Below are 57,553 nucleotides of genomic sequence, written 5' to 3'. Positions count from 1 at the left end.
TGTGAAAAACAAACAGAAATAAAACCTAGAGCTAGTAAAAACAGAATTTTTTTTAAATACATTAAATAAGTCTATTAAAAATACTATAATTTAGTACTTTCAAAAATACCGAAAAATGATAAGTAAAGCACAATTCAATAAAGAAATAGACTTAATTATCGCAAACGCAATCAGAGAAGATGTTGGTGATGGAGACCACAGTTCATTAGCATGCATTCCAGCAACTGCAAGAGGTAAAGCCAAACTTTTAGTCAAAGATGTAGGCATTATCGCTGGTGTTGAATTTGCCAAACAAGTGTTCGCTTATGTCGATAAAGACATGACCGTTGAAACCCTAATTCAAGATGGAAGTTCTGTTAAACATGGAGACATCGTGTTTTATGTGGAAGGTGCATCACAATCTATTTTGAAAGCTGAACGTTTGGTATTAAATGCGATGCAACGTATGAGTGCGATTGCGACAAAAACAAAACAATTTGTTGATTTATTACAAGGAACAGGAACCAAAATTCTTGATACCAGAAAAACGACTCCAGGTATTAGAGCACTTGAAAAATGGGCAGTAAAAATTGGAGGAGGAGAGAATCATAGATTTGCATTGTATGATATGATCATGTTAAAGGACAATCATATTGATTTTTCTGGAGGCATTACAAATGCGATTCATAAAACAAAGCAATATTTAAAAGATACCAATCGTGATCTAAAGATTATTGTTGAAGCACGAAACCTTGAAGAAATTAAAGAAATTCTTGAAGTAGGAGGTGTATACCGAATTTTGATAGACAATTTCAATTATGAAGATACACGAACAGCTGTAAAATTAATTGGAAATCAATGTCTGACTGAATCTTCAGGAGGTATCAATGAAAAAACACTTAGAATATATGCTGAGTGTGGTGTGGATTATATTTCTTCAGGAGCATTAACACATTCGGTTTATAACAAAGATTTGAGTTTGAAAGCTGTTGAATAACTATAAAAATTTTAAAAAGAGTTAATTTTTAGAGTATTATTTAGTCTTTTTTTTATGCTTAGAACACTAAACACTATTTATCAACCTCTAATCCTAAACGTTTCCCTTCTTTAAGCATGAGTTGGTAAGCGGCTTCATATTCGTTTGGAATATCACCTTCTAAAATGGCTTCTTTTATCGTTTCTTTTATGTGTCCGATTTCACGAGAAGGCTTAATATTAAAAGTTTTCATAATGTCTTCACCAGAGATTGGTGGTTGGAAATTGCGTATGTGATCACGTGCTTCGACTTCATCAATTTTTTGTCTGACAATTTTAAAATTGTTATGATATTTCTGAAATTTCTTTGGATTTTTTGTGGTAATATCTGCTTCACACAGCGTCATTAGATCTTCAACATAATCACCAGCATCAAAAATCAAGCGTCTAACTGCTGAATCTGTAACAATATCCTGAGATAAAACTATAGGTCTGGAACTCATAAATACCATTTTTTGAACAAATTTCATTTTTTCATTCAATGGCATTTTTAATCTTTTAAATAGTTGGTATACCATTTTTGCACCTTCAAATTCGTGTGCATGAAACGTCCAGCCAACTTTTTTACTAAATTTTTTTGTAGGTGCTTTTCCAATATCATGAAGAAGAGCAGCCCAGCGTAACCATACGTTATTGGTGTGTTTTGCAATGTTGTCAACGACTTCTAAGGTATGGTAAAAATTGTCTTTATGTTTTTGTCCTTCAATTTCATCAATTCCTTTTAGAGCTGTTAGTTCAGGTAAAATATAATTTAACAACCCTGTTTTTTCAAGCAGTAAAAAGCCAACAGAAGGTACATCACTTTCCAAAATTTTATTTAGTTCGACAACGATGCGTTCTTTAGTGATGATTTTAATACGATGTTTATTTCGGGTAATGGCTTTAAGCGATTTTTCTTCAATGGTAAAATTGAGTTGCGTTGCAAACCGAATCGCTCTCATCATTCTTAAAGGATCGTCACTGTAAGTAATGTCTGGATCTAAAGGAGTGCGAATGATTTTATTTTGCAAATCTTCAACACCATTAAAAGGATCTAATAAGTCTCCAAAATTTGATTCACTTAAATCTAAAGCCAGTGCATTGATAGTAAAATCTCTTCGGTTTTGGTCATCTTCAAGAGTGCCGTTTTCAACTTCAGGATTTCTACTGTTTTCAGTATAACTTTCTTTACGAGCACCAACAAATTCAATATCCATATCTTCATAAGGAAGCATGGCAGTTCCGTAGGTTTTAAACACCTGAACTTTTGGCTTGTTTGGTAAGTTTTTTGCCACTTGTTTCGCTAAAGCTATTCCGCTTCCAACAGCAACAATATCAATGTCTTTGTGTAAACCACGATTTAAAATATGATCACGAACAAAACCTCCTATTACATATGAATCAAGATTTAGTTCCTGAGCAGAATTAGATATGATTTTAAAAATAGGATTTTGTAAGGCGTCTTTTTGGTTCATGTTTACATGTATCTATTGAAGAAACTAGAGTATGGACTAATTCAGTTCATTGGACAAATCTACAATTTAGTGAATTTTAAAAAAAGCATTTGATTAATTAAACCATTATAAATTATAAAAATCGCTCATGATTTTAATAAATGCTTTTTGACCAGCTTGCTCAATAATAAAATTGCGAATGATTTCTGGAGAGAATGTATGTTCTCCTGAACTTGTTTTTTTTAGATGTTCAGCAATCGATTTATAATCTTTTATATTGACTGAAATACCTGTATTCAAGTTTAAAGAATCTTCAATACCACCACTTTTTGTGCTTATAACAGGTTTACCACATAGCATAGCTTCTCTGGCAGCCACGCCATAGGTTTCAGCAATACTGGTAGAAACATAAACATCACACTCTTGTAATTTACGTTTAATTTCTTCGCGGTTTAAATGCGGATAAAACGTGCATTTATCTAACACATTATTCGCTTTGGCTTGCGCTTCAAATGTATCACTGTTCGCTTTTGTAATGTCTTTAAACGAATTGTTCCCAATAACAATTACTTCAAAGTCTACATCACTTATATCTTGAAAAGCTTTAATGCTTTTGAAAAAGGTAGGGCTGTCTTTTATGAAATGTGGATACGTAATGGTAAGAATGGTGAATTTAGAATTTGATTGATTTTTTAAAATATCAAATTTAGTTTCATCCATGAGATTCCATGTAATAATAGGATTACAGTCGATATTATGCATTAAAATACATCGTTGCTGATGGTAACTAACGGCTCCCGTTTTAGCAGCATTTTCAATGGCTTTGACCATTTCTTTTTGAATAGTTTTAGGATACACATTCAGTAAAAATATCTGATGCTCAATTATAACATAAGGGATGCCACTAATTGCTGATAAATGATAGGCATAAATTCCAGCATTAGCAGTAGATTGTGCATGAATTAATTCAGGTTGCCATTGCTGGGAAAGAGAATTAAATGCTTTTTCGTACTGCTTTTTTTTATGTGCTAACGTCTTTTTTTCTGACCATTTTTTATAATAGTAGATGTCAAATGAAAAAGCTTCCGGATCTTGCTTAAGAAATTTAGTTGATAAGGTCGTGCTTGTCTTAAATAGTTTTCGAAGATATTTAATGAAACTCAATCGATGTTCAATACCATATAAAACTTTAATGTCGTATCCATTCCTGTTTAATAATTGCGCTTGCTCTTTGTAAAATGAACCAACCAAATCATTTTTATTATTTGGATACCAAGAAGGAATAACTAAAATTTTCTTGTTCATTTATAGGGTCTTATTAAAGTATAAAAATAGGATTTTATATATGAAAAAACGCTAAGCAACATTAATTTTATATAAATGTTAATTACAAACATTAGTTTAGTAAATTTGTGTCAGTATGATACATGTCACGCAAACATTTTTACCTCCAAAAAAAGAGTTTCAAAGTATACTTGATTATGCTTGGGATAAAAATTGGATTACTAACAGAGGTGATTTAGTAAAAAAATTAGAGAGTAACATTACAGAAAAATTTAAGATCTCTAATATTATAGCTACGACCAATGGCACTTTACCATTACAAATTGCTATAAAAGCATTACAACTAAAAGGCGAAATAATTACAACTCCATTTAGTTATGTAGCAACAGCATCAAGTATTGTTTGGGAATCGTGTATACCTGTTTTTGCAGATATTGAAAATGATAGTTTTAATATAAATCCAAAAGAAATTGAGTCTAAAATAACAGATCAAACGTGTGCTATTATTGCCACACACGTATTTGGTAATCCATGTAATTTAGAAGCTATTCAACATATTGCAAACACATATAATTTAAAAGTAATTTATGATGCAGCACATGCATTTGGTGTAAGCTATAAAGGAAAGTCTATCTTTGAGTATGGAGATGTGAGTACTTGTAGTTTTCATGCTACCAAAATTTTCCACACAGGAGAAGGAGGCGCTTTATTTACTAAAGATAAACAACTTTATAAAACTTTATACAACCTGCATAATTTTGGTCATAATGGTCCGGAAGATTTTCATGGACTAGGCATCAATGCTAAAATGAGCGAACTTCAGGCAGCTATGGGTTTAGCAGTATTTCCTTATTTCGATTCTATCATAGCAAGACGAGAATTGCTTTATAAACACTATCTAAATGCTTTAGATACTGGCAATTTTCAATTTCAGAACATTATAGATAATTCGGTATATAACTATGCTTACTTTCCTGTAGTATTTGAATCTGAAGAGCAATTAATCAAAATAAAAGAAGCTTTAAATAGTCATCAAATTTTTCCAAGACGCTATTTTTATCCCTCTTTGAATACTGTTGATTATCTAAATGGTGAACCAATGAAGGTTTCAGAATCTATAGCAAAACGCATTTTATGCTTACCTTTATATTACGATTTGAAAGAGGATGACGTCAACAGAATAATAAGTATTATTAAAAAAAATATATAAATGATTATTATTGGAGCAAAGGGTTTTGCAAAAGAAATATTAGAACTGGTAGCTAGTGAACTAAAAATTGAAGAAATAGTATTTTTTGATAATGTTACGAACCCTTGTCCTGATATGGTATTTGATAAATATCCTATTTTGAAATCGGAAAATGAAGTAAAAAATCACATTAAAAACAGTACTGATAAATCTGTTGTTTTAGGGGTTGGTAAACCTTCTGTAAGAAACATATTATTTGATTTATTTTCAAGTTTTGATGCAGATTTTAAAACGATTATTGCAAAAGAAACTTCAATAGGTAGCTTCGATATTAATATAGGAGAAGGCACCTCAATCATGCAAGGCGTTAGAATCACTAATAGTATTACTATTGGTAAAGGCTGTTTAATTAACTTGAATTGTACAATTGGTCATGATACAACCCTAGGTGACTTTGTTGAATTATCACCTAATGTAAATATTTCTGGACGATGTAAAATTGGAGATTTAACTAGTATAGGAACCAACGCTATTATAATTCCTGATATAACGATAGGTCGTAATTGCGTTATTGGAGCAGGTACATTGGTGTTAAAAGACGTTCCTGATAATAGTACTGTTGTTGGTGTTCCTGGAAAAATCATAAAAACAAATGAGTAAACCTTTAGTGTCAGTTGTAGTTATTACCTATAATCATGAGAACTATATCAAACAAACTCTTGATAGCATTCTATCTCAAAACACTGATTTTGATTTTGAAGTTGTTGTTGGCGAAGATAAAAGTCCAGATAACACGCTTGAAGTTTGCAAACGTTATGGTGATCGTATAACATTGATTCACAGTGATGAAAACGTTGGAATGATTCCTAATTTTATCAGAACACTAGAAGCAGCTAAAGGAAAATATATTGCAGTTTGTGAAGGTGATGATTACTGGACTGATCCACTGAAACTTCAAAAGCAAGTCGACTTTTTAGAATCTCATCCAGATTATGTGATTTGCTGGACAGACTACAGTATATTAAAAGATAATGGCGAATTAACGTCTACCGATTTTAATTTTAATGAAGATGTGGTTGAAATTAATTACAACAATCTGTTCAGACCTTATTGCACCTATACATTAACTTCAATGTTTAAACAGGAAGCGTTTGATTTTGAACTTTATAAGTCTTTAAAATACTATAAGGACAATTCACTTTACGTATTATTACTTAGAGAAGGAAAAGGTGCTTTTTTAAATTTTGTATCTTCAGTTTATCGCATTCACGAAGGAGGCGTATTTTCTTTAACCTCTAATTACCATAAAAACTATACATCTTATTTAAACATCAAGGAAATAATGGATGCTGTTCCAGAGTCGCAGACTAAGAACATGAAACGAGTATTACATTCCTTAGGAAATGCAACGGCTTTTGGACTCCTGAAACTCAAACAAAAAGGAGAAATCTTAACAGATGATCAGCTGAAATTTATGACTGATTATTTTAAAAACGGAAACTTTAAAACAAAGTTTAAATATTTTAAAAGACGTTTTTTAAAATAGACGTTTAAAAAAAATAGCGACTTTATCTATAAAAGGGATTTTATCAAAATATCCAGATTCAGTTTTTAAATACGTATAGAATTCTTTAGTATAAGAGCTGGCATTTCTAATGGTTCTCACAATGACTTTGTCTATATGGGTTTCAAAAATGGAAGCGACATAGTAGTTGGTCACTCTATTTCTTTCTTTTAAATATTTTGAGGCTTCTATTGCTGATATAACCTGTTCTGGTGACAAGTTTCGCGTTAAAGAAATAGCATTTAAACAAGGTTCTAAATTCACTTTAGATTGATCAACTCCAAAATGAAGCAATTGTTTTTTCTTGATTAGCGCATTAGCTTTTAAAAGGTTTTCTTTTTTTGTCTGACTAATATTATTGGGATGCCATCTGTAATTGAGTAACGATTCTGGAATGTTATAAAAATCGGTAACTTGAATTACCTGACTCCATAACCCGTAATCTTCAGCTGGTACATATTGATGTTCAAATCTAAAGTCTTTAATGACCGAAGCTCTAAACATAACTGTAGGATTGCCAATACCACAGCTATTTAAGAATTGAACCTTTAGTTTTTCAGAGGTCACAGAATGCTTAATTAATTTCTGCTTGTCTCCAAAAAACGTAAACCATGTACCACAGACACCAATATTAGGATTGTTTTTAAAAACATCCAGCTGTTTTTCAAACCGAGTAGGTAAGGCAACATCATCGGCATCCATAAGTGCAATAAATTCAGTTTGAGCTTTCTCTATCCCTTCATTTCGTAAGTTAGCAGGACCTTCATTTTTTGATTTGTTAATAACCTGAACACGATTATCTTTGTTTTGATAAGCTTGTAATATTGCAGGTGTACTATCTGTAGAATTATCGTTTAAAACTAATAATTTAAAATCTGTAAATGTTTGATTAAGAATACTGTCTATAGCTTCTTCCAGATATTTTTCGCCATTATAAACTGGCATAATTACAGTTAATAGACTCATGGTTTAACGTTTTTCAATAGCAAAAGTAAGTATTTATAATGCTTAACATTATATTTGTATTCTAAATTTCTAAAATGAAAAAAATTCAAGTCGGTTTCCTATTATCCTACGATTACGAGAAGCTTAAAAAATCCATTCCACCAGTTTATAATGCAGCAGATAATATCTTCATTGCAATGGATAAAGACTTTAGAACCTGGTCTGGAGAAACATTCGACGTTTCAGACAGTTTTTTTGAATGGGTTAAAAACTTTGATGTTGATCGAAAAATTCAGTTTTATAAAGATGATTTCTATGTGCCTGAATTAAAGGCTATTGAAAACGATAATAGAGAACGACACATGTTATCACTAAAAATGGGAATTGGAAACTGGTTGGTACAGGTAGATAGTGATGAGTATTTTTTCAATTTTGAAAACTTTGTCAAAGATTTACGAAAATATGACAGTTACTTAGATGATCCTGAACATAATAACATTCAGATAGCTGCTTTTTTAATTAACTTGTATAAGTATACAGATGGAGGGATTTTATACGTTAAAGAACCAACACGTGGTGTCATGGCTACCAATTACCCAAATTACAGAGTTGCCAGAAATACAAGAAAACGAATTGTCTACACACAAAATTTACTACTTCATGAGAGTATTGCCCGAACAGAAGAGGAATTGTTGTTAAAGTTTAATAATTGGGGACATAATATCGATATAAAAGATAAAGATGCTTTTATGAAAAAGTGGCGAACTACAAACAAATCCAATTATAAAGAACGCGAAGACTTTTTCTATATAGAACCTGAAAAATGGAAACAACTTGAGTTTTGTGAAGGACAAAATGTAGAAGAAATTGGCAAGAATATCAACCTAAAAGACATCATGCCTAGTAAAACGTTTATAGCAGGTAAAAATTTTGGCCAGTGGTTTAAATTCTTATTCAAGTAAAGTTTTATATACGTCGAGGTAGTCTAAAGCGGTTTTATTCCAGGAATACGAATTGGCGTGATCTTTATATTTTTGCTGAAAGTCTGTACTGTTATTCTGATATTCATCTAAACCTTTCATGACAATTTCTGCCATGTATTTTGGCTCGAAATGTTCCCAGTAAAAAGCATGTTTGCCTCCAACTTCTGGTAATGAACTTTTATTAGATAAAAACACTGGTTTCCCAAATTTCATAGCCTCAATAGGCGGAATTCCAAAACCTTCACGCAATGAAGGAAACGTAAATGCTAAACATTTCTTATAATAATACTGTTTATCTAATTCACTTATTTTTCCTGTGATAAAAACGCGGTTTTGAAGTTGTAGCGTACCAATTAAATCTTCAATGTTTTTACCATAAGATGTGGTTCTTTTTCCAGATAATATCAAGCTTATATCTGGCAGGTGTTCTAGCATTTCTACTAAGGTGTGAAAATTTTTTTTCTCTAAAAACTCTCCAATTGAAAATAAATAAGGTTGATCTGGTAAGACTTTTGGTTTATAATTTTCAGGAATATCAAGGGTTTTATTCGGACTACCATTATAAATCACATATTCCTTTACATCTGGAACTTCAAAATAGTGATGTGTCATTGCTTTTGCATAGTTGGAAATATATGTAATAGCATCGCTACGGTTCAGTTTTTCTTTAAATAATTTCTGACGTTTTATAAGAGATTCTCCAGTATTCTCTTCCATAAAGTTAACATCGTGAATGGTTAGTAAATACCGAATATCATGATATGGTTCTATTTTCGTATTCTGATTTAGAGAATGCCATAAATCATACTTTTTTCGAATTCTGAATAAAGGCTTCCGTTGCAGTGAATGGTATTTTTTATACTTAAAATCATTAGAAAATTGAGCTGCTAGCTGAGATGGGTTTTTACTTAGTAAAGTAAGTTTAAGTTTTTCCTCTTTAAGCAAATCTGCATGTTGACTGAACGCATTGATAAGATGATGGTTAAATTGTCCAAACCCAAAAAATAAATTATCAATGTTATGTGATTCTAATAAGATTTCCTTCATCCAAAAACGATTTGATACAAAATAATCAAAAAAGGGTTTTAAATACTAATTTAGCAGGCATTAATAACAAAATATAATTGTAATATTGTAGTATGAACTACAAGGTAAGTAAGACTTTTGAAGCGCATACAAAGAGGTTAACAGATGATATTCTGAATTTTGATACTAAAGGAACACCTTTTGGTAATCAGGATAGAAACTCTTTAAAACTATTTGAACTTAATGGCACGACCATTAATGTGAAATCGTTCAGGATTCCGAATTTTATCAATCAAATTGCTTACCGTTTTTTTAGAAAAAGTAAAGCACAACGCTCTTATGAATATGCCAATTGCCTGCTAAATTTAGATATTGGTACACCACAACCTATTGCTTACTACGAATTTAAAACATGGTTACTTTTTAAAAAAAGTTATTACATAAGTGAACACCAAGATTGCGATTTAACCTATCGTGAGTTGACAAAAAATTTTGATTATCCAGAGCATGAAACTATTTTAAGAGCATTTACCAGATTCACTTATGAGTTGCATGAGAAAAATGTGCATTTTTTAGACCATTCTCCAGGCAATACATTGATAAAAAAAGTAGGCGATACCTATGCGTTTTATTTAGTGGATTTAAACCGAATGGAATTTAAAGAATTAGATTTTGAAACTCGAATTAAGAACTTCTCTAAACTGACCACACATAAGTTTATGGTGGAAATAATGAGTGATGAATACTCAAAATGTTCGGGAAAGGATTATAACAGTGTATTTGAATTAATGTGGACTTACACTGAGGCTTTTCAAAACAGATACCACAAAAAAAGACGACTCAAGAATAAACTTAAGTTCTGGAAAACCTCAAAAAAAGGTTAACGCTTTTTATATAATTTCCTGAGTTTGGTGTATTTCAAGTAGGTAATATTTGCCGTTTGAGCGCTAATTATAAATCCGTTTCTGCCATCTAAAAATCCGAGCCTCAAGAAGTAAGCTTTAAAAAAAGCCCAAGTAGGATTCCATATAATTTTGTACCATGGAGCTTTTTTACCCTTGTCATAATACGCTTGAGCCGAAATACTCGAAAAATATTCAGTTTTATCATTAAACTCTTTATAACTTTGATAGGTCCAATGTAAGATGTCTCCTTTGAGTTTGCCAGCTTTTCGATTGTCTTTTAAAACAATCTCATCATGAGGGTTAATGCCTTTCCATTCAGCAACACGTCTGTCGAAAACACGTAGTTTTTTATTTGGGTACCAATCGGAATGCTTGATCCATTGTCCGCAAAAATTATTAAAGCGATTGCAATAATAGCCATCAAATTGCAAATTAGATTTTAGATTTAAGATTGATTTTTGAAGCGTCTCTGATAAAGCTTCATCTCCATCTAATGACACAATATAGTCGTATGATGCTTTTTGTAATGCAAAATTTTTCTGTTCAATATAACCCAGAAATTTCTGTTCTATAAATGTGACATTATATTTTGAACAAATGCGTTTGGTGTTGTCTGTTGAAAAAGAGTCGATTACAACGATTTCATCAACGACGTTCACTAAAGATTGTAAACATCTTTCAATGTTTCGTTCTTCATTAAACGTAATAATAACACCTGATAGTTTAATCATTTCTCATTCCTCTTAATTTGGTAAAAATAACTATTTTTGGGGCAATGAAAGCTATAGATGTTTCTGTAATTATAAGTACTTACAATCAACCTAAATGGTTACAAAATGTACTTTGGAGTTATGAACTGCAGAATTTTAAAAATTTTGAAATCATAATAGCAGATGATGGCTCTAACAAGGAAACCGAAGCATTAATAGATAATTTTTTAACCCAATCAGACTTAAAAATTACGCATGTCTGGCAGAAAGACAATGGATTCCAGAAAACTAAAATCCTAAATAAAGCCATTTTAAAGGCGAAAGCAGAATACCTTATTTTTACTGATGGCGATTGTATGGCACGACAGGATTTTGTAGCAACACACCTTAAAATGCGTCGTGAAAATTGTGCCTTGTCTGGAGGTTATTTCAAATTGAATAAGACCATTTCTGAAGCTATTTCTAAAGACGATATAACTAAGCAGAAATGTTTTGATGCCAAATGGCTACTCAATAAAGGGTTGAAAAAGACCTTTAAATTGAATAAACTAACCTCTTTTGGTAAAAAAGCATGGTTTTTAAACACATTTACGCCTACAAAAGCGACCTTTGATGGTATGAATGTTTCATTGTGGAAAAAGGATATTTTAGCAGTGAATGGTTTTGATGAACGCATGACATATGGAGGAGAAGACAGAGAAGTAGGTGAGCGCATGATGCATAACGGAATCACTTTTATTCAAGCTAGATATAGCGTTATTTGCGTGCATCTGTTTCATGAAAGACCATATAGAAATGATGAATCTATCGCTTTTAATAAAAGCATCCGAAAAGAAACCAAGCGTATAAAATCTAAGTATACAGATTTTGGGATTGCAAAACCCTGATTATGATTTTATGGTATACGGTTTTGAATAACTCTTCAATGTAAAAAAACCTAAGCGTTTTCTAATTTTATACTTCCTGACTAAGTTAAGTGGCTTACGCTTTAAGTGACTTTTATCCTTATGTAAGAACGCAATACAACCATCAATAACACGTTTACTGGATTTGCCATCGAAGTATGGATGTAATTGAGTGATAAAACTTTCAATATTTTTTATAAGTGGTTTCGGGTAAGAGAGCGCCTTTTTAAAAGCATCTTCAATAGTTTCAGGTGTTTTAATGTGAATTAAATAATTGTGGGCAAAAGTATGATTGTAAGTTACCACAGGTTTTAACTGAAGTAAAAATTCTTGAATTGCAGATGTGGTATCGGCAAACATGATATCAGCCTTTTTAAATAACGGAATTAAATCTGTGGTGTCATGAAATTTAAAATTCTTATTATTTAAAGATTTCCATTTGTCTTTAAGTTCTAAAGGCAGTTTAGGATGCAATACCATAATAAAGTTATATGCATCAGTTTTTGATAAGCGTTTTATTTCATCATATACGTCATCCTGATATGCTAAACTTAAGCGTTGCGTAAAGGTTGAAGCTATCATAATGGTTGGCTTTGGATTATCTGCTTCCTTAGATAAAGGAAATAAAGGATCGACTTTACTCCAACCTGTTTCTAGCACTTCAAAATGTGGATGTTTTTGTTGCTGTGCCATAAAACCTGAAGTCGTTGTTGGTCCTTGAGTACAATACAAATCAAAGAAACCACGAATTCTAAAATGGCTAAACGCATTTTTTTTAGAAGGCCTTTTTTGAGCATTGAAACCATGAAAAACTTGCACTTTTAGTCCTGAGATAAAATCGGCAACACTATCTGTGGCTGTCAAGACAATATCTGGTTGATAATCTATAACCTCTTTGATATCTTTTAAAAAATTGTGTTTGTTTTGAATTGCTTTTTTTCCATTCTCTAAATCACTAAACCATTTAACCGTATAGCCACGACTCAAAATTTCTTGTTCTAAAGGCTCACCTATAGGAACCGCATAACTATATGAAATGTATATTAAAAACTTATAATGCATCAGCCTAGATTAGTAATAAAGGTTTTTAGTTTTGGAATTATGAATTCTGGTTTGAATTTATTGTAAAATAGTGTTGGTTGAGCTTTTGCTTCCAAAATATCATAATCTGTATAATCTAATAAGTGTACAGCAACATGTGAGTTGTTTTCATCTTCACCAAACCAGTTTTTCTTATTCAAATATGGTGAAAATATGGTGAATGTCGGAATGCCTAGAGCTTTGGCCATATTATTGGCACCACCTTCATTACCAATAAGTGCATTGCAATGGCTTGTTATGGCTAAAAATTCTCTTAAACTTTTACCAAATACATTAAAGAAAATATGTTGTTGTGTTTCTATTGAACAATTATCATAAATAGCCTGAGCTTCTTCTTTTTGTTTTGGAATGTAATTGAACAGTATCTGAGAATTTGGATGATGAGCCACGATACCTTCTAAAAGCTTTGCCATATATTCAAAAGGATATGTTTTAATAGCACTACTTCCTAAAACACTTATCATAAAGAGTGTTTTATGTAAATCAATGCCAGACTCTATTAAATAATTTTTAGCATTTTCTATTTCAGAATCGGTCAAATAAATTTTTGGTTTGTAAGGCTTGAAAGGAACATCTAAACATTCAATCAGACGCATTCTATTTTCAATTGCTAAACTTGAATTATGCACTGGCGATTTTAATCGTTTAATCTCTTGATTATAAACCAGTGAGGTGTATTTTTTTTTATACGTAGTTTTTAGTTTTGCTTTTGAATAATAGCTTATCAGGATACTGCTTATCTTCCCGTAAACATCAATTACAACATCGTAGTTTTCTTTTCTTATTTGTTTTAAAAATCCTAGAAATTTAATCTTACTTTGCTCTATTTCAGGTGTTACAAATAAAAATTTGTCGATAAAAGGATTATGCTCAACAACAGCATATGTATGAGAGTTTATGGCATAGTGAAGCTCAGCATCTGGATGTTTTGCTTTTAAAGCTTCAAACAAAATACTTGTAGTGAGCACATCACCAATCATTTTTTGTTGTATAATCAGGATTTTCAAACTCTAAGAGTTAATTAATTATTGTCTTACTCAATCACAATATTGCTTCGCGCAATTGAAATTAATTTGTATTAGAAATTTCAGTTGTACTGAGCCATTACACAGCTACATCATATTCACGTAACGCATCATTAAGAGAGGTCTTTTTATTCGTACTTTCTTTGCGTTTTCCTATAATTAATGCACAAGGTACATTGTAATCTCCAGCAGGAAATGCTTTTGTGTAACTTCCAGGAATCACAACTGAGCGCTCTGGTACAATTCCTTTCATTTCAACAGGTTTATCTCCAGTGACATCAATAATTTTAGTACTCATTGTCAACACAACATTGGCACCCAAAACGGCTTCTTTTTCTATGCGAACACCTTCAACAACAATACATCGAGAACCAATAAATGCACCATCTTCAATGATTACTGGAGCCGCTTGTAATGGCTCTAAAACACCACCAATGCCAACACCTCCTGAGAGATGCACGTTTTTTCCTATTTGTGCACAACTACCAACAGTTGCCCAAGTATCAACCATCGTACCTTCATCAACATAAGCACCAATATTTACATAGCTAGGCATTAAAATAGTACCAGAAGAAATATAAGCACCATGTCTTGCGACAGCATTAGGAACCACACGAATACCTCTTTTTTGATAATCCCGCTTTAAAGGAATTTTATCGTGATACTCAAAAATACCAGCTTCTAAGGTTTCCATTTTTTGAATAGGGAAATATAAAACAACAGCTTTCTTTATCCATTCATTCACTTGCCAGCCATTTTTTGTAGGTTCAGCAACTCTTAGTGTTCCTTCATCTAAAAGGTCTATAACACTTCTAATACTTTCTATAGTGACGTTATTGCTAAGGAGAGAACGATCATTCCACGCATTCTCAATATTTTGTTGTAGTTGTTTCATTTTTAATGGTATCAATTTTCACAAAGATAAGTCTATAAAATTGGTCTCATAATTTCTAATTCAGAAAAAATAAAAAAATAGTGACTAAATTAAAAAGAGAGTGTCTTATAAATGTGATTATTATTTTTCGGGTGTTTTCCCTAATATAACACTTGAATTCTTTAATAATTAATAGCTAATTTTTTAAAACACCTTTCTTTTTAAATGAAAGGTGTTTTTTATAAATAAATTTTAAAAATTAATGTGACTTAATATTAAATGATGTGTCTTAAAAGCATGACATAGACAGTTTAGGATAGAGGGTAAACTAGTTTATGGATATTAATTAATGGTTGATTATTTTTAAACGCTTCTTTGACCTAACAAGAAGCGTTTTTTTGTTTTATAAGAATTAACTTTGCAACATGGCGAGAATACTAGCAATAGATTATGGTACAAAACGAACAGGTATAGCTGTAACAGATGAGTTACAGATTATTGCTTCAGGTTTAACAACTGTAGATACTAAAGAATTGATTGCGTTTTTAAAGACCTATACTTCTCAAGAATCGGTTGAGTTGTTTGTTGTTGGAGAACCCAAACAAATGAATTTTGAAGCTTCTGAAAGTGAGATTCATATTTCTAAATTTCTAGAAAAATTAGAAAAAACATGGCCAGACATTCCTGTCAAACGAATTGATGAGCGTTTTACATCTAAAATGGCATTTCAAACAATGATTGATAGCGGACTTAATAAAAAGCAACGTAAAAACAAAGCTTTAGTGGATGAGATTAGTGCAACCATCATTCTTCAAAGTTACTTGTATAATCGGTCTTAATTAAATATTAAAAGTTATAAAATAACAATAAGAATTGTATTTTTGCAATCGAAAAATTAAAGTACATGATATTACCAATAGTTGCTTATGGCGACCCAGTTTTAAGAAAAAAAGCAGAATCAATTACTAAAGATTATCCAAAATTAGATGCGCTTTTAGAAAACATGAAAGAGACGATGTATGGTGCTTATGGAGTTGGTTTAGCTGCTCCGCAAATTGGATTACCGATTCGGTTATTTTTGGTCGATACTTCACCTTTTGCTGAAGATGATGAATTTACAGAAGAAGAACAAAACGCATTAAAAAACTTTAAAAGAACTTTTATTAATGCTGAAATTCTTGAGGAAGAAGGCGATGAATGGGCTTTTAATGAAGGCTGTTTAAGCATTCCAGATGTTCGGGAAGATGTATTTAGACAACCAAAAATTAAAATTAAGTATCAAGATGAAAATTTTGATACACATACTGAAGAATTTGACGGTTTAATTGCCAGAGTGATTCAACATGAATATGATCACATTGAAGGGATTTTATTTACAGATAAGTTGTCATCATTAAAAAAACGTTTGATAAAAGGAAAACTATCAAACATTTCTAAAGGAAAAATAAAAGTAGATTACCGAATGCGTTTTCCAGCGTTAAAAAAGAAACGATAATACATAACATTATATCTTATAATTATGAGTTTAGACAAAATTCTTTCCATTTCAGGAAAACCAGGTTTATATAAAATTATTGCACAAACTAGAACTGGATTTGTTGCAGAATCATTAATCGATCACAAAAAAGTTAATGTTAATATTCACAGTAACGTAAGCATACTTAGTGAAATTGCTGTATATACTTTAACTGAAGAGTTGCCATTAAGAGATGTTCTTAAAAAGGTAATGGAAAAAGAAAATGGACAACCAACCTCTATAAGTCATAAAGACTCTAAAGATACTCTGGAAGAATATTTCTTTGAAGTATTGCCAGATTATGATGAAGATCGTGTGTATGCCAGTGATATTAAAAAAATAATTCAGTGGTATAACCTACTCCAAAAGCATGATATGTTAGATGCTTTAGACGAAGCACCTGAAGCTGTTACTGCAGACGAGGAAGAATAATTATGTGTCATGTCTGATAAAACATCGCAACTAGAAGCTTTTGAGCGTTTGCTCATCATTATGGATGAGTTGCGTGAGCAATGCCCTTGGGATAAAAAGCAAACCATGCAAACGCTTCGTCACTTAACTATTGAAGAGGTGTACGAATTAGGCGATGCAATTTTAGACAACGATTTAGATGAAGTTAAAAAGGAATTAGGCGATGTATTGCTTCACATCGTATTTTACTCCAAAATCGGTAGTGAATCTAACAATTTTGATATTGCAGACGTTTGTCATAGTATCTGTGATAAACTTATTGAGCGTCATCCACACATTTATAGTGATGTTGTGGTTGAAAATGAAGATGATGTAAAAAGAAATTGGGAGCAGCTCAAACTCAAAGAAGGTAAGAAAAGTGTTTTAGAAGGTGTTCCTAAAAGCTTGCCTGCAATGGTAAAAGCTAACAGAATTCAAGATAAAGTTGCAGGTGTTGGATTTGATTGGGAAGCACCAAATCAGGTATATGAAAAAGTAGAGGAGGAGCTAGGTGAATTGCAAACAGAAATCAATGCAGGCAATCCTGATAACATTGAAAGCGAATTTGGAGACGTCCTGTTTTCAATGATAAATTATGCGCGATTTTTAAAGGTTGATCCAGAAAGTGCCTTAGAGCGAACTAATAAAAAATTCATGAAGCGGTTTCAGTATTTAGAGCAAAAATCGAAAGATTTGAATAGGCCATTATCTGAAATGACCTTATCTGAAATGGATATCTACTGGGAAGAAGCAAAAAAGTTATAATTTTTTTTAGTGTTCGTCATCCAAACACCTAAAAGCATTCGTATATAAAATAGATAGAAACTTAGAAGTAAGTTTTATTATCAAAGTAGGTAATCTTAATTGTATAGTTAAGCGGATATTATTAAGATTTAAAATTTAGTTTAGTTAGGGGTAAAATCCTGTCTGTGTACTCAGGCAGGATTTTATTATTTAAGAGATTCAGTCTTCTGTAGATTCTTCCATTGTGTGATACACATTCTGAACATCATCATCTTCTTCAAGTTTCTCTAATAATTTTTCTACATCTTCAGCCTGTTCAGGTGTTAATGTTTTTGTCACTTGCGGAATACGTTCAAAACCAGATGAAATAATGTCTATGTTATTTGTTTCAAGATACGACTGGATGTTTCCAAAACTTTCAAATGGTGCATAAATCATGACACTTGTTTCCTCATTTCCGTCTTCATCTTCGTCAGTATCTTCAAAAATTTCTTCCACGCCAAAATCTATGAGCTCTAATTCTAATTCTTCTAAATCTAAATCTTCACCTTTTATTTTAAAATTGCAGGTGTGATCAAACATAAATACAACAGAGCCAGAAGTTCCCAAGCTGCCATCACATTTGTTAAAATAAGAGCGTACATTAGCAACTGTACGTGTATTATTGTCTGTTGCTGTTTCTATAAGTACAGCAATACCATGTTGTGCATAGCCTTCAAAAACAACTTCTTTATAATCACCTTGACTTTTATCTGAAGCTCGTTTAATAGCACGCTCAACATTGTCTTTAGGCATATTTACTGCCTTTGCATTTTGTATGACAGCTCTTAATCTCGAATTAGAATCTGGATCTGGACCGCCTTCTTTTACAGCCATCACAATGTCTTTACCAATACGTGTAAAGGCTTTGCTCATCGCTGACCAACGTTTCATTTTTCTTGCTTTACGAAATTCAAAAGCTCTTCCCATTATCGTTCTTTTTTAAAAGTTTTTTGTTGCATCCAAAATTATTGAAATTTAATTGAAAAGCAAACAAACATTAGTCATTAGGAATGTGATTTGCTAAAAAATTGGCATTGGTATTATTGAGTCCGTTAATAGTCGCTTGGCGTTTTGTATTGAGTTCTGTATTTACTTTGTTGTAATTTTTTACAGCTGTATTAATGTCTTTTACTTTTTTATTGTAAGCGTCAATTTGTTCTTTGGTACGCTCACGCTCTGGTGTTTGTTCTAAGCTGTTTTTTATCTTTTCGAAGTCTTCATTAAGAATCAAAAAATCTGTTAATTGTGGCATTTTATTTTCAGTTTCATCAATAAAGAATTCAAATGCTGTTTTGGTTGCATTGATTACAGAATCGTCATTTTTATATTTCGGTTGTGTTTTTAAAATTTCAAGACCTTCTTTTGCTGCTACATTAAGTGCATTTGCATTTTGTTGAATAGCGCTTACATCATTAGATTCAACTGCCTCCCAAAGATAAACTTCATTGATGTAGACTTTGAAGTAAACCAAGTACATATCATTGTAATGTTCGAACACTTCGTTTGATATTTTCATTTTTTTACCAAGATCATTTTCACTCTCAATAATTTTGATATCATGCTTGTCGGCAAAGGCATAAAAATTGGTTTCATATTCTTTTTGAGATTCTTCCATTTTTTTATCTGCCATTTCCTGAGCAATAATGTAGGCTTCCATAGCATCATATGATTGTTCTGCAACGGCTTTCATATCAACAATTTCAGCGTATTCATGATTTAAAAGACTCTTATTAAGTCGCATATGTTTTAATACCTGGTTTTTATAGTCATCACCATCAAACCCATTAGCTTTTTCTATTTTTGAAATGGCTTTATCGATTGTTTTAAGTAAGTTTTTACGTTTTCCGTCAATACTCCTGTCGCTTTTACTATGAGCTACGGCTTTAGTGTATTTCCACATGTTTTTAGTTATGGCTTGCTGTTCTTCGGCTACAAAATCTAAATATTCAGAAGCGTTGGCAAAATTTTGAGCTGTTGTTAAATTTGATGTCAGAATGCAACATAAGCCGAGAATTAATGTGATGTGTTTCATCTGTTTATATATTTATAGGTGTGTAGATGTGATTGGCCATAAAGCATCTTGGTTTTTGTAGAGAATGGTTATGACTCATTTTATATTAGTTTGTTATATTTAAATTTAAAAAATCAACGATTATATGATGAGCTTCAGAGATATATAGGTCCTTCTGAATTTTATCTAAAATAGAAGTATTAATATCTTTCTGCTCTTCATTATAGCTCAGCAATTCATTTGTTGAACTGGTATTACTGGCAATTAAAGAGGATGGTTTATTTTCAATGGCATCACTAAATGATTCAAATTGCGAATGATAGTTCTTAATATTCTTATAAACATTTTGCAATGTGAGAGGGTATTTAGTTTCCAGTTCAAAGTAATTTTCTATAATTAATTTGTTCAGTGATTTTACAGCAATAAAAGCTGAATTAGTATTAACCCTATTTTGAGATTTAGTGATGAGTTTTTTTATGGGAAGCGCTTTTAGCTTCTTGTATGTTATCGTTGGTGTTATGGAATCGTTAGTTAAGGCATAGGTTGAAAAACGTTCTTCTGTCTTAAAATTATCATATAAATCTGGTAATTGAATATCTGGAATTACACCAACAGATTGATGGCTTTGTCCTGTAATACGATAAAATTTTTCTACTGTAAGTTTTGAAAATCCTAATTCTGAATCTTTATCTAACGGAAGTATAACTTGTGCTGATGCTTTACCATGTGTTGGAGAACCTATGATGATTGCTCTGTTATAATCTTGCATGGCAGCGGCAAAAAACTCTGAAGCAGAAGCACTAAATCTATTAATAAGAATCACAATAGGCTTCATAAACAATGAGCCTCTATTCATGTCTTTGATGGTAAACGTTTCCCCATTTGCGTATTTTATAATAGATAAAGGACCTCTGTTAATAAACATGCCAGAAAGGTCAGCTGCTTCTTTCATTGAACCTCCACCATTAAATCTTAAATCGATGATGAGTGCATCAATATTTTCTTTTTGGAGTTTGTAGAGTTCTTTTGCAACATCATTTGCTACACCCAATCCATTAGGAGATTCAAAATCTGAATAAAAATTATTGATACTTATGTAGCCTACATTAGCTCTATCTTTTAAAAGATAACCAGTGACCGTATTATCTTCAATTTTTGTTTTTGTTTTTGTGAGTTTTATATTCTTTACAGTTCCGTTTTGTTTCTTGATTTGAAATGTAATTGTTTTGTGCTTTTCATGATTGGTAAACGCTATGATATCTTCGTTAGATACACAATAGGTTTCTAAAATCACATCGTTGGCCTTTAGTGATTTTATGATATCGTTAGTTTCAAAATTACCATTTATAAAAGCTGGGCTTCCAGGAGTAATATGTGCAATAACAATATCACCATTTTCATTTTTATTGGTAATGATTCCGAAGGAAAGCTGATCGTTTGATAATGAGTTGACATACGTGGTTTTATCTGTAGCATTAAAAAACGTAGAATTAGGATCATGAAATGCTACATAAGCGTTTAAAAATGCTTCTTTTACAAATTGATTAAGTCTGCCATTTGTATTTTTTAATGCTTCAAGTTTGCATATTTCCTTTTGAATGATTTTTGGTTTTATAGCCTTTTCTTGGGTTTTAAAAGTTGCTGAAAGATGTTTGATAATAGAATCATTTTCAATAAGTTCATATAAAATGTTATAACGAACACGTTTACTCCAATAGCTTTTTATTTTTAAATCTGTATCGAGATAAGTATAAGAGGCTTCAGGAGCAAAATGCAAAGTGTCTTTTCCTGAATAATCAAATTCAGACTTAGAAAAGCTGGCGATAATCTGTTTTGCATCTTCTATGCGTTGGGACATAATCTCGATATACCTGTCTATAAAACTACAATCGTTATTGATTATGTAATTATCTAATTGTAACCGATCCTTTTCAAATAAATCTATATCCTGTTGCGTGAAAAATCTCTTTTTTTCATCTAATTGTGATAAAAAAAGTTTGTAAACACCCACAGAAAGACTATCGTCTATTGGTTTGGGTTTAAAATGTTCTTTTTTAACTAAGGTTTTAATGGCTTGCAATTGCTCACAAAATTTTTGTTGCTCCTGAGGTTGAGCCAAACAAAAGCAGCTTAAAAAAAAGAATAAAATAATACGTTTCAGCATAGAGGGATTTAGTAGGTTTATAATTTAGCTTCTTATATTATTCCTGAACTTCAACAATAGCCTCAATTGCTTCTGCCAGTTTGAAATCTTTATTTGTAACACCATTGGCATCGTGAGTTGACAATGAAATTTTTAAAACGTTATAAATATTTGTCCAATTTGGATGATGGTTTTGCGCTTCACATTCAAAAGCAATTCTGCTCATAGCACTAAAGCAATCTTTAAAGTTATCAAATTCAAATTCGGCATGAATGGCATTTTTACGATATTCCCAGTCAGGAAAGTGCAATAGTTTTTTTTCAATAATGTCGTCTGTAAGTAAACTCATAATAAATATGTTTCTATTAAAAGTATAAAAATTTATTGTAAAATAAGAACTTAAATGTTTTGAGAATACAAAACGAGATGAACAGACAAAATAAACTTTAAAAGGTTGGTTTTGGCTACTTGTTAAGCTCAAGAAGGACTTCCTGACTTGTAACTTGAAGGTGTTTAGGAAGTTTATTGAATTTAGGGAGTACAGCTAAATAGCGATCTTCATTGGTGGTGTAAACATGTTTGTATACCACACCATTTTTAGATGTCATTTGCGTTACGATATCTTTGATGTATTCGTCGTGATGCACCAGATCTATACTTCCTAAATGAAATACACCAGACTTATTTCTGTTAATTATATAATGAATTTGTTGAGTCACCTTAGAATCGGTTGTCACATTCATAATAATATTAGGAAAAATTTCAATAGCGGTTTTGTCTGCTAAATGTTGTCTTAGCTCTTTAATTCTGGGAGATTGAGCTCCCAAAACCATTGGAAGTCGAACAATAGCTGTTTTTTTCTTAGGCAGACGTAACAGCATGTTTTCTATTTTTATTTTAAAATGGCCATAAATGCTTCCGCTAAATGTTTTGTCTAATTCGTAACTAGGATACTTGCTGTAGGCATCAAAAACATTAGCTGATGATAAAAAAATGATTTTGCAGTCGTGTTCTAATACATATTCAGCAATATGTTGATGAGCTATCGTTTGTGCATTAAAATCACCTCGTAAAGCGGAAATAATAATAGAAGGTTTAGTGGCTTCTAAAACCTCATAAACATCATCTTGTTCAACGTTATATTGTAAAAAATGATTATTATTTTTAAAGATTTTATGCGGAACTCTATAGGTGCCAAATGTTTTAAAATAAGAACATAGCTCCTTATAGATGGCATTGCCAATAAAACCGCTGGCACCTAAAATTAATATGCGATGTTTACGCTCGCTCTCCTTCATAAATCAAAACATCAGTAAGTATGATTAGCCTTTGTAGAATGGTAATTTTACAACAGTTGCAGGAATAGCATTTTTACGGACTTGAATATAGATTTTACTGCCAAAGTCTGAAAACACTGGAGCCACATAGCCTAAACCGATTCCTTTTTTTAAGGATGGAGACATGGTTCCTGAAGTCACTTTTCCTATTGCTTTTCCATTAGAATCTACGATGTCGTATCCTTGTCGCGGAATTCCTTTTTCGTCAAGTTCAAATGCAACTAATTTTCTATCCAGAACGCGTTTTTTCTGTTCAGATAAGTTTTCAGAATTGGTAAATGACTTTGTAAATTTAACAATCCAGCCTAAGCCAGCTTCAAATGGAGAAGTCGTATCGTCAATATCATTTCCGTAGAGACTGTAACCCATTTCTAAACGAAGTGTGTCTCTTGCGGCTAAGCCAATAGGCTTAATTCCGTAAGATTCACCAGCTTCCATAACCTTATCCCAAATTTGTTTCACTTCGGAATTTTTACAGTAAATTTCAAATCCGCCACTTCCAGTATAGCCTGTAGCCGAAATAATGACATGTTCTATACCAGCAAAATCTCCAACAACAAAGTTGTAAAATTTTATTTCAGAAAGGTCAAGAGACGATAATGATTGCATTGCTTCAACGGCTTTCGGACCTTGAATTGCTAAAAGCGAATAGTCTTCACTTAAATCACGCATGTCTGCACCCACATCATTTTTAGAAGAAATCCAGTTCCAATCTTTTTCGATATTGCTGGCATTAACAACTAAAAGATAAGTGTCTTCTTTAATTCGGTAAACTATTAGATCGTCAACAATTCCTCCATCATCGTTAGGAATACAGCTGTATTGCGCTTTTCCTACGGTAAGTTTAGAAGCGTCATTACTTGTTACTTTCTGAATTAAATCTAAAGAATTAGGTCCTTCAATTAAAAATTCTCCCATATGTGATACATCAAAAACACCAACCGAATTTCTAACAGTTTCATGTTCGATATTAACTCCTTCATATTGTACTGGCATATTATAACCTGCAAAAGGAACCATTTTTGCTCCTAAGGCTTCATGCGTTTTTGTTAAGGCTGTATGTTTCATTAAAATAAATTTTGCGTTTCCATTTAAAAAAGGAAGACATTATATGTAATTTAAAAGGCTAATTATAGCTTTAGATTTTCAGCACAAATGTATCGAAAAATATCTGTTTTACAGCTAGTCTGTTCTTTCAGAAACTTTAAAAATTTGTTAATAGGAGCAGAACGATTTTGAAGACAGAACTTTAATCCTTTAAGATGTCTTCAAAATCTGTAAAGAAACGTTCAAATTTGTCCATCGTCGTGTTGAAAAACACCATGACGTCCTGCCACGTGTTTTTATTATGGATAGACACTTTTTGATTAAGTGGTACATATATCCTGGAGATTTCTTTACCATTATCTAAATAGTACTCTTCTTCAAAAATGGCTTCCGGTAAATAGTCCTCTTTCAGAATGCTTTTCAAACTCAAAAGCTTATCCCAACTATTAATGCGTTGTTCTAAATCATCTTCCAAGTCTAATGCGACTAATGCCGATTTTGTATCAAAATGAAATTTAAACGAAAACCCTTTGATTTTTGTGTCGTATAATATCCATTTTCTGGGAAAAGACTTTCCGAAGCTGGTCCAAAACGTTTCTCGTAGTTGTCGTGATTCTTCTTTTGAAAACATACTTAAATAATATAAGCAATACCTACGCCTAAAATAATAGCGATAAGTTTTGAAAGGTTGAATTTATGACCTTCACCAGTTTCAAATAAAATTGTGGTTGAAATATGAAAAAAGATACCAATAACAATAGCATTAATGATATAAATATATGCTGTTGCCAATTCTGAAGTGTTAGAAATTAGAGTTCCTAAAGGTGTCATGACCGTAAAGATTACTAAGAAAAAAGCAATATGTAATTTACTGTAGTTAGATTGAATTAAGAATGCCGTAATTAAAGCTGCAATTGGAATTTTATGAATTAATACACCATAAACCATGGTGTTATGTTCGTGAATGGGAAACCCCTCTAAAAAACTATGAATACATAAGCTAATGAATAGTAACCATGGAAATGCTGTTTCATTTTTATGAATGTGCACGTGACCATGTTCGGCACCTTTAGAGAAAAACTCTAAAATTATTTGAAGTAAAATACCACACATAATAAACAGTCCTGTGCGTTTTTCCTCTAAATGTTCGTAAACTTCCGGAAGTAAATCAAAAAGTGTGAGTGCTAATAAAAAAGCACCACTAAACGAGAGTAGAAGTTTTGTACTAATGCTTTTTTGATGCTTGCTTATAAATGCTAAAGCCACACCAAATACAACGGCAAATATGGGTAATAAATATGTATTCATTTTTTTATGAACTTCATAAATAATTATAGACTATTTAAAAATCATTATTAAGCGTTCTGAAGTATTTTTATGAAACGGATGTAATTTATAATCTCCAAAAACATCCAATAAATAGACACCTGCTTTTTCAAAAAGCACTTCAAAATCAGCTAATGTTAGTGCTTTAACACGTTCCTGAAAACTGTAATCTTGATTATTGACACGAAATGTGATGGTTTTAAGAATATAACCATCTTCAACATGCCTTTTTAGATGAAAGTCAATACCTTCAACTGTTTTAATGTCTTCTGAAACTAAATTCTCGATAACATAATCACTATTCATAAAGTCAATCACACCAAAACCATACTCGTTTAAATTGGCTTTAATCGCTTTTATGGTTTTAAGATTATCGTCTTCATTTTTAAAGTATCCAAAACTGGTAAATAAATTAAAGACAGCATCAAATGTTTTTCCGTAAGGTTTACACATGTCATGAACATCAAACTGCAAAGTCTCATTTTCAAATTGTTTAGCGTAAGCAATACTATTTTCGGACAAATCTACACCAGTAACGTGATAACCTAGAGAATTTAAGTACATGGAATGGCGACCTTTTCCGCAGGCAAGATCAAGAATTTTGCCATGCTCAGGAAGGTTTAAATATTCCGTGAGATTATCCATAAACAATTGTGCTTCACTATGATCTCTATCCTTATAAAGGATATGATAAAAAGGCGTGTCAAACCAAGATGCGTACCATTGTTGTGTGTCTTTTGCCATGTTTGTTTTCGAGAGTAAAGGGAATCCTTTTAATTCTTCTTTTAAGCCACAAAAATACTTTATTTTTACAATCTATTAGTTGTATCGTATGGAGAATAATTATAAAATGGTAGCCAAAACATTATTTGGTTTTGAAGATTTATTAGAACGAGAGCTCATTCAGTTAGGAGCTATGGATGTGAAGAAAGGCGTTAGAAACGTTAGTTTTACAGGTGATAAGGGCTTTATGTACAAAGCAAATTTGGCATTGCGAACTGCCATTAAAATTTTAAAACCTATCCATACATTTGAGGTTCGAAATGAGCAAGAACTTTATGATAATATCTACAAGATGTCGTGGGAAAACTATTTGAAACCAACAGGAAGTTTAGCAGTTGATGCAACTGTTAATTCTCAAGTGTTTACACATTCACTTTATATTGCTCAAAAAACGAAGGATGCTATTGTAGACAAATTTAGAGACACAGATGGTCAGCGTCCAAATGTGGACTTGAAGTTTCCTGATGTAAAAATTAATGTTCACATTGACAGATCTACTTGTAATATCTCTTTAGACGCTTCTGGTGATTCATTGCATAAGAGAGGGTATAAAACCGCAACCAATATTGCTCCAATAAATGAAGTGCTTGCTGCTGGTTTGGTGATGCTTTCAGGTTGGGATGGACAATCAGATTTCATGGATCCAATGTGTGGTAGTGGAACAATTCTGGCTGAAGCCGCTATGATTGCTTGTAATATTCCACCAAATTTAATGCGTAAAGAGTTTGCTTTTGAGCGCTGGGCAGATTGGGATGTAGATTTATTTGAAAAAATTGAAGAATCACTTCTTAATAAAACCAGAGATTTTCATCATAAAATCATAGGCTATGATAAATCACCAAGTGCTGTAGCCAAGGCAAAGGAGAATATTAAAAATGCACACTTAGAAGAGTTCGTTCACATACAACATGAAGATTTCTTTAAAACTCAAAAAGGAGGTGACGATAAATTGCACATGGTATTTAATCCGCCTTATGGTGAGCGATTAGATATCGACATGGAGAATTTTTATAAAACCATTGGAGATACTTTAAAACAAGGTTATCCTGGGACAGATGCTTGGTTTATTACCTCTAATCTTGATGCCTTAAAGCATGTAGGTTTACGTCCTTCTCGAAAAATTCATCTTGTTAATGCAAAGCTAGAAGCACGTTTTGTGAAGTATGTCATGTATGAAGGGAGTAAGAAAGCCAGTAAACAATAATTAAAATTAATAGTTTTTCCTGAGTGTGTTGGTGTGATGCTCAATGTGATGCGCAGTCCACATGATAATTTCCCTAATGGGCATTTTTCCCATAAGAGGATGTGGAAGTATTAATGTGTCTAAGTTTTGATCTGAAATTTTTCTTGTTTTATACGCAAGCTTTTTGCCTTCAACTTGTAAGCGATCTAATATGTATTGTTTTTCAGTTAATGGAGGAATTTCCATATTTCTTGAAGGACCAAACGTTATACCTTGAGCCTCTTTTAAGCGTTCTTGATAACGGTTAATTACAGTCTGGTAGTTTCTAACAGTTCTGTTTGCTTTTCCAAATTTATAGCGCAATAAAAATTTGGGCATACTCAAAGCGTCGTTAAGAGGTTTAATGCTTTGAAGCAAATGTAAGGTGTGTTGACCAGTTGTCCATTTTCCTTCTGAACCTTCAAGCCATTTATCATCATCTTGTTCGGTAATCCAATGGATTAAAGTTTTGTTTTTATCTTCTATAAGATTGGCAATTGCATCTTTATCCATACATCATAAGTTGGAGATAGTATGGAAAAGATATAAAATATTTATGAATTTTTAAGTTGTTATTTAAGTAAGTTTACAACATGTGTTTCAACTTATTCTTCGTTTTTAACCACTACTTTTTTGTCTTTGTTGCTAATAGGAATTAGGTAAGATATGGTATATCCGAAACCAACTCCAAAACGACCGCTATCATAGGTTCTGTTGAAACCTGGTATGTATAAATTTTCAAAATCACCAGGTTCATCTTCGCTTATCAAACTTTTAATTTGCACATTGAGTCCTAAAAATAAATTGCTGAATAATTCTGCTTTAATTCCTAATATGATTTCAGCCCAAATTGCAGTTAAACCATTTATTTCTGTAGCTTCTTCAGAAGAAAACTGAGTCGGCCAATATTGATTAGTGTTATATACTGTATAACTGTCTAAATTTTGTTTGAACGTACTTGCTCCAATGCGAAAACCAAAATAAATCATGTTTTGCATGTCGAGCCAGTTCTGATAAGAATTATAATCGATACCAGTTTTAAAATAACTTCCAGATGCAGTTACGCTCAGAAAATCTGTTGCAATCGTTCGTTCTTCGTTACCCAGTTCTCCAGCCAGATATAGCTTTTTGGTTAATCTATAATCTCCTGTGATTTCAAATCCTGTATAGTCGTCATCAATAACAGTTCTGGCTAACTTACCTAAGTCGGCACCAAGACGTAAGCCATATTTTTGTTTATAAATTAAGGTATCTGTTTTTGTTTCTCCATCAATCGTTTCTTGTGCATTTAAACTACAACAAACAAGAAAGAAACAACTACTGATGAAAAAATTTAAAATGTGTCGTTGTTTCATCTTCAATTGATTGATTATCGTTTAGGGGTTGGGCAAGAGCTATCCATGGATTCATATCATCTGTGTCAAATTGTATACTGACGGCTTTATAAATGGTTTTGTAACCACACGCACGTGATACATAGATGTTTTCAGGTATATAATTTATGGTTATAATATCTTCATTGCCTGTTACATTTCCATCATCATCAATGGCGTAATCTTTAATAAACCTGAATTGTGTTGAATTTTCATCAGTTTTTAAAGGCAGTTCTACTTTATTTACATCAGATGTCCCAGAAAAACTAGAAAGCGGATTGTCATTGTCAACACCTTGGACTCTTAAATTGGGAACGTTTTTGATGGTTTCCTGATCTAAAAGGTCATAAAATTCTACAATTAATCTTGGTGTTGTTGGCACATCTTCAGGGCAAATATCATCACGTTCACAACTTATTGTACTAATTGCAAAAAGAATAATTAAGAAATACAGTATTGCTTTTGGTTTCAATGTATGTTTTGTTTATTTATTCAGTTTCAATTTTAATGTCTTCGTTCCAAAAGTACAACATTTTCAACATGATGTGTTTGAGGAAACATATCTACAGCTTGTGTTCTGGATATCTTGTATATGTCTTTCATTAATGCTAAATCTCTTGCTTGTGTTGCACTATTGCAACTCACATAGACTATTTTTTCAGGAGCAATATTTAAAATTTGTTGTACCACATCTTTGTGCATCCCATCTCGAGGTGGATCTGTTATAATCACATCTGGCTGACCGTTTTTGGCAATGAACTCTGCATTAAATACATTTTTCATGTCACCTACATAAAAGTCAACGTTATCTATACCATTTAATTGTGCATTTTCCTTAGCGGCTTTAATAGCATCAGGAACGGCTTCCACGCCTACAACAAATTTTGCCTGTTTTGCAACAAACTGAGCAATGGTTCCAGTACCTGTATATAAATCATAGACTAATTCATCACCTTTCAATCCTGCAAAATTTCGTGTAATTTTATACAGTTCAAAAGCCTGATCAGAATTGGTTTGATAGAAAGATTTGGCATTTATTTTAAAGCGTAAACCTTCCATTTCTTCAAATATGTGGTCATTGCCTTTATAACAAATGACTTCTTGATCGTAAATGGTATCGTTCGCTTTGCTGTTGATAATGTATTGTAGTGAAGTTATCTGCGGAAAAGTTTCTGCAATAAAATCTAAAAGCAACACGCGTTTGTCTTTATCTTCTTTAAAAAACTGAACAACAACCATGATATCACTTGTTGAAGATGTACGAATCATCATTGTTCGGAGAAGACCTGTTTGTTGTCTGGTATTAAAAAATGCTAAATCATTTTTGATTGAAAAATCACGTACTGCATTTCTAATAGCATTTGAAGGATCTTCTTGAAGCCAGCATTTTTTAATATCAAGAATTTTGTCCCACATGCCAGGAATATGAAATCCTAGTGCATTTCTGTCGCCTAAATCTTTATCAGATTCAACCTCTTCTTGTGTGAGCCATCTGGAATCACTAAATGAAAATTCCATTTTATTCCTGTAAAAATAGTGTTCGGCAGAGCCCAAAATAGGAGCGACTTCAGGCAATTCTAAATGACCAATACGAATAAGGTTATTAGTCACTTCCTTTTGCTTAAATTCTAATTGGTATTTATAATCCATATGCTGCCATTTGCAGCCACCACAAACTCCAAAATGCTCACATTTGGGTTCAGTGCGTTTATCGGATAAAGTATGAAACTTTATGGCCTTACCTTCATAATAAGCCTTACGCTTTTTAAAGGTTTGCACGTCAACAACATCACCTGGTACTGCATTTGGAAGAAACACGACACGACCATCTGGTGCTTTAGCAACGGTTTTTCCTTTTGCTCCAGCATCAATTACTGTGATATGTTCAAAAACTTGTCTTTTATTCTTACGTCTTGCCATAGCGCAAAAATAACAATCGTCTTAAATATAAATGTAAGTAAATAGGATTATCTTTAAAAGATTTTCATTACGGTAAAAAAACGTTTAAAATTACAAGTGTTATCATTGTCGGGAAAAATTTCGGAATAAGGTTTTAAATTATTAATTTGCATGCCTTAGGGATGATTTCTTTCCCACGCTGAATTTTCGTACTCTTAGCGAAAGGATAAAGGTAGATAAGGAATGGTTATTTTTTAATTTAAAAACTCAATTAAAATGGCTGTTTTAGACCACATTTCATCGCAAGAAGCGATGGCACTAGAAAACAAGTATGGAGCTCAAAATTATCACCCATTACCAGTAGTACTCACTAAAGGAGAAGGTGTTTTTGTATGGGATGTTGAAGGCAAGAAGTATTACGACTTTTTATCGGCTTATTCCTCACTTAATCAAGGACATTGTCATCCAAAGATTGTAAATGCAATGACTGAACAAGCGCAACGGTTAACGTTGACATCTCGAGCATTTTATAACGACATGTTAGGAAAGTACGAAAAGTATGCTTCAGAATACTTTAAATTTGATAAAATGCTACCAATGAATTCGGGAGCAGAAGCTGTAGAAACAGCTTTAAAACTTTGTCGTAAATGGGCTTATGAAGTTAAAGGAATAGATTTAAATAAGGCTGATATTATTGTTTGTAAAAATAATTTTCACGGAAGAACCACAACTATTATTTCATTTTCAAATGACCCTGTAGCCCGCAAAAATTTCGGTCCCTATACAGGTGGTTTTGTTAAAGTTGAATACGATGATTTAACTGCTCTAGAATCGGTTTTAAGTAGCAATCCAAATGTTGCTGGTTTTATGGTAGAACCTATACAAGGTGAAGCTGGAGTGTATGTACCAAGCGAAAATTATTTAAAGGCAGCGAAAGCGTTGTGTGAAAAATATAATGTTCTATTTATCGCAGATGAAGTTCAAACAGGAATCGCTAGAACAGGACGTCTACTTGCCAGTTGCGGAAATTGTTCTTGTCCGAATAAAGATTGTTCCGGCACTCCAGATGTGAAACCAGACATATTAATTTTAGGTAAAGCATTAAGTGGAGGCGTGTATCCGGTTTCAGCTGTTATGGCGAATAATGAGATTATGAATGTCATTCAGCCAGGAAATCATGGAAGTACGTTTGGAGGAAACCCAGTTGCAGCTGCTGTTGCTATTGCTGCGCTTGAAGTTGTAAGAGAAGAGAATTTAGCTGAAAATGCATTTCAATTAGGAGAGCTTTTCCGAAGTGAAATGAATACTTATATAGAATCAAGTTCTATAGTAAACTTAGTGAGAGGTAAAGGTCTGTTGAATGCTATAGTAATCAATGATGATGAAGATAGCGATACAGCCTGGAATATTTGTTTAGCGTTGCGTGATAATGGGTTGCTTGCAAAACCAACACATGGCAATATTATTCGATTTGCACCTCCTTTAGTTATGACTAAAGAGCAATTGTTAGATTGTGTATCAATTATTACAAAAACACTTAAAGAATTTGAAGATTAAATCATTTAAATTTATCAGAATTAAAGCGGTCTTTTGACCGCTTTTTTATGGTGCTAATTCTGTAAAAGGAAACATTTTAATATTTCTTAATGTCCAGAAAAGAAGCACCAACACCAAAATTATTTTTGTAGCTATTGGTATATGTAGTACGTCGAAATAGGATTTATGATGTACTTTCTTTAAAACAAATAATAAGGTTTTATAGCTCAATACTCCAAATACTAAAACAAGTAAATAATTGTGTCGTATTCCAGTGAGGATATGACCGTTTATGATTTGATGAATTGCTCTCTGACTTCCACATCCTGCACAATAGATTCCAGTAACGGAATAGAAAGGACATTTAGGAAAAAAATCATACTGCGATGGATTCCAAAAAAAATATAGTGACAATACACCTAAGAGTACAATCACTATACCTATTGCAATTATAATATTCGATTTAGTAAGCATTACCACTAGCAAGGGCTCCAAACATTGCTATTCCAAAAAATAATATATAAAGAACCCATCCTAAAACAGCAATACCAATAGAAACTAATCCCCAAGTTTTTGCATTTTTAGAGGCTTTTGTGGCTTCACTGTAATTTCCATCTTCATATAAACTGTTTACTTTAGTTGCATAAATGATACTTACAATTCCTGTAGGTAAACAACATAAAATAGTACTGATTATAGCTAATGCTAAATAGCTATTTGGTCTTTGTGGTTTGTTTTCCATTGTTTTTATTAGTTAGGTTTAAGGTTCAAAAATAATAAAAAAAGCGACCTTTTGGTCGCTTTTTTTAAGATATGTATGACCGATTATGATCCCATCATTTCTTGAATGCGTTGTTGCATCAATTCTTGATCTTGCATGGTTTCCCAGCCAAATGTAGATACCGCCCAAATGGTCATAATAAGATATAGTACACTTAATACAATACCAATAATAGCCAGTATTTTACCAGTTTTCACATTTTGAAAACCGCTGTATAATTCTGGGTTTTCGGCGTAAAGGGCTGTGGCTTTTTTTGCTAAAACTATAGTTATGATACCGAGTATTAGACCTAAGACACCATAGCAACAACAAGTTACTATTGATAATATTCCGAAGACTAAAATTAGAGTTGAATTAGGTAGTTTTTGTTTTTCCATGTTGATAGTTGTTGATTAGATAAATTTTAAGATAAAGTTACCAACGATTAAAATTACGTTGATAATAGCCAAAGTAATAATAATTTTGCTAGCATACTTATAATTTTTAAATGAATTTAATAAAACGAATCCTATAAGTAAGGCTAATGTATACACAGCTGGATACATATGAAATGCTGCTGTAAATTCACCATGAAGAATTAGAGATACAGATCGTTGCATACCACAACCCATACATTCAATCCCTAAAAATTTTTTGTTTAAACAAGGAAGCATGTATTCTTCAGACAACAGCATGGGTTTTATTTTATAAAAAGCAAAAGTAGTAAAAGAGTTTATGTTGTCTTAATTATTTTTTACGATTATTTTTTTAGAGTGTGAATCATTACTATCAAAACCAATAACTGTCACATAAACGCCATCGCTGAGGTTTGATGTAGAAAAACGATAAGTGTCTTTATTGTCTACATCAACTGTATTAAATACTTCTTTACCTGAAGCATCAAAAAGAGACACGCTATTTATATCAAGACCATTAGGATTTTTAATAACAAGTTGAGAATTATTATTGTCATGTAAAATAGAAAAATCTAAAATTGATGAGACGTCGTGACTTAGAGTGTCTTCATTTTTAAAGGTAATCTCAAAACGGTTGTCGTGCACACCTTCATTTAAAGCGATATCAAAATTCCCGTTTTTGATATTAGTATATGTGCCTTCTTGGCTATCATACACATAGATGTTGATAGTGTTGTCTTCAAGATGTGTAAGTTGATTTACAGTAAGACTAAAGGAAGAAGCTTGGTTAGACGCTTTGAAAACCAGCGGAATTCTTGCGTTTTCATCGTAAGCTAATGATTTTATAACCAATTTGTTGTTGTCTGCAAGGAAATAAACATCATCAGGTAAATCAGAAATATTTTTTCCATCACAAAACTTATTATAACTCAAATCAGTATTATTTCTGAAAGCAATTACATTTTCTTTGAAATACAAATCGTTTACTTTGGTGTGAATTCTAATTTCAGGAATGATAGTAGGATTATTTATAATATCCATATAATCTAAACCATTATGCGACATGGCTATAATATGTTCCTGTGAACTTTGCCTTCCAAAAACAGCGCCATTTCCCGTTGGTGTAGAATCTTCAGCGAGGTACAAACGCATCGAATTATTAAGTGTTATGACACCACCACCTGGAGCACCACCATTATCAACACTATTTACAACAAAGCCTTGACCAATAGCAGCAAAGCGTCTTGCGTTGTTTAGAGTGTAATTTGGACTTAAACCTGAAGTTGCACCAACATCACCTCCATTGCCATCAAAGTTTCCAAAAGTTGCTCTTGCATAAGTTCCATTATCATTCAGATCGCCTAAATTTCCCGGAGCATAAACAGCATAGCCACCTTCATACGCTTGTAAATAATGAGAGTTTACTGTTTTTTGTTCCCAAAAATAAATGTTTCCATCCAGTCGTGCTGCATTGTTAGGGACGTTAGCAAAGATTAACTTAAGATCAAGTGCAGAAGGATAAGGGTTGCCAGTTAATGTGTTAACTTGATGGTCTAATCCAGATGAAGGATCTGCATCAGTTCCATTAAATAAGCAATTAAAAGTGATGTCTCCATTATTTGGACGACCTCTAAAATCTAATACATTGTTAGTATTAGGACTTCCTTTTAAGGTAAACCCATAACCAGGACTAGCATTTCCAGTATCAAAAATCTTAAACCAACCATTATAACCACCACCAGATTCTAAAGTGAACATCCAATAATTGGAAAGTTCAGTTGCCGTTCCATTAGGAGATGAGGTGTATGCGTAGACATTAGAATTTACATTTGTTAAGTCGGTGTGATCTATTGGGTCGTGTATGTTAGATCCATTAAAAGGAACATTTGCTCTTACTGTGCCATCAGTACTAACACCAACAGGAGAAGACCAATAATTGTACTCATAAATACCTTTAGTTTGATTTTGGTATACAGAAAGTTCTCCTGCATCAGAATTTTTTATATCTGTGTTTTGTAATAATTGCGCATCTTCACGTAAATAAATATTTGAAGTTGGTGTTTCTAGTCTAATGTCATCATTTACAAATAAAACGACATCTCGTGCATAAACAAAACTATTGTTATCTACGTAAAGATTGGTCTGGGCTAAAGCAAAATTTGAGACTAAAACGGTTACTATAATAGAATATAAATACTTCATATCTAATAGCTTAATTGATTAGTAATGGTTTGTTTTCTAACAAAGTATAAAAATACCAAAAAATATTTTAAAAATAAATATTAGCTATTTAGTGATAAAAATGTAATTTCGATACATTGTATTTTTACATTACATAAACTCTCAAAATGTCGCGAATAATTAGTTATGTTTTAATTTTAGTAGGTGCTTTTGTGGCAATTTATGCTCAAGCTGGAGAACATCAAAATCAGTATGTTTTAATAGGAGGAATAGTTGTTTTAATGATGGGAATCTATAGAATATCAAGAAACATACCTAGTAAAAGAAATCAGAATAACGACGAACAAAACGGTACATCTTTATGACTTTTCAAATTGGAGACAGGGTTTCAGTATTAGATGATGACATTTCAGGCATAATCACTGAAATTAAGAATAACGACGTAAGTATTGAAACATCAGATGGATTTGTATTAGAATTTCAGTCTAATGAACTTATTAAAGCCAAATCTTTTTCCAGTGATATTTTTTCCAGAGAAGGCTTGCAAGACGTACTCAAAGAAAAAGAACAACATTCAAAAAAACAATCTGTAAAGAAGAAGCCTAAAGAACGCAATTTGCCAGCAATGGAAGTTGATTTACATATCCATAAGCTCACAGATTCAAACAGACGTATGACAAATTATGATATGCTCACGCTTCAATTAGATACCGCCAAACGACAATTGGAATTCGCTATGCGTAAGCGTATTCAAAAAATAGTATTCATTCATGGCGTAGGAGAAGGAGTGCTTAAAATGGAACTTGAAACACTTTTTAGACGTTACGATAACATTAAATATTACGATGCCGATTTACAAAAATATGGGTATGGTGCTACTGAAGTGTATATTTTTCAGAATTTAAATCCCTAATCAAAAACAGGACTTCCTTCTCTGGTGATTACAGTAGTGTCACTATCATCTAACGTCCCAAATTCTAAGGTTTGCTGTGTAATTGAAGGCAATGAAATATTATAAACAGTTACAGTAACTGTATAGGTCATTCTAATTAAGTGAGTCCTGTATCCTGTTGCTGGTACCAAAGTTGTGATTTGATCATTTAAATAATCAGCAATGCCTTCTGGATTAAGAGTATCATCTATAGTAATGTCATTAGTTGGATCATTATCTGGTGTATTGACACCTTCTTCATCAATGGTATCCACACCATCTCCATCATCATCAGAATCGAGATAATCTGGTATAGTATCTGGATTTATCAGACTATTGGCATCTGTATTCTTCGGGTTTGTTAACGGATTATCATCACCATCCAGGTTTTCTGTGTCCAGTTCATCAATGGTTAGCACATTGTCACCATCATCATCAGCATCTAAATAATTTGGAATGCCATCTCCATCGGTGTCTGTTGGATTTGTGTCAGGATCATTATCTCCATCTAAGTTTTCATCTTCAAATTCTGAAAGAATACCATCATTATCGTCTTCAGCTAAAACGGTTCTAATATAAACTTCACCACCTGTACTAACTTCATCCCTTTCAATGCCTAAATTTGAAGGTGGTATGTCATTACAAAATAAAACATCATCAGCATTTGCTGGTAAATTAGCATAACTTCTGTAGTTAAAAACGTTGGAACTCCCTAACAAAATAGTATTTTCATATACAAAATTCTCATCAACTTCTAAAAGTTCTTCAATGGTTAAATCTTGAAATTGAATGGATAAGGATTCGGAAGTACTTGTGTTAATTTTATAAAAAACCAAAGAACCACATTGACTAAACGTATCATCAAAATCTAAGGTGATTTCAAAGACATCACCATCATCACAAGTGGTAAATAGAAGTCCGAAACAAAGTACATATAGAAATTTTCGCATGCTGAAATTCATTAGAAAACAAAAATAGAGATTTGTAAATTTATAATGATACGATTAACAAATAATTTTGATAGCATAGTTTTGGTTTTATTTACCATAAGATTATTGCATCTTTGCATTACTATTTTACTTGTTTATGAAGACTGTTTATTTTGATAATGCTGCAACTACCCAAATGCGTGATGAGGTTATTTTTAAAATGACCGAATGTATGAAAAATAATTATGGAAACCCTTCTTCAACACATAGTTATGGTAGGCAATCTAAATCTATAATTGAAACTTGTAGAAAGGCTATTGCGTCGCATTTTAAGGTGTCTGCGTCTGAAATTGTATTCACTTCCGGAGGCACTGAGGCTGATAATTTGATTTTGAGAAGTGCTGTTAGAGATTTAGGAGTCAAGGACATTATTACCTCGAAAATAGAACATCACGCCATATTACATACCGTTGAAACACTTAAAAAAGAATATGGCATTCAAATTTCATACGTAAATGTAAAGTCTGATGGTCATATAGACTACAATCATTTAGAAGAGTTGTTACAATCTGATCACAAGCAATTAGTAAGTTTAATGCATATTAACAATGAAATTGGGAATATGTTAAACATGCCGTTAGTTGCTAAATTATGCAAACAACATAATGCCTTATTTCATAGCGATACAGTGCAATCTATTGGTCATTACCACTTAGATTTAGAAAAAATTTCTGTAGATTTTCTGGCAGCTAGCGCACATAAATTTCATGGCCCTAAAGGTGTTGGTTTTGCATTCATCAGAAAGAATTCAGGTATAAAAGGTTCTGTTTTTGGAGGCGAACAAGAGCGTGGGTTTCGTGCAGGAACTGAAGCGATTCATAATATCGTTGGCCTAGATGAAGCGTTAAAACTAGCCTATAATAATCTTGAAACCGAACGTGAGTATATTTCAAATATAAAAACCTATTTCATTGAAACGCTTACAGATGTTTTTCCAGAAGTTATGTTTAACGGAAGTTGCTCAGATAAAGAACGCAGTACGTACACGCTCATAAATGTTTGCTTGCCGATTGCTGCAGAAAAAGCCTCATTACTTCAGTTTCAATTAGATTTAAAAGGGATTGCCTGTTCTAAAGGAAGTGCTTGTCAAAGTGGAAGCTCTCAAAACTCTCATGTGTTAAGTGAAATTTTAGATGACACACATTTAAAACGACCTTCAGTTCGCTTTTCTTTTAGCTCATTCAATACTAAAGAGGATGTAGATTATGTAGTTGCTGTTTTGAAAGAGTTTGTTTAAAATCGAGTACTCAAACGCAGGTTAAACACGCGAGGCGTTAGATAATTTGGAATAGCAAATTGACGCTTGCTGTATACATCACGAACCCAAGTATTAGTAATGGAATTCTGTGCATTGAAAATATTGAAAATTTCAAAGCCTATAGACAATTCTTTAAAACGCTGTTTCCATTTTTTTGTATAGGTTTTGTTAGGGTCTACCAGAACATATGAAATACCTACATCTGCACGTTTGTAGTCTGGTAAACGGTTTTGAAACTGGTAAGGATCGGCGTAACTAGGTGAGCCACCAGGAACTCCTGTGTTGTACACAAGATTTAAATACATTTTTAAATCTGGAAGCGCTTTCATATAATCCTGAAATAAAGCTCCAAATTTTAAGCGTTGATCGGTAGGTCTTGCAATATAACCTCTGTCATCGATGTTTTCTTCAGTTTTTAAGAACCCAAAGCTGAACCAACTTTCAGTACCAGGAATAAATTCACCATTAAGTCGCATATCTAGTCCGTAGGCATATGCTGTAGCGTTATTTCGAGCTCTGTAGCGAATCCTAACGTTTTCCAAGGTGTACGGATTAACATCTGTTAAATTCTTATAATAAGCTTCTGTGACGAGCTTAAAAGGACGTTTCCACATTTCAAAACTGTATTCGTGTCCTAAAACAATATGAACAGATTTTTGAGCTTTTACATCAGGTTGTACTATACCTGAAGAATCTCTTAATTCACGATAAAAAGGAGGTTGGTAATACAATCCACCAGCAATTCTAAAGAGCATGTCTTTTTCCCAATCTGGTTTGATGGCAAATTGAGCTCTTGGGCTAAACACGGTTTGTGTAGAACTGGATACGTCATCTTGATTTGGAATTTTACTGTTTACTGTCCAATTATGAACTCTAACACCAGCATTGTAAAATACTTCATGGTTACCAAGCATAGAGCGTTTGCTCCATTGTGCATAAGCCTGTAGTCTGTCTATTTGAACTTCGTTAGTTGCTCTTACATTTTGAAATGCAACTAAAGGACCTTCAAAAGGTTCGTAAGGTTGGCTGTTTGGAATGTCAAAAATAGGAGGTCGCACCGAAAAACCAGCACTATCAATGACTTCCCATTCTACTAAACGATCTCTAATATCTTCATGTGTATACTTAACAGACCATTCAAGAGTGCTCTCATCATCTAATTTGTAATCTCCTTTGTGTTCCACATTAAAGATCAATGCATCTAAATCATTTCTTGCATGTGTTAATTGGGAGCCAATTCCTTCACTAAACTCCACTTCACCTAAATTTTCATCTCCAATATTACTGTTAACTTCACCCAATCTGTATTGCGCTAAAATGTCGAAGTATTCTTCTTCTGTAGTATGATAAGCAGAAGCTATAAGTTTTAAAGTAAGGTCTTCTGTTGGAAAATAATTCGCTTTAAAAGCACCAAAAGATGTCAGGTACTGATCTTTTTCTTGTCCTTCGTAAAAGACTAATAAAGCAACAGGTTCATCAAGTGTTCCAAAATTAGTTTGTCTGTTTTGAGGTTCAAAATCATATTGATTAAGAGAAATGTTTCCTAAAAAATTTAAATGAAATTTATCAGAAAACTTATATGTAAGATATGTTTGAGCATCTGCAAAAACGGGAACCACATTGGTTTCGGTTTCCAGAGAGTTTATAAACAAACTGTTGTCTCTGTAGCGCAATCCCATAATTCCTGAAAACTTAGAGTCTTTGCTAACTGCTTCAGCTGCAAGACTACCACCTAATAAACTTGCTTCAGCACGAATACCGAATTTTAAAGGTGTTCTGTAGGTAATATCTAAAACAGAAGATAGCTTGTCACCATATTTGGCCTGAAATCCGCCTGCAGAAAAATCGACATTTTGTACCAAATCGGTATTGACAAAACTCAATCCTTCTTGTTGTCCTGAACGGATTAAAAATGGTCGATACACTTCTATTTCATTCACATACACAAGGTTTTCATCAAAGTTTCCACCACGAACAGAATACTGTGTACTAAGTTCATTTGAGATGTTAACTCCTGGTAAGGTTTTTAAAATATTTTCAACACCAGGTTGTGCGCCTTTTATAGTTCTTAAAATTGCAGGAGGAATAGAGACAACACCTTCAACAGACTGTTTTGTATTGCTGTTAATGACAACCGTAGTGATTTGCTCAACTTCAACCTTCATCACAGGGTTAAACTCAATTTCTTCTCCATTTTTTAAGTTAAACGTTGCTTCAACTCGCTTATGGGATAAATGTGTAAAAACGATTGTGATATCTGTATTTGCTGGAATTTTAAGTTCGTAAAATCCGTTTTCATTGGTGGTTGTACCCGTATTTTCAGCTTTGATACTTACGTTGTAAATGGGTTGTTGTTGGTCATCAAGAATAACGCCTCTAACGGTTGCATTTTGTGAAACACCAAAGAACGGTAAACTTAGTAAGAGTAATAGGAGTAAACTATTTATTTTCAAAAGGCTTCTTTTTTATTTTCTAAAAAACGTTGCTTCAAATGTAGAACTATTTCCAATATTATCGACAACAATTACTTTCAAATTATTTTCAGTATCAGAAATTACTTGGTCATCAAAATAATAAGTAAGCGTATCTTTTTTATAATCATACTCCATTAAAATCCATTTACCGTTTATGGTTGCTCTGTAATTGCTAATGCCTGAAAGGTCATCTTCAATTTTGATTTTTAAGTATTCAGACTTGCTTAACCATTTTCCATTTTGAAAATTTATTGGCTTAATAGTTGGGCTAATCGAGTCTGTTGCTAAAGTAAATGTGCCCAATGATTTTGTTCTAGCAGTTAAGTAATCACCTTGTCTGGTTGTATTAACATAATAGGGTTTTTTGTAATATCCATAAAGTTTTGCGATAAAGAGTTTGCTTTTATCTTCTTCTGAATAGTTTTCAATGTTATAACTAATAACGCAATTTTTCATAAGAGGAACCACATCTTTATGTAATATTAAGGTATCACTGCTAACGGCAAAATCTATATGAAAATTGTCATAAAAGGTATGCTTTGGAAAAAATACAGATATATTTTTATCTTCAAGTCTGAGTGATTCATTGGCTTGAACGTAATAAGCTGGTTGAAGATCATAACCTTCTAGACGTTCTTTAGCTTTCTTTCCTTTAATAGGAATGCTTACCCAGGATTCGTTTCCTTGAAAATCTTGAATTCTAATTTTATAAACCGAAGACGTACTGTCTTCAACTCGTATGTATCCTTCTTCAGAAACGTCTTTGAGCATGCTTAAGGTGTTTCCAGATTGTACAAAAAGTTTTTGAACACGTGATTTTTCTGTTTTAAAGATTTCAAAGTCAATATAACGGTTAAGGTGTTTGGTTTCATCAAAACTGAAACGTTTGAAGTCCATTTCAAAATTCTTATTTCCGTTGAAAAAAGTTTGAATATTACTAACTCCATTTTTATTGTATGCTAAATCCTGTTGATCGTAACTTACAACACCAAAACCAATATCACCAAAAGCGTCTATAGGTTCTACGCTGTAATCACCGTTTTTATTCGGAATGAGACGTAATTCTTTCTTGGTTTTAATATCATTAACATGCGATTGTCTGTTTTTAGGATAGGCGTAAACCGCAGTGACGATTGGACGTTTGGTGTCTTTCACATCCATTCCAAAAAGCAATGGGTTGATTGGTCGCTCAGCATTATCTCTGATTTCAAAATGTAAATGTGGTCCACCAGAACTTCCTGAATTTCCAGAGAAGGCAACTATTTCATCAGTTTTAATTGGTAACTCATCAGGAGAAGGGAAGACTTCAATTTCATAAGATTCTTTTTCATATTGCTTCTTTTTAATAAAAGCTTCGATTGTAGGTGAAAATTTTTCTAAATGTGCATAAACGGTTACATAGCCATTAGGATGAGTGATGTATAAGGCTTTTCCGTAGCCAAAATGAGAAATTTTAATCCTGCTCACATAGCCTTCAGCAGCTGCATACACATTTAAACCTGTTCGTTGTTGCGTTTTGATGTCTAAACCAGAATGAAAGTGGTTTGAACGAAGTTCTGCAAACGTTCCAGATAATACTAATGTAACATCTAGCGGATTTCTAAAATAATCTTGAGGATAAAGGGATTGGCTAAAACCAAATTGAGAGATAAAAAGGACAAAAAAAATATATTTCATAGGTAAAATATCAATGCTTGAATGTTATAACGTAAAAATATTGAATTATTTTGAATATAGAAAATAATCTATAAAGGTTTTTTGAAGATTCAAATTTCAAAAATACTAAACTTAAGATTCAAACAAATACAATCAATAAAAATTTAATTATGTGCTAAGCTGCTGTATGACTGACGTTTCGATATAAATTTAAAATTTATTCTAAAAGTATTGTTATTTTTCATTTGGTATGTTAACTTTGTTACATCAGTATTGAATTTTGTAAATGAGTAAAATTGAAGATATTGTAGATTCCTTAGAGAATAAAATTAGCAAAGTTTTGCACAAACTGGAAGTTTTGAAGCAGACCAATGCTAAACTCTCAGAGGAGTTAGCAGTTCAACAGCAAAAGAATATAAGTCAGCAAGAAGAAATTAGCGCTTGGGCAGACAAATATGAAGCACTCAAAATGGCAAATTCATTATTGGGCAGTGACGAGAATAACAGAGAAACGAAGCTTAAAATAAATACATTAATTAGAGATATTGATCATTGTATTGCACAATTATCTGAATAGTGTAACTAAAATTTAATGGCAGAACAGCTAAAAATAAAGCTATCTATAGCAAACCGAGTGTATCCTTTAACTATTGCGCCAAGTCAGGAGGAAGGGTTGCGAAAGGCAGCTAAAAAGATTGAAGCCATGATAAGCCAGTTTGAACAAAATTATTCTGTTCGTGACAAGCAAGATGTGTTAGCCATGTGTGCTTTACAATTTGCTTCTCAGGTAGAACAGAAAACAATAGATAAAGCCGAAGTAAGCGAGGAAGTTGAAACAAAGCTGGATGCTTTAAATCAACTTTTGAGTGAGCATTTAAGTGCTTAACGTTCTTTTAAATACAACATTAGGTTACTGCCTACATTAGTTATTTTATTTTTGATAAACTCAACATTAATTCTTTAAAAAGGGTGAGTTTAAGCTGTAAAATCGGGCTGCTAGTACTAAACTTGTTTTAGTGTCTTTGGCAGATTTTTGATCAGTTTGTTAGCCCTAAACTTGTTTTTAAGGAGTTTATACAAAATCCAAAACTGATGTAGGCTTTTTTTTTAAACTCGATTTAACTTATATTAAATTGGGTTGTTCTCAATATAATTGAGAAATTTTGATCATATCAAAAACATTTTAAACTAATTAAAACATGGACACGAACACAATTTTAATGATTGTTGGAGGAGTAGTATTAGGAGTAATACTAGGATATATTATTGCAAAATCTCTTGAAAAGAATAATGCATCAAAACTTATTAAATCGGCTAAAAACGAAGCAGATTCAATTATAAAACAAGCTAAAGCTGAAGGCGATTCTATCAAAAAAGATAAGATGCTTCAGGCTAAAGAAAAGTTTATTGAATTAAAGTCAGAGCACGAAAAAGTCATTTTGTCTCGTGATAAAAAAATGGCAGAAGCTGAAAAGCGAACCAGAGATAAGGAATCTCAGACGTCTAGCGAATTAGCTAAAGCGAAAAAAGCGACTCAAAGTCTTGAAGACAAAATTAAAGACTACGATTTCAGACTAGAATTTCTGGAAAAGAAAAAAGAAGAGGTTGAAAAAGCTCATAAAAGTCAGATTAAACAATTAGAAGTAATTTCAGGCTTATCTGCCGAAGACGCTAAATCTCAATTAGTCGAATCTTTAAAGAATGAAGCAAAAACAGATGCGATGAGCTATTTGCAAGACACCCTTGAAGAAGCAAAACTTACAGCGCAACAAGAAGCAAAGAAAATTATAATTAATTCGATTCAACGTATTGGTACTGAAGAGGCTATTGATAACTGTGTGTCTGTTTTTAATATTGAATCAGACGACGTAAAAGGCCGAATCATTGGTAGAGAAGGTCGAAATATTAGAGCCATTGAAGCAGCAACAGGTGTAGAGATTATTGTTGACGACACACCAGAGGCCATTATTTTATCATGCTTTGATTCTGTACGACGAGAGATTGCACGTTTGTCTTTACATAAATTAGTGACTGATGGAAGAATTCATCCAGCCAGAATTGAAGAAATTGTTAAAAAGACAGAGAAACAAATTGAACAAGAAATTATAGAAGTTGGTAAACGAACTGTCATCGACTTAGGAATTCACGGTTTGCATCCAGAACTCATAAAACTAGTAGGTCGAATGAAATACCGATCGTCTTACGGTCAAAACTTGTTACAACACTCTCGTGAAGTAGCTAAATTATGTGGTGTTATGGCTGCTGAATTAGGATTAAATCCTAAACTGGCTAAACGGGCAGGTTTACTTCATGACATAGGTAAAGTACCATCATCTGAAGCAGATATGGAAACTCCTCACGCTATTTTAGGGATGCAATGGGCTGAAAAGCATGGTGAAAAACCAGAAGTATGTAATGCCATTGGTGCACACCATGATGAAATAGAGATGACAACCTTATTGTCTCCAATTGTTCAGGTTTGTGATGCGATTTCTGGAGCAAGACCAGGAGCGAGACGACAAGTACTTGATTCATACATTCAGCGTTTAAAAGATTTAGAAGATGTTGCTTTCGGGTTTACAGGAGTAAACAAGGCTTACGCTATTCAGGCAGGTAGAGAGTTACGTGTTATGGTAGAAAGTGAAAAGGTTACCGATGAGCAAGCTGCAAATCTATCGTTTGAAATATCTCAAAAAATTCAGACAGATATGACCTATCCTGGACAAGTAAAAGTAACGGTAATTAGAGAAACAAGAGCTGTGAACATAGCTAAATAATTCTCATTAATCACCTACATTATATAATGAAAAGCGTTCTAAGAATTAGAGTGCTTTTTGTTTTTTAAAAGTGAGTGTAAAGGTGGAGCCTTCATTTAATGTACTGCTCAATTCGATTTTTCCATTTAAAGCCTCTACTTGAGTTTTAGTAATGTATAAACCAATACCTCTCGAGTCTTCTCTGTCAGTGCCATGGAAAGTTTGGTACATTTCAAACAATTGATTTTTGTATTTCTCAAGGTCAATGCCTATTCCATTATCAGAAATCAATATTTTTATGGTGTCATTTGTATGAACGGTTTGAAGTATAATTTTAGATTTTCGGTCTGGATGACTGTATTTAATACTATTTGAAATTAGATTATGAAGAATGCTTTCAAAATAAGATACATTTGTTTTAATAGCATCAGCTTCTCTAATAGCATTATGAATGCTTATGTCTTTTTGCTGTATCTCCAGTTCTAGACTTTTGATAATTTTTTTAGTACAGTCATAAATATTAATATGTTCATTAATCTGACTTATAGTTGACTTAGATTTTATGCTAATAATTTCATTTAAATCTATTATGGTATATGTGAGTGATTCTGAAATGGTTTTTAAATGTTTAACTAAATCTTTTTTTTCATCTTCGGTTTGTGCTTCATCATAAAACTCTAATATGTTTTTTAAATTACCAATATGCGTTTTGAGGTTATGAGACACAATATGTGTGAAATTGTGAAGTCGCTTATTTTGATTTGTAATAAGTTCCAGATTTTTCTTGAGGAGTTCTTCAGTTTTCTTTCTATTGCTAATATCAGCATGAGTACCAATAATTCTTAATGGGTTATTGTTTTTATCTCTGGAAACAACTTTTCCACGATCCAGAATCCATTTATACGTTCCGTCTTTACACAAAACACGATGTTCATTTTTGTAATCGTCTGTTATGCCATTAAGATGTGCGTTATAATCTTTTAGATACTTCTTTTGGTCTTCGGGATGAATGCGTTTGTCCCATTGGATCTCTGAGTTTTTTATTTCTGAATCTTCATAACCAAGCAGTTGCTTTGAGGTTTTTGAATAATAAATTTCATCTGTGGAAGCATTCCAGTCCCAAAGACCAACATTAGAATTCTTCAGTGCAAATTGCCATTTAAGTTCATCTAAACTTTTATTGAGTTCAGGTTTTTTATCGTATTTATCTGTTTTAAAATAAGATAGCTTATCCATTAGTCTTTTCATATTATCTATTTTGGTATTAAGACACTATAAATTACATACTGTCACTATAATGTAATAAAAATTATTTACGTGGATGGTGCTGTAATAAAACGTCTTTGAGATGAGAGCGATTTACATGCATGTAGATTTCTGTTGTAGTTATACTTTCGTGGCCCAGCATAAGCTGAATAGCTCTTAAGTCGGCACCATTTTCCAGTAAATGGGTTGCGAATGAATGTCTAAACGTATGTGGAGAAATAACCTTATTGAGATGAATAGCCTTAGCAAGATCTTTTATAATGGTAAACACCATGGCTCTTGTTAATTGAGAGCCTCTGTGATTTAGAAACAAAGTATCTTTATACTCATTATTCACATCAATTTTTGTCCGTTCTTGTCTCCATATATTGATATAGTTTTGAGTGTTCAAACCTATAGGTACAAATCGTTGCTTATCTCCTTTACCAGTAACTTTAATAAAACCTTCTTCAAAGAAAAGGTCAGACATGTTTAAATTGATAAGTTCACTAACACGAAGACCACAACTGTATAAAGTTTCTAAGATCGCTCTATTTCGTTCTCCTATACATATGTTATTATAACGTTTTGATAAATCTATTGCTCCAATAAGAGCATCAATTTCTTCTACACTAAGTGTATCAGGTAGCTTTCGACCTGTTTTAGGAGATTCTATATGGTCTAATGGATTAGTTTTACGATAATCTTCAAATACTAAATAGGAAAAGAAGCTTCGTAAACCAGATATCAATCGTGATTGTGATTTTGCATTGATGCTTTTAGAAGCCTCATAAATAAAAGACTGTATCTTGTTTTTATCTATATGGATTGGAGAACTAATTATATGATGTTTTTCTAAATATACGATTAGCTTTTGTACATCTCGAACATAGCTTTCAATTGAATTATGCGATAAGCCGCGTTCTATTTTTAGATAATGTTGGTAGTCTTTAATAGCAATTTGCCATTTCATAGTGTGTTTTCTCTAAATTTAAGGTAGATAATGGTAAAAATAGGGGTTTTCTGAACGAATTTATACGCTATTTGTCGTATTTTTTATTTATATTGTTAATAAATACTTTTGTAAATGCTTGATTGTCAGTATTTAGTGTTTTTGTGTTCACAAAATTGTTAATAAGTCTGCAAATATTGTTTATTATTTCAAAAAAAAGTATTTAGTTTGTACTAATCAATTTTAAAAACTTATAAATTATGAAAAAATTAATGTTATTAGCTGCTGTTGCAGTTTTTAGTTTATCAAATGTAAACGCTCAAGGCGAATTAAGAGCTGGTTTAAACGGAGGATTTCCAATTGGAGATGCTGGTGATCTTTACACTTTCGGATTTGGTTTAGATGTAAACTATTTATGGGAAGTATCTGAAAGCTTTCAAGCAGGTATTGCTACAGGTTTTCAGACTACTGCAGGTGATGAGTTTACAGAGACTATTGATTTAGGGTTTTTTGGAACTCAAACAATTACAGCAGATATCGAAAATTTTGATTATATTCCACTAGCTGCTGCAGGTCGTTTTATGGCTTCTGAAGCATTTGTTTTAGGTGCTGACTTAGGGTATGCAATCGCTGCAGGTGAAGGTGATGGAGGTTTTTATTATGCACCAATGGTAGCATACAACATCACTGAAAAGTTTCAAGCAGGTTTATCTTACAGAGGAATAAGTGTTGATGGTGGTAGTTTTTCTACAATTAACCTTGGAGTTAACTATAGAATCCTATAATATAACGCATTATATTTATATAAAAGGGTGGCAATTTGCTACCCTTTTATATGGGTGAAAATTTACAAGAATTTTCTTGCATAGTAAAGTCACATAGTATATTTTTGCCGCCAATTAAAAATTAAAATACAAATCTTTAAATTAAATATTATGAAAAAATTATTACTTTTATCTGCAGTAGCAGTGTTTGGATTGACAAATGTAAACGCTCAAGACGAAGCGACTGAAAAAACATTTGGTTTTGAAAAAGGAAACATTATGGTTGAGGGTAACTTAGGTTTTAGCTCTAGTACTGATACTGATTCTGATGATTCAGGAGATTTATTCGAAGAAAAAAACTCTAGCTTAAACTTTAACCCTAAAGCAGGTTACTTTATCTCTGATAAATTTGCAGTAGGTATCCAGTTAAACCTTAATTCATTTAAAAATGAAGATACAAATTTAATAGTAGACCCAAGTGTTACTGAAGAAACTAAAACATCTTCATTTGGTGGTGGAGTGTTTGCTCGTTACTACTTTTTAGATTTAGGTGAGCGTTTTAAAACTTATGGTGAATTTGGAGTAGGATTTAACTCTGGTAATACTGAAACTACTGTTACAGGTTTAGATGATCCTATTGCTGATTACGATACTTCAGGATTTGGAGCAGGAGTAAGTTTAGGTATCAACTATTTTGTAACTGAGTGTTTTGCAATTAATTTTGTATTAACAGATGTGTTATCTTACAACTCAACTTCAGGAGAGAACAACTTAGAAGGTGCTACTGATGAATACAAAGTGTCTTCATTTAACGGAAACGTAAACGTATTTAACAATTTCTTCCAAACAGCTCAATTTGGTTTAACTTGGAAGTTCTAATTTAGAACTGAAATATATTAAAAAGCCGAAGCTAATTGCTTCGGTTTTTTTATGTCCAATTTTTAATATCTTTACGCTATGAAGAAGCTAATAATTATCAATGGACCTAACATTAATTTATTAGGTAAACGAGAAACCAATATCTACGGTGATTTATCGTTTACAGAATTCTTCGAGTCCATCGCAAGTAAATATCCTGATGTAACCTTAGAACACTACCAATCTAATGTTGAAGGCGAATTAATTAATAAAATACAAGAAGTTGGTTATAGCCATGATGGCATCATATTAAATGCAGCAGCTTATACACATACCTCAATTGGTATTGGTGATGCTGTAAAAGCTATTGAAACTCCAGTTGTTGAAGTTCATATTTCTAATACATTCTCACGAGAGGAGTTTAGACATCAATCTTATGTCTCACCCAATGCTAAAGGTGTTATTTTAGGCTTTGGCTTACAAAGCTATGAATTAGCGATACAGAGCTTTTTAAGTTAACTTTACAGAATTATACATTTTTCTGCATGAAACAGACTGTACTTTGCCTTTTAGTTTGTGTCGCATGGAGTTGTTCTTCTAACGCTCAACCTAGTGTCGGTTTTGGTATTAAAGGTGGTGTAAATTTGACGTTTTTTCAACTGGCTGAAAGTAATTTTGGTTCAACTACTGAAATTGAAGTAGGTTACTATGGTGGTGTTTTTACAGATTTTTATATGGATAATTCATTTTCTATTCAACCGGAAGTATTACTTATAAATTTAGGTGACTTTAATTTTTTGAATGTACCTATTTATGCAAAGTATAAAGTGGCAAATAACATGTACATTCTTGCTGGTCCAAGCATGAACTATTTTTTCGATTTTTTTAGTAATAAATTTAAAGTTCGAGCAGATATTAGTGCCTCTTACACCATAAGTAAACAATTAGACACACATATAAAATATACCTTGGGTTTTGAAGAGTTTTCTCCAAATGGCTTTTTTTTTATTTTAAATAGTGTTTGAAACTTATAAATGAATCACTTCATCATACGCATCAGCAACTGCTTCCATTACAGCTTCACTCATTGTTGGATGAGGATGCACAGCTTTTAAAACTTCATGACCTGTAGTTTCCAGCTTTCTACCCAAAACAGCTTCGGCAATCATATCTGTAACACCTGCACCAATCATATGGCATCCTAACCATTCGCCATATTTTGCATCAAATATAACTTTAACAAATCCTTCTTTGTTTCCAGCAGCACTTGCTTTTCCTGAAGCAGAGAAAGGAAATTTGCCAACTTTAATATCAATACCTTGCTCTTTTGCTTGTTTTTCAGTTAGACCAACACTAGCAATTTCTGGAGCGCAATATGTACAACCAGGAATGTTTCCATAGTCTAATGCTTCAACATGTTGACCAGCAATTTTTTCTACGCATAAAATACCTTCAGCAGAAGCAACATGAGCTAATGCCTGACCAGGAGTAACATCTCCAATTGCATAATAACCAGGAATATTAGTCTGGTAGTAATCATTGACTAAGATTTTATCTCTGTCAACAGCAATTCCAACATCTTCTAATCCTATATTCTCTATATTTGATTTGATTCCAACAGCAGACAATACTAAATCTGCTTCCAATACTTCTTCTCCTTTTTTCGTTTTAACAGTCGCTTTTACACCTTTTCCAGAGGTATCTACTTTAGTGACTTCAGAAGACGTCATTATTTTTATACCACTTTTCTTGAAAGAGCGTTCTAATTGTTTAGAAACATCTTCATCTTCAACAGGTACAATATTTGGTAAATATTCGACAATGGTGACTTCTGTTCCCATAGAGTTATAGAAATAAGCGAATTCAACACCAATCGCTCCAGAACCCACAACAATCATCTTTTTTGGTTGACTAGCTAAAGTCATTGCTTCTCTGTAGCCAATTACTTTTTTACCATCTTGAGGCAAACTGGGTAACTCACGACTTCTTGCTCCAGTTGCTATGACAATATGGTCTGCACTGTATTCTTTACCATCAACTTCAACTTTTTTTCCGGGTTTTAGTGTTCCGAAGCCTTCAATAACATCAATCTTATTCTTCTTCATTAAGAACTTTACGCCATTACTCATGCCTTCAGCAACGCCACGACTACGTTTTACAACAGCATCAAAATCATGTTCAGCATCTTTAACTTTAAGTCCGTAATCTTCTGCGTGTTTTAAATATTCAAAAACTTGGGCTGATTTTAATAAAGCTTTTGTTGGAATACAACCCCAATTTAGGCAAACTCCACCTAAGCTTTCTTTTTCTACAACAGCAGTCTTTAAACCTAGTTGTGAAGCTCTGATTGCTGTTACGTAGCCTCCAGGACCACTTCCAAGTACTATTACATCGTATTTACTCATGAGTCTATTTTTGTCTAATTTTTAAGAATACGAAGTTACAAAACCAAACGTAAAAATTCCAATATCTAAATCACAAATTCACAAACTATAATGTTATTTGATTTGAAACCGGTTTAAGAATTTAGATTTTATGATTTGGCTCTATAATTAAAGGTCATCGGTAAAATGTCTTCTGCCTTTTTCTTGATTAAATTTTTCCTGATTGTAAGTTTTTGATTTGCCTTTAGGAATTGATAGTGAAACCCAATTGTTTTTCTTTAAGAGTTTGCCTAAAAAAACAAGCTGACCAATATGGTAGGCGTAGTGGGCTAATTGTCTGTTAATAGCCTCAATAACAGTATGGCCTTGGTTTCGTATGTAAATGATGCGTTCCAGATCTTTTTCTGTTAAAGATGAAATGGCATCAAATAAACAATTCCAACCTTTCATCCAATAGATTACGAGTTCTTCTTTGGTTTGAAACGTATCTTCAAATTCCTTATCCCGATATCGCCATGATTTTTCACCATCTTCTGTTAGAAAATTTGTCCATCGACTCAACATATTTCCTGCAATATGCTTAACAATAATGGCTATCGAATTTGAGTCATCTACAAATTCTTTCTTAAGTTCTTCGATAGATAGTTGATTAATGGTTTTATCTCCAAGTGATTTGTAATATTCAAATTGTTTAATGATACTTGGTAGATATGAATTATACATCGATATAACTTGATATTTTAATAATAAAAATAGTGATACTCCACCTTAAAAGCTATGATTTCTCATAGTTAGATGTTATATTACTATAAACTTATGACGCTTGTTTTTATTTTTTTGGAACGAATTCCAAAGCGACACCATTAATACAATGACGTTTACCTGTTGTGTTTCTCGGTCCATCATTAAAAACGTGACCTAAATGTCCACCACAAGTTGCACAGTGTTCTTCAATACCATAAAATGCAGAAGAACTTTCTTTAGTATAGGCTACATTACCCTTGATTTCCCTGTCAAAACTTGGCCACCCAGTACCTGAATCAAATTTGTGCTCACTTTTAAATAACGGAGTATGGCAAGCTGCACAGTGAAAGGTGCCTTCGCTGTATTCATTATTTAATGGACTTGAAAACGCACGTTCAGTTCCGGCTTGTCTTAATACATAATATTCTTGTTCTGTAAGTTGCTCTTTCCATTCAGCTTCTGTTTTAGTGATTTCGAATGTTTCTTTATTTTTATTTTTTTGAGCTGAAGAATTACAACTAAAGGAAAGAGTAATGATAACTAAAGTGAATATCTTTTTCATGTTTTATAATTTTTTTCTTCTTTTAAGTCGGAATATTTAGCAAAAACTTACTTCTTTACTGATAAAAACATTGTAAATTTTCATTTTTAATCTGTTAATATTTAATAAGAATTGGAATGTGACATTTTTATATCTATATGTGTCAAATATAGTGGAGCGAATTTTGTAATTTTAACTGGTAATAATTAAACTAATGAAAATGAAATATAAAAACACAATAATAGCATTCGGAACTTTAATCATGTTTTTATCTTGTGCCACCAATCCGCTTACAGGAAAAAAAACGTTAGCGTTTGTGTCAAATAATGAAATATTTCCTTCTGCATTTGCGCAATATGATCAGTTTTTATCAGAAAATAAAGTCATAAATGGTACTTCAGATTCCGAAATGATCAAACGTGTCGGACAACGAATAGCTGTTGCTGCAGAACGCTGGCTAAATGCAAATGGATATCAAGGTTATTTAGAAGACTATAAATGGGAATACAACTTGGTTGAAGACAACACAGTGAATGCTTGGTGTATGCCAGGAGGTAAAATTGTTTTTTACACAGGTATTTTACCAATTGCTCAAAATGAAACAGGTGTAGCAGCAATTATGGGACATGAGGTAGCTCATGCTCTTGCCAATCACGGACAACAACGTATGAGTGCTGCTTATATTCAGCAAGGTTTGGGAGCTGTTGGAAATATAGCAATTAAGGATGAACAAACGAGAGATATTTTTAATCAATCTTATGGTATAGGTTCAAATGTTTTAGGAATGCTTCCTTTTAGTAGAAGCCATGAATCGCAATCGGATGAATTTGGATTAACATTAATGGCCATTGCTGGTTACAATCCAGATGAAGCGGCAGAATTATGGAAACGCATGAAAGCGAATAGTGGAGGGCAATCACCTCCAGAATTTTTAAGCACACACCCATCTAATGACACACGAATTTCTAACTTACAAGGTTGGGCTCCAATAGCAAAAGCTGAAGCTAAAAAGTTTGGTGTAACCTCTTTTAGGCCTCTAGGAGAGTTTTAGTATCAAGTTCTTAAAAATTGTCTTATTTTAGAAGCTGCTTACTTAAAGGCAGCTTTTTTTATGGAACACTTACAAAAAGGTAGTAAAAAACTACTTAATGCATGGGCTTTTTATGACTGGGCAAATTCGGTATATACACTGACTATAGCATCTTCAATTTTTCCGCTCTTTTACTCGTTTTTATTTGTTGAAGGTTCCGATAAAATAGTTCAAGCTTTTGGATTGGAATTTAAAAGTTCTGCTCTAATTACGTATGTAACTGCATTTACTTTTTTAGTAGTATCGGTATCTTCACCAATACTTTCTGGTATAGCAGATTATGTAGGCAATAAAAAGAGTTTCATGAAATTCTTTTGTTATGTTGGAGGAGCTGGATGTATTGGACTTTACTGGTTTAGTATAGAACATATACATTTAAGTTTACTGTTTTACTTTATGGGTTTGATAGGATACTGGGGAAGCTTAGTGTTTTATAATTCCTATTTGCCAGATATAGCATTTCCAGAACAACAAGATAGTATAAGTGCTAAAGGATTTAGCATGGGTTATATTGGAAGTGTACTTCTTCTAATATTAAATTTAGTAATGGTAATGAGTCAGGAAACTGGAGAAGAGAAAATGCAAATGATGCGTTATTCTTTTGTTACTGTTGGCTTGTGGTGGATTCTCTTTAGTCAGTATACCTTTTATGTTCTTCCTAAAGGCGTTTCCGATGGACATAAAGTAACTAAAGCTGTTTTACTTCATGGTTTGAGAGAATTGAAGCAGGTTTGGTTGCAGCTCAATCAAAATCTAAGACTTAAACGATATCTCATTGCTTTTTTCGTGTTTAGTATGGCTGTACAAACCATAATGCTTGTAGCAGTTTATTTTGGTGAAGAAGAAATTCTCTGGGGAAATTCAGATGCTAAAACGCAAGGCTTAATTGTTAGTATCTTAGTCATACAATTAGTTGCAGTACTTGGTGCTTTTTTAACGTCTCGCGCATCTTCAAAATTTGGAAACATTCCAACGCTTATCGTGATTAACTTTATTTGGATGTCTTTATGTGTATATGCTTACTTTATGGAAACGCCTATTCAGTTTTATATTGCGGCATCATTAGTTGGATTGGTCATGGGAGGTATACAATCTCTGGCCAGATCTACCTATTCTAAGTTTCTACCAGATACAGATGATACAACTTCTTATTTTAGTTTTTATGATGTAGCTGAAAAAATAGGAATCGTAATTGGGATGGTTATTTTTGCGACTATTGATCAGGTCACGGGAAGCATGCGTAATGCAATCTTATTTTTATTTGTGTTTTTCTTTGTAGGAATACTTTTATTGTTCAGAGTTCCTATGAAAGAAAAATAATACTTATGTTTGTTTAAACAATTACCTTATACTAATTATGAAAAAGCTAAATTTTATTTTTAGCCTGTTGGCTTTATGCTTTTTACTCAATTGTGATAGTGATTCATCATCTGATGATGCTGATGACCCAAACAACTGTACTGAAGCTAACCTATTACTAACACAGGCTCAAGCTGATTTTACTGACGCTAACCAATTAAATTATACATCCAGATGTAACAGCTATAAAGCAGCATTAGAAAACGTAAAACTAGTTTGTGGTGATGACACAGGAGAAATTCAACTATTAATTAATAATTTAGGTGATTGTACACAAAATACCAATCCCAGTACTCAGGCATTGATGACTGCGAATTTGAATGGTGAGCAGTTTAATGACTTAAAGCCTAATGGATTCAATTTATTCAATAGAGCTATTAACATAGTCACCTTTTCTTATGCAAATGACGATGATTATATTTCAATTCAGGGAAACAGTACTTATCAGAACGTAATTCCAAATAATTTAACAAAAGAAATTACTATTTATATACCTCAGAGTAGCTGGAGCATCGGCACTTATAACCTAGCAGAAGGTCCAGTATATTCAGATAATAATGTCACACCAACACCTCATTATGATCTCGTTTATTTTGATAATGATGATTACAGCGGAAACATTGAAGAAGAAGGCTCAATTACAATTACAGAATTTGATCTTAATGAAAGAATCATAAGAGGGACTTTTGAATTTTCATATTCTAGAACTAGCGATACAGACGTCATTGGTCCGTTTGATTGTACCAATGGCACCTTTGAGTATTCTTTGGATGATGATTATTTTGATTAATAACCTATAAAGAATTTAGAAAAACCACTAATTTTAATAGTGGTTTTTTTATTTTTTAAATTGAAAATGTGAATTTATTTTAAGACATCATGCTTAAAATAAATTAGTATGTTTGTAACAAACCTATCATAATATATAATGAAAAAAATAACTTTTTTAGTTTCAATATTAGTTTTTTTAACAGCTTTTACTTGTGAAAATGAGCCTCTGGAAGGCGATTTTACAACAGAGGATGTATTGTCTTGTGAAATAGCTGCTCAAAACACACAGGATGCAGCAATAGCTTTTCTGGATGTTACAGATGAGAACTATATACAATTATGTATTGCATATAGAAATGCTTTAGAAGTTCAAATAGAATTTTGTGATGATCCTGAAGGCATATTGCAAACTCAAATTAACAGTCTTGGAGATTGTGGAAGTACTAATCCAGATCCATGTGAAACAGTGACTATTGCAGCAGCAGAAGCAGAAACGGCATACAATGAAGACCTTTCTAATTCTACTTTGTGTAATGCTTATTTAACAGCGTTGCAGATACAACTAACAGTTTGTGGTGATGCAAACGGAAATATTCAAGCTACAATTAATGGTTTAGATTGTGGAATCACTAACCCTGATTCTTGTGAAATAGCCACTATCGCAGCTGATGAAGCAGAAACTGCATACAACTCAGATACAACTAACTTTAATTTATGTAATGCCTACAAAATAGCTTTACAAAATAAGATTACAGCTTGTGGTGATACCAATGGAAATATTCAAACTGTAATTGATGATTTAGGAGATTGTGGTAATGATAATACTCCCAATTATGAGATTGGTGATATTGGTCCAGGAGGAGGTTATGTGTTTTATTTAGATAATACTGGTGGAGGAATGGAAATTGCTCCAGTTGAAACAGAGTTTCTTACACAATGGGGTTGCTACAGCACTTCCATATGTACTTTCCTGAAATAGGTTGACTAAAAATTAAACCTTTTAGTACTACACCTAATGAAAGACAAAAAACAACACT

The 57,553-nt window shown here is 32.6% G+C and carries 62 protein-coding genes and 1 other RNA gene (1 of these 63 cut by a window edge); 28 read left to right on the top strand and 35 right to left on the bottom strand.

From position 1 onward, the window contains the following. On the bottom strand, positions 1–62 hold the start of the coding sequence (locus tag ACRHNM_RS11495; RefSeq protein ID WP_431136696.1) for a hypothetical protein. It extends 760 nt beyond the left edge of the window; only the first 62 of its 822 coding nucleotides appear in the window; the start codon lies at positions 60–62; its stop codon lies beyond the left edge, outside the window. A 53-nt stretch (positions 63–115) separates the two neighbouring features. Here ACRHNM_RS11495 and nadC point away from each other — a divergent pair, with 53 nt between their 5' ends. Next, complete coding sequence (gene nadC, locus ACRHNM_RS11490; protein WP_431136694.1) at positions 116–976, top strand: carboxylating nicotinate-nucleotide diphosphorylase; 861 nt, start codon at positions 116–118, stop codon at positions 974–976. A 73-nt stretch (positions 977–1,049) separates the two neighbouring features. Here nadC and ACRHNM_RS11485 read toward each other — a convergent pair whose 3' ends face one another. Next, positions 1,050–2,468, bottom strand: a complete 1,419-nt coding sequence (locus ACRHNM_RS11485) for a CCA tRNA nucleotidyltransferase (RefSeq protein ID WP_431136692.1) — start codon at positions 2,466–2,468, stop codon at positions 1,050–1,052. Between the two features lie 105 nt (positions 2,469–2,573). After that, on the bottom strand, positions 2,574–3,752 hold the full coding sequence (locus ACRHNM_RS11480) for a glycosyltransferase (protein ID WP_431136690.1): 1,179 nt from the start codon (positions 3,750–3,752) through the stop codon (positions 2,574–2,576). Between the two features lie 115 nt (positions 3,753–3,867). On the opposite strand from ACRHNM_RS11480, the gene ACRHNM_RS11475 reads away from it, so the two are divergent. From ACRHNM_RS11475 to ACRHNM_RS11465, 3 genes are read left to right on the top strand one after another with little or no spacing between them, the layout of a single operon-like run. Next, entirely contained in the window at positions 3,868–4,941 is a 1,074-nt protein-coding gene (locus tag ACRHNM_RS11475) for a DegT/DnrJ/EryC1/StrS family aminotransferase (RefSeq protein WP_431136688.1), read from the top strand. Further along, a complete protein-coding gene (locus ACRHNM_RS11470; protein WP_431136686.1) occupies positions 4,942–5,580 on the top strand; it encodes an acetyltransferase in 639 nt (212 codons plus the stop codon). It begins immediately after the preceding gene. Beyond that, on the top strand, positions 5,573–6,466 hold the full coding sequence (locus ACRHNM_RS11465) for a glycosyltransferase family 2 protein (protein WP_431136685.1): 894 nt from the start codon (positions 5,573–5,575) through the stop codon (positions 6,464–6,466). Before ACRHNM_RS11470 ends, ACRHNM_RS11465 begins: the two co-directional genes overlap by 8 nt. On the opposite strand, the gene ACRHNM_RS11460 is transcribed toward ACRHNM_RS11465, so the two are convergent. Beyond that, positions 6,458–7,450 (bottom strand): glycosyltransferase family 2 protein, encoded by a 993-nt coding sequence (locus tag ACRHNM_RS11460; protein ID WP_431136683.1) that lies wholly within the window; start codon positions 7,448–7,450, stop codon positions 6,458–6,460. The two genes, ACRHNM_RS11465 and ACRHNM_RS11460, sit on opposite strands and share 9 nt — an antisense overlap. 74 nt (positions 7,451–7,524) lie before the next feature. Here ACRHNM_RS11460 and ACRHNM_RS11455 point away from each other — a divergent pair, with 74 nt between their 5' ends. Continuing rightward, positions 7,525–8,391: a hypothetical protein gene (locus ACRHNM_RS11455; RefSeq protein ID WP_431136681.1), complete on the top strand. Its 867-nt coding sequence runs from the start codon at positions 7,525–7,527 to the stop codon at positions 8,389–8,391. Here the strand turns inward: ACRHNM_RS11455 and ACRHNM_RS11450 are convergent. Then, the gene (locus ACRHNM_RS11450; RefSeq protein WP_431136679.1) at positions 8,380–9,459 is read right to left on the bottom strand and encodes a glycosyltransferase family 4 protein; all 1,080 of its coding nucleotides are present in this window, start codon (positions 9,457–9,459) and stop codon (positions 8,380–8,382) included. The genes ACRHNM_RS11455 and ACRHNM_RS11450 overlap by 12 nt on opposite strands. Positions 9,460–9,551: 92 nt before the next feature. Here ACRHNM_RS11450 and ACRHNM_RS11445 point away from each other — a divergent pair, with 92 nt between their 5' ends. After that, a complete protein-coding gene (locus tag ACRHNM_RS11445; protein WP_431136677.1) occupies positions 9,552–10,322 on the top strand; it encodes a Kdo domain containing protein in 771 nt (256 codons plus the stop codon). On the opposite strand, the gene ACRHNM_RS11440 is transcribed toward ACRHNM_RS11445, so the two are convergent. Further along, positions 10,319–11,074, bottom strand: a complete 756-nt coding sequence (locus ACRHNM_RS11440) for a glycosyltransferase family 2 protein (RefSeq protein ID WP_431136675.1) — start codon at positions 11,072–11,074, stop codon at positions 10,319–10,321. The two genes, ACRHNM_RS11445 and ACRHNM_RS11440, sit on opposite strands and share 4 nt — an antisense overlap. 44 nt (positions 11,075–11,118) lie before the next feature. Between ACRHNM_RS11440 and ACRHNM_RS11435 the strand changes: the two genes are divergently transcribed. Then, positions 11,119–11,940, top strand: coding sequence for a glycosyltransferase family 2 protein (locus ACRHNM_RS11435; protein ID WP_431136673.1), 822 nt, complete (start codon positions 11,119–11,121; stop codon positions 11,938–11,940). Here ACRHNM_RS11435 and ACRHNM_RS11430 read toward each other — a convergent pair whose 3' ends face one another. From ACRHNM_RS11430 to ACRHNM_RS11420, 3 genes are all read right to left on the bottom strand, one after another. Next, positions 11,941–13,020, bottom strand: a complete 1,080-nt coding sequence (locus tag ACRHNM_RS11430; RefSeq protein ID WP_431136671.1) for a CDP-glycerol glycerophosphotransferase — start codon at positions 13,018–13,020, stop codon at positions 11,941–11,943. Beyond that, positions 13,020–14,066 (bottom strand): glycosyltransferase family 9 protein, encoded by a 1,047-nt coding sequence (locus ACRHNM_RS11425; RefSeq protein ID WP_431136669.1) that lies wholly within the window; start codon positions 14,064–14,066, stop codon positions 13,020–13,022. Before ACRHNM_RS11425 ends, ACRHNM_RS11430 begins: the two co-directional genes overlap by 1 nt. 97 nt (positions 14,067–14,163) lie before the next feature. After that, positions 14,164–14,979, bottom strand: a complete 816-nt coding sequence (locus ACRHNM_RS11420) for a 2,3,4,5-tetrahydropyridine-2,6-dicarboxylate N-succinyltransferase (RefSeq protein ID WP_431136667.1) — start codon at positions 14,977–14,979, stop codon at positions 14,164–14,166. Between the two features lie 404 nt (positions 14,980–15,383). On the opposite strand from ACRHNM_RS11420, the gene ruvX reads away from it, so the two are divergent. From ruvX to mazG, 4 genes are all read left to right on the top strand, one after another. Beyond that, positions 15,384–15,797 carry a Holliday junction resolvase RuvX gene (ruvX, locus tag ACRHNM_RS11415; protein ID WP_431136665.1) on the top strand — a complete coding sequence of 138 codons (414 nt, stop codon included), beginning with the start codon at positions 15,384–15,386 and terminating at the stop codon, positions 15,795–15,797. A gap of 65 nt (positions 15,798–15,862) precedes the next feature. Further along, entirely contained in the window at positions 15,863–16,453 is a 591-nt protein-coding gene (def, locus tag ACRHNM_RS11410) for a peptide deformylase (protein ID WP_431136663.1), read from the top strand. A gap of 24 nt (positions 16,454–16,477) precedes the next feature. Beyond that, positions 16,478–16,906, top strand: a complete 429-nt coding sequence (locus tag ACRHNM_RS11405) for a DUF5606 family protein (RefSeq protein WP_431136661.1) — start codon at positions 16,478–16,480, stop codon at positions 16,904–16,906. Positions 16,907–16,915: 9 nt separating this feature from the next. After that, positions 16,916–17,689, top strand: a complete 774-nt coding sequence (gene mazG, locus ACRHNM_RS11400) for a nucleoside triphosphate pyrophosphohydrolase (protein ID WP_431136659.1) — start codon at positions 16,916–16,918, stop codon at positions 17,687–17,689. A gap of 198 nt (positions 17,690–17,887) precedes the next feature. Here the strand turns inward: mazG and ACRHNM_RS11395 are convergent, their stop codons facing one another. From ACRHNM_RS11395 to ACRHNM_RS11355, 9 genes are all read right to left on the bottom strand, one after another. Beyond that, positions 17,888–18,637: a YebC/PmpR family DNA-binding transcriptional regulator gene (locus tag ACRHNM_RS11395; RefSeq protein WP_431136657.1), complete on the bottom strand. Its 750-nt coding sequence runs from the start codon at positions 18,635–18,637 to the stop codon at positions 17,888–17,890. Between the two features lie 70 nt (positions 18,638–18,707). After that, positions 18,708–19,742, bottom strand: coding sequence for an LIC11966 family surface protein (locus ACRHNM_RS11390; protein ID WP_431136655.1), 1,035 nt, complete (start codon positions 19,740–19,742; stop codon positions 18,708–18,710). A gap of 85 nt (positions 19,743–19,827) precedes the next feature. Further along, positions 19,828–21,840, bottom strand: a complete 2,013-nt coding sequence (locus ACRHNM_RS11385) for a carboxy terminal-processing peptidase (RefSeq protein ID WP_431136653.1) — start codon at positions 21,838–21,840, stop codon at positions 19,828–19,830. A gap of 82 nt (positions 21,841–21,922) precedes the next feature. Further along, positions 21,923–22,213, bottom strand: a complete 291-nt coding sequence (locus ACRHNM_RS11380) for a 4a-hydroxytetrahydrobiopterin dehydratase (protein ID WP_431136651.1) — start codon at positions 22,211–22,213, stop codon at positions 21,923–21,925. Positions 22,214–22,328: 115 nt separating this feature from the next. Next, on the bottom strand, positions 22,329–23,162 hold the full coding sequence (locus ACRHNM_RS11375; protein WP_431136649.1) for a sugar nucleotide-binding protein: 834 nt from the start codon (positions 23,160–23,162) through the stop codon (positions 22,329–22,331). A gap of 24 nt (positions 23,163–23,186) precedes the next feature. Then, entirely contained in the window at positions 23,187–24,269 is a 1,083-nt protein-coding gene (gene gcvT / locus ACRHNM_RS11370; RefSeq protein ID WP_431136647.1) for a glycine cleavage system aminomethyltransferase GcvT, read from the bottom strand. A 181-nt stretch (positions 24,270–24,450) separates the two neighbouring features. Next, positions 24,451–24,879, bottom strand: coding sequence for a DUF4268 domain-containing protein (locus tag ACRHNM_RS11365; RefSeq protein ID WP_431136645.1), 429 nt, complete (start codon positions 24,877–24,879; stop codon positions 24,451–24,453). 2 nt (positions 24,880–24,881) lie between these two features. Then, complete coding sequence (locus tag ACRHNM_RS11360) at positions 24,882–25,556, bottom strand: ZIP family metal transporter (RefSeq protein WP_431136643.1); 675 nt, start codon at positions 25,554–25,556, stop codon at positions 24,882–24,884. A gap of 30 nt (positions 25,557–25,586) precedes the next feature. Further along, the gene (locus ACRHNM_RS11355) at positions 25,587–26,318 is read right to left on the bottom strand and encodes a class I SAM-dependent methyltransferase (protein WP_431136641.1); all 732 of its coding nucleotides are present in this window, start codon (positions 26,316–26,318) and stop codon (positions 25,587–25,589) included. An 88-nt stretch (positions 26,319–26,406) separates the two neighbouring features. Here ACRHNM_RS11355 and ACRHNM_RS11350 point away from each other — a divergent pair, with 88 nt between their 5' ends. Then, positions 26,407–27,561 (top strand): THUMP domain-containing class I SAM-dependent RNA methyltransferase, encoded by a 1,155-nt coding sequence (locus ACRHNM_RS11350; RefSeq protein ID WP_431136639.1) that lies wholly within the window; start codon positions 26,407–26,409, stop codon positions 27,559–27,561. A 6-nt stretch (positions 27,562–27,567) separates the two neighbouring features. Here the strand turns inward: ACRHNM_RS11350 and ACRHNM_RS11345 are convergent, their stop codons facing one another. The 4 genes from ACRHNM_RS11345 to rlmD form a co-directional block, all read right to left on the bottom strand. After that, the gene (locus ACRHNM_RS11345; protein WP_431136637.1) at positions 27,568–28,092 is read right to left on the bottom strand and encodes a DinB family protein; all 525 of its coding nucleotides are present in this window, start codon (positions 28,090–28,092) and stop codon (positions 27,568–27,570) included. Between the two features lie 92 nt (positions 28,093–28,184). Next, positions 28,185–28,934: a DUF6048 family protein gene (locus tag ACRHNM_RS11340; protein WP_431136635.1), complete on the bottom strand. Its 750-nt coding sequence runs from the start codon at positions 28,932–28,934 to the stop codon at positions 28,185–28,187. After that, positions 28,897–29,424, bottom strand: coding sequence for a DUF6452 family protein (locus tag ACRHNM_RS11335; RefSeq protein ID WP_431136634.1), 528 nt, complete (start codon positions 29,422–29,424; stop codon positions 28,897–28,899). Before ACRHNM_RS11335 ends, ACRHNM_RS11340 begins: the two co-directional genes overlap by 38 nt. Before the next feature lie 32 nt (positions 29,425–29,456). Beyond that, a complete protein-coding gene (rlmD, locus tag ACRHNM_RS11330; RefSeq protein WP_431136632.1) occupies positions 29,457–30,872 on the bottom strand; it encodes a 23S rRNA (uracil(1939)-C(5))-methyltransferase RlmD in 1,416 nt (471 codons plus the stop codon). Between the two features lie 255 nt (positions 30,873–31,127). Here rlmD and rocD point away from each other — a divergent pair, with 255 nt between their 5' ends. Then, positions 31,128–32,408: an ornithine--oxo-acid transaminase gene (gene rocD, locus ACRHNM_RS11325; RefSeq protein ID WP_431136630.1), complete on the top strand. Its 1,281-nt coding sequence runs from the start codon at positions 31,128–31,130 to the stop codon at positions 32,406–32,408. A gap of 45 nt (positions 32,409–32,453) precedes the next feature. Here rocD and ACRHNM_RS11320 read toward each other — a convergent pair whose 3' ends face one another. The 5 genes from ACRHNM_RS11320 to ACRHNM_RS11300 form a co-directional block, all read right to left on the bottom strand. Next, positions 32,454–32,861, bottom strand: a complete 408-nt coding sequence (locus tag ACRHNM_RS11320) for a DUF2752 domain-containing protein (protein ID WP_431136628.1) — start codon at positions 32,859–32,861, stop codon at positions 32,454–32,456. Further along, on the bottom strand, positions 32,851–33,129 hold the full coding sequence (locus ACRHNM_RS11315) for a CD225/dispanin family protein (RefSeq protein ID WP_431136626.1): 279 nt from the start codon (positions 33,127–33,129) through the stop codon (positions 32,851–32,853). Before ACRHNM_RS11315 ends, ACRHNM_RS11320 begins: the two co-directional genes overlap by 11 nt. A gap of 83 nt (positions 33,130–33,212) precedes the next feature. Beyond that, positions 33,213–33,545 (bottom strand): CCC motif membrane protein, encoded by a 333-nt coding sequence (locus ACRHNM_RS11310; protein WP_431136624.1) that lies wholly within the window; start codon positions 33,543–33,545, stop codon positions 33,213–33,215. Positions 33,546–33,560: 15 nt separating this feature from the next. Further along, positions 33,561–33,842, bottom strand: coding sequence for a DUF2752 domain-containing protein (locus tag ACRHNM_RS11305; protein WP_431136622.1), 282 nt, complete (start codon positions 33,840–33,842; stop codon positions 33,561–33,563). 48 nt (positions 33,843–33,890) lie between these two features. Continuing rightward, positions 33,891–35,765 carry a T9SS type A sorting domain-containing protein gene (locus tag ACRHNM_RS11300; RefSeq protein WP_431136621.1) on the bottom strand — a complete coding sequence of 625 codons (1,875 nt, stop codon included), beginning with the start codon at positions 35,763–35,765 and terminating at the stop codon, positions 33,891–33,893. Positions 35,766–35,911: 146 nt separating this feature from the next. Here ACRHNM_RS11300 and ACRHNM_RS11295 point away from each other — a divergent pair, with 146 nt between their 5' ends. Together ACRHNM_RS11295 and ACRHNM_RS11290 are read left to right on the top strand one after the other, a co-directional pair. After that, entirely contained in the window at positions 35,912–36,109 is a 198-nt protein-coding gene (locus ACRHNM_RS11295) for a hypothetical protein (RefSeq protein WP_431136619.1), read from the top strand. Further along, positions 36,106–36,657, top strand: a complete 552-nt coding sequence (locus ACRHNM_RS11290; RefSeq protein WP_431136617.1) for a Smr/MutS family protein — start codon at positions 36,106–36,108, stop codon at positions 36,655–36,657. Before ACRHNM_RS11295 ends, ACRHNM_RS11290 begins: the two co-directional genes overlap by 4 nt. Here ACRHNM_RS11290 and ACRHNM_RS11285 read toward each other — a convergent pair. Beyond that, positions 36,654–37,625 (bottom strand): hypothetical protein, encoded by a 972-nt coding sequence (locus tag ACRHNM_RS11285; protein ID WP_431136615.1) that lies wholly within the window; start codon positions 37,623–37,625, stop codon positions 36,654–36,656. The two genes, ACRHNM_RS11290 and ACRHNM_RS11285, sit on opposite strands and share 4 nt — an antisense overlap. Positions 37,626–37,761: 136 nt before the next feature. Here ACRHNM_RS11285 and ACRHNM_RS11280 point away from each other — a divergent pair, with 136 nt between their 5' ends. Then, positions 37,762–38,901: a cysteine desulfurase family protein gene (locus tag ACRHNM_RS11280; RefSeq protein WP_431136613.1), complete on the top strand. Its 1,140-nt coding sequence runs from the start codon at positions 37,762–37,764 to the stop codon at positions 38,899–38,901. On the opposite strand, the gene ACRHNM_RS11275 is transcribed toward ACRHNM_RS11280, so the two are convergent. Together ACRHNM_RS11275 and ACRHNM_RS11270 are read right to left on the bottom strand one after the other, a co-directional pair. Next, the gene (locus tag ACRHNM_RS11275) at positions 38,898–41,375 is read right to left on the bottom strand and encodes a TonB-dependent receptor (protein ID WP_431136611.1); all 2,478 of its coding nucleotides are present in this window, start codon (positions 41,373–41,375) and stop codon (positions 38,898–38,900) included. The genes ACRHNM_RS11280 and ACRHNM_RS11275 overlap by 4 nt on opposite strands. Before the next feature lie 12 nt (positions 41,376–41,387). Beyond that, complete coding sequence (locus ACRHNM_RS11270) at positions 41,388–43,073, bottom strand: M23 family metallopeptidase (protein WP_431136609.1); 1,686 nt, start codon at positions 43,071–43,073, stop codon at positions 41,388–41,390. A 265-nt stretch (positions 43,074–43,338) separates the two neighbouring features. Here ACRHNM_RS11270 and ACRHNM_RS11265 point away from each other — a divergent pair, with 265 nt between their 5' ends. The 4 genes from ACRHNM_RS11265 (at position 43,339) to rny (ending at position 45,829) form a co-directional block, all read left to right on the top strand. Then, complete coding sequence (locus ACRHNM_RS11265) at positions 43,339–43,629, top strand: hypothetical protein (protein WP_431136607.1); 291 nt, start codon at positions 43,339–43,341, stop codon at positions 43,627–43,629. Positions 43,630–43,644: 15 nt separating this feature from the next. Beyond that, positions 43,645–43,938: a cell division protein ZapA gene (locus ACRHNM_RS11260; RefSeq protein WP_431136605.1), complete on the top strand. Its 294-nt coding sequence runs from the start codon at positions 43,645–43,647 to the stop codon at positions 43,936–43,938. A gap of 58 nt (positions 43,939–43,996) precedes the next feature. Beyond that, a non-coding RNA gene (gene ssrS / locus ACRHNM_RS11255) (6S RNA) lies at positions 43,997–44,126 on the top strand. Between the two features lie 125 nt (positions 44,127–44,251). Beyond that, positions 44,252–45,829 carry a ribonuclease Y gene (gene rny / locus ACRHNM_RS11250; RefSeq protein ID WP_431136603.1) on the top strand — a complete coding sequence of 526 codons (1,578 nt, stop codon included), beginning with the start codon at positions 44,252–44,254 and terminating at the stop codon, positions 45,827–45,829. A gap of 45 nt (positions 45,830–45,874) precedes the next feature. Here the strand turns inward: rny and ACRHNM_RS11245 are convergent, their stop codons facing one another. Continuing rightward, a complete protein-coding gene (locus tag ACRHNM_RS11245; protein WP_431136601.1) occupies positions 45,875–47,056 on the bottom strand; it encodes a sensor histidine kinase in 1,182 nt (393 codons plus the stop codon). Between the two features lie 61 nt (positions 47,057–47,117). Beyond that, positions 47,118–48,026, bottom strand: coding sequence for a site-specific tyrosine recombinase/integron integrase (gene xerA, locus ACRHNM_RS11240; RefSeq protein WP_431136599.1), 909 nt, complete (start codon positions 48,024–48,026; stop codon positions 47,118–47,120). A gap of 239 nt (positions 48,027–48,265) precedes the next feature. On the opposite strand from xerA, the gene ACRHNM_RS11235 reads away from it, so the two are divergent. From ACRHNM_RS11235 to ACRHNM_RS11220, 4 genes are all read left to right on the top strand, one after another. Next, positions 48,266–48,790: an outer membrane beta-barrel protein gene (locus ACRHNM_RS11235; protein WP_431136597.1), complete on the top strand. Its 525-nt coding sequence runs from the start codon at positions 48,266–48,268 to the stop codon at positions 48,788–48,790. A gap of 150 nt (positions 48,791–48,940) precedes the next feature. After that, positions 48,941–49,648 carry an outer membrane beta-barrel protein gene (locus ACRHNM_RS11230; RefSeq protein WP_431136595.1) on the top strand — a complete coding sequence of 236 codons (708 nt, stop codon included), beginning with the start codon at positions 48,941–48,943 and terminating at the stop codon, positions 49,646–49,648. 78 nt (positions 49,649–49,726) lie between these two features. Next, positions 49,727–50,146, top strand: a complete 420-nt coding sequence (gene aroQ / locus ACRHNM_RS11225) for a type II 3-dehydroquinate dehydratase (RefSeq protein WP_431136594.1) — start codon at positions 49,727–49,729, stop codon at positions 50,144–50,146. A 26-nt stretch (positions 50,147–50,172) separates the two neighbouring features. Continuing rightward, positions 50,173–50,652, top strand: a complete 480-nt coding sequence (locus ACRHNM_RS11220; protein WP_431136592.1) for an outer membrane beta-barrel protein — start codon at positions 50,173–50,175, stop codon at positions 50,650–50,652. A 3-nt stretch (positions 50,653–50,655) separates the two neighbouring features. Here the strand turns inward: ACRHNM_RS11220 and lpdA are convergent, their stop codons facing one another. From lpdA to msrB, 3 genes are all read right to left on the bottom strand, one after another. Continuing rightward, the gene (gene lpdA, locus ACRHNM_RS11215) at positions 50,656–52,032 is read right to left on the bottom strand and encodes a dihydrolipoyl dehydrogenase (RefSeq protein ID WP_431136590.1); all 1,377 of its coding nucleotides are present in this window, start codon (positions 52,030–52,032) and stop codon (positions 50,656–50,658) included. 147 nt (positions 52,033–52,179) lie between these two features. Next, positions 52,180–52,734, bottom strand: coding sequence for a DUF1572 family protein (locus ACRHNM_RS11210; protein ID WP_431136588.1), 555 nt, complete (start codon positions 52,732–52,734; stop codon positions 52,180–52,182). A 106-nt stretch (positions 52,735–52,840) separates the two neighbouring features. Then, entirely contained in the window at positions 52,841–53,317 is a 477-nt protein-coding gene (gene msrB / locus ACRHNM_RS11205; protein WP_431136586.1) for a peptide-methionine (R)-S-oxide reductase MsrB, read from the bottom strand. Between the two features lie 199 nt (positions 53,318–53,516). On the opposite strand from msrB, the gene ACRHNM_RS11200 reads away from it, so the two are divergent. The 4 genes from ACRHNM_RS11200 to ACRHNM_RS11185 all read left to right on the top strand — a co-directional run bounded on the left by ACRHNM_RS11200 (position 53,517) and on the right by ACRHNM_RS11185 (position 57,495). Beyond that, positions 53,517–54,347: a M48 family metallopeptidase gene (locus ACRHNM_RS11200; protein ID WP_431136584.1), complete on the top strand. Its 831-nt coding sequence runs from the start codon at positions 53,517–53,519 to the stop codon at positions 54,345–54,347. Between the two features lie 60 nt (positions 54,348–54,407). Beyond that, positions 54,408–55,706: an MFS transporter gene (locus ACRHNM_RS11195; RefSeq protein WP_431136582.1), complete on the top strand. Its 1,299-nt coding sequence runs from the start codon at positions 54,408–54,410 to the stop codon at positions 55,704–55,706. Positions 55,707–55,743: 37 nt separating this feature from the next. Further along, positions 55,744–56,535 carry a hypothetical protein gene (locus ACRHNM_RS11190; protein ID WP_431136580.1) on the top strand — a complete coding sequence of 264 codons (792 nt, stop codon included), beginning with the start codon at positions 55,744–55,746 and terminating at the stop codon, positions 56,533–56,535. Positions 56,536–56,673: 138 nt separating this feature from the next. Then, on the top strand, positions 56,674–57,495 hold the full coding sequence (locus ACRHNM_RS11185) for a hypothetical protein (RefSeq protein ID WP_431136578.1): 822 nt from the start codon (positions 56,674–56,676) through the stop codon (positions 57,493–57,495). Positions 57,496–57,553 lie beyond the last annotated feature (58 nt).

The organism is Psychroserpens mesophilus, from assembly GCF_050617655.1.
GTDB lineage: Bacteria > Bacteroidota > Bacteroidia > Flavobacteriales > Flavobacteriaceae > Psychroserpens > Psychroserpens mesophilus_A.
Note: the sequence above shows the minus strand (reverse complement) of the source record. Positions and strands in the feature narration are given on the sequence as shown.

Coding starts and splice junctions, on each gene's coding strand:
- ACRHNM_RS11245 (WP_431136601.1), bottom strand. CDS start 47,056: ATGAAAAGACTAATGGATAAGCTATCTTATTTTAAAACAGATAAATAC.
- ACRHNM_RS11280 (WP_431136613.1), top strand. CDS start 37,762: ATGAAGACTGTTTATTTTGATAATGCTGCAACTACCCAAATGCGTGAT.
- ACRHNM_RS11455 (WP_431136681.1), top strand. CDS start 7,525: ATGAAAAAAATTCAAGTCGGTTTCCTATTATCCTACGATTACGAGAAG.
- ACRHNM_RS11290 (WP_431136617.1), top strand. CDS start 36,106: ATGACTTTTCAAATTGGAGACAGGGTTTCAGTATTAGATGATGACATT.
- ACRHNM_RS11430 (WP_431136671.1), bottom strand. CDS start 13,020: ATGCATTATAAGTTTTTAATATACATTTCATATAGTTATGCGGTTCCT.
- ACRHNM_RS11395 (WP_431136657.1), bottom strand. CDS start 18,637: ATGGGAAGAGCTTTTGAATTTCGTAAAGCAAGAAAAATGAAACGTTGG.
- ACRHNM_RS11300 (WP_431136621.1), bottom strand. CDS start 35,765: ATGAAGTATTTATATTCTATTATAGTAACCGTTTTAGTCTCAAATTTT.
- ACRHNM_RS11380 (WP_431136651.1), bottom strand. CDS start 22,213: ATGAGTTTACTTACAGACGACATTATTGAAAAAAAACTATTGCACTTT.
- ACRHNM_RS11220 (WP_431136592.1), top strand. CDS start 50,173: ATGAAACAGACTGTACTTTGCCTTTTAGTTTGTGTCGCATGGAGTTGT.
- ACRHNM_RS11185 (WP_431136578.1), top strand. CDS start 56,674: ATGAAAAAAATAACTTTTTTAGTTTCAATATTAGTTTTTTTAACAGCT.
- aroQ (WP_431136594.1), top strand. CDS start 49,727: ATGAAGAAGCTAATAATTATCAATGGACCTAACATTAATTTATTAGGT.
- ACRHNM_RS11475 (WP_431136688.1), top strand. CDS start 3,868: ATGATACATGTCACGCAAACATTTTTACCTCCAAAAAAAGAGTTTCAA.
- ACRHNM_RS11390 (WP_431136655.1), bottom strand. CDS start 19,742: ATGAAACACATCACATTAATTCTCGGCTTATGTTGCATTCTGACATCA.
- ACRHNM_RS11445 (WP_431136677.1), top strand. CDS start 9,552: ATGAACTACAAGGTAAGTAAGACTTTTGAAGCGCATACAAAGAGGTTA.
- nadC (WP_431136694.1), top strand. CDS start 116: ATGATAAGTAAAGCACAATTCAATAAAGAAATAGACTTAATTATCGCA.
- ACRHNM_RS11435 (WP_431136673.1), top strand. CDS start 11,119: ATGAAAGCTATAGATGTTTCTGTAATTATAAGTACTTACAATCAACCT.
- ACRHNM_RS11420 (WP_431136667.1), bottom strand. CDS start 14,979: ATGAAACAACTACAACAAAATATTGAGAATGCGTGGAATGATCGTTCT.
- ACRHNM_RS11350 (WP_431136639.1), top strand. CDS start 26,407: ATGGAGAATAATTATAAAATGGTAGCCAAAACATTATTTGGTTTTGAA.
- ACRHNM_RS11260 (WP_431136605.1), top strand. CDS start 43,645: ATGGCAGAACAGCTAAAAATAAAGCTATCTATAGCAAACCGAGTGTAT.
- gcvT (WP_431136647.1), bottom strand. CDS start 24,269: ATGAAACATACAGCCTTAACAAAAACGCATGAAGCCTTAGGAGCAAAA.
- ACRHNM_RS11200 (WP_431136584.1), top strand. CDS start 53,517: ATGAAATATAAAAACACAATAATAGCATTCGGAACTTTAATCATGTTT.
- def (WP_431136663.1), top strand. CDS start 15,863: ATGATATTACCAATAGTTGCTTATGGCGACCCAGTTTTAAGAAAAAAA.
- ACRHNM_RS11470 (WP_431136686.1), top strand. CDS start 4,942: ATGATTATTATTGGAGCAAAGGGTTTTGCAAAAGAAATATTAGAACTG.
- rny (WP_431136603.1), top strand. CDS start 44,252: ATGGACACGAACACAATTTTAATGATTGTTGGAGGAGTAGTATTAGGA.
- ACRHNM_RS11190 (WP_431136580.1), top strand. CDS start 55,744: ATGAAAAAGCTAAATTTTATTTTTAGCCTGTTGGCTTTATGCTTTTTA.
- rlmD (WP_431136632.1), bottom strand. CDS start 30,872: ATGGCAAGACGTAAGAATAAAAGACAAGTTTTTGAACATATCACAGTA.
- ACRHNM_RS11375 (WP_431136649.1), bottom strand. CDS start 23,162: ATGAAGGAGAGCGAGCGTAAACATCGCATATTAATTTTAGGTGCCAGC.
- ACRHNM_RS11485 (WP_431136692.1), bottom strand. CDS start 2,468: ATGAACCAAAAAGACGCCTTACAAAATCCTATTTTTAAAATCATATCT.
- ACRHNM_RS11450 (WP_431136679.1), bottom strand. CDS start 9,459: ATGAAGGAAATCTTATTAGAATCACATAACATTGATAATTTATTTTTT.
- msrB (WP_431136586.1), bottom strand. CDS start 53,317: ATGAAAAAGATATTCACTTTAGTTATCATTACTCTTTCCTTTAGTTGT.
- ACRHNM_RS11405 (WP_431136661.1), top strand. CDS start 16,478: ATGAGTTTAGACAAAATTCTTTCCATTTCAGGAAAACCAGGTTTATAT.
- ACRHNM_RS11210 (WP_431136588.1), bottom strand. CDS start 52,734: ATGTATAATTCATATCTACCAAGTATCATTAAACAATTTGAATATTAC.
- ACRHNM_RS11355 (WP_431136641.1), bottom strand. CDS start 26,318: ATGGCAAAAGACACACAACAATGGTACGCATCTTGGTTTGACACGCCT.
- ACRHNM_RS11235 (WP_431136597.1), top strand. CDS start 48,266: ATGAAAAAATTAATGTTATTAGCTGCTGTTGCAGTTTTTAGTTTATCA.
- ACRHNM_RS11440 (WP_431136675.1), bottom strand. CDS start 11,074: ATGATTAAACTATCAGGTGTTATTATTACGTTTAATGAAGAACGAAAC.
- ACRHNM_RS11320 (WP_431136628.1), bottom strand. CDS start 32,861: ATGCTTACTAAATCGAATATTATAATTGCAATAGGTATAGTGATTGTA.
- ACRHNM_RS11195 (WP_431136582.1), top strand. CDS start 54,408: ATGGAACACTTACAAAAAGGTAGTAAAAAACTACTTAATGCATGGGCT.
- ACRHNM_RS11360 (WP_431136643.1), bottom strand. CDS start 25,556: ATGAATACATATTTATTACCCATATTTGCCGTTGTATTTGGTGTGGCT.
- ACRHNM_RS11365 (WP_431136645.1), bottom strand. CDS start 24,879: ATGTTTTCAAAAGAAGAATCACGACAACTACGAGAAACGTTTTGGACC.
- ACRHNM_RS11230 (WP_431136595.1), top strand. CDS start 48,941: ATGAAAAAATTATTACTTTTATCTGCAGTAGCAGTGTTTGGATTGACA.
- ACRHNM_RS11265 (WP_431136607.1), top strand. CDS start 43,339: ATGAGTAAAATTGAAGATATTGTAGATTCCTTAGAGAATAAAATTAGC.
- ACRHNM_RS11340 (WP_431136635.1), bottom strand. CDS start 28,934: ATGAAACAACGACACATTTTAAATTTTTTCATCAGTAGTTGTTTCTTT.
- rocD (WP_431136630.1), top strand. CDS start 31,128: ATGGCTGTTTTAGACCACATTTCATCGCAAGAAGCGATGGCACTAGAA.
- ACRHNM_RS11465 (WP_431136685.1), top strand. CDS start 5,573: ATGAGTAAACCTTTAGTGTCAGTTGTAGTTATTACCTATAATCATGAG.
- ACRHNM_RS11270 (WP_431136609.1), bottom strand. CDS start 43,073: ATGAAATATATTTTTTTTGTCCTTTTTATCTCTCAATTTGGTTTTAGC.
- ACRHNM_RS11310 (WP_431136624.1), bottom strand. CDS start 33,545: ATGGAAAAACAAAAACTACCTAATTCAACTCTAATTTTAGTCTTCGGA.
- lpdA (WP_431136590.1), bottom strand. CDS start 52,032: ATGAGTAAATACGATGTAATAGTACTTGGAAGTGGTCCTGGAGGCTAC.
- ACRHNM_RS11285 (WP_431136615.1), bottom strand. CDS start 37,625: ATGCGAAAATTTCTATATGTACTTTGTTTCGGACTTCTATTTACCACT.
- ruvX (WP_431136665.1), top strand. CDS start 15,384: ATGGCGAGAATACTAGCAATAGATTATGGTACAAAACGAACAGGTATA.
- xerA (WP_431136599.1), bottom strand. CDS start 48,026: ATGAAATGGCAAATTGCTATTAAAGACTACCAACATTATCTAAAAATA.
- ACRHNM_RS11305 (WP_431136622.1), bottom strand. CDS start 33,842: ATGCTGTTGTCTGAAGAATACATGCTTCCTTGTTTAAACAAAAAATTT.
- ACRHNM_RS11345 (WP_431136637.1), bottom strand. CDS start 28,092: ATGGATAAAGATGCAATTGCCAATCTTATAGAAGATAAAAACAAAACT.
- mazG (WP_431136659.1), top strand. CDS start 16,916: ATGTCTGATAAAACATCGCAACTAGAAGCTTTTGAGCGTTTGCTCATC.
- ACRHNM_RS11315 (WP_431136626.1), bottom strand. CDS start 33,129: ATGGAAAACAAACCACAAAGACCAAATAGCTATTTAGCATTAGCTATA.
- ACRHNM_RS11295 (WP_431136619.1), top strand. CDS start 35,912: ATGTCGCGAATAATTAGTTATGTTTTAATTTTAGTAGGTGCTTTTGTG.
- ACRHNM_RS11460 (WP_431136683.1), bottom strand. CDS start 7,450: ATGAGTCTATTAACTGTAATTATGCCAGTTTATAATGGCGAAAAATAT.
- ACRHNM_RS11480 (WP_431136690.1), bottom strand. CDS start 3,752: ATGAACAAGAAAATTTTAGTTATTCCTTCTTGGTATCCAAATAATAAA.